Below are 57,671 nucleotides of genomic sequence, written 5' to 3' on the forward strand. Positions count from 1 at the left end.
CGGAAATGCCCCATCTGGAGTGAGAGGTCGAAATGGCAGTGACACTGGACCAGACGATTGCACAGAAGCAGCGCAGCCGGCTTGCGGAGTTTGTCGGCGGTCAGACATTCTGGGTGCTGATCGCCGTGCTTCTCGCCTGCCTCTTCCTGTCCTTCGCCACCGATTCCTTCGCGACGTCGAAGAACCTCTACAACATCACCCGCAACGTCACCTTCGTCGCCATCATCGCGCTCGGCATGACGCTCGTCATCATCACCGGCGGCATCGACCTGTCGGTGGGATCGGTGCTCTGCCTCTGCAGCATGGTGCTGGCGGTCACCATGAATGCCGGCTATTCCATCGAGGTCGGCATCACCGCGGCGATCGTCACGGCGCTGGTGATCGGCGCCTTCAACGGCGTGCTGATCGCCTATCTCAATTTCCCGCCCTTCGTGGTGACGCTCGGCATGCTGTCGATTGCGCGGAGCCTGGCGATGGTCGCCTCCAACAACACCGTCGTTTTCCAGTTCGGCCCCGACCACGACAAGCTGCTCGCGCTCGGCGGCGGCGCTTGGTTTTTCGGCATCGCCAACCCGGTGCTCTACATGGTCATCCTGGCGCTCATCACCGGCTTCGTGCTGCGCTGGACGCGCTTCGGCCGCTATGTCTTCGCCATCGGCGGCAATGAACATGCCGCCACCCTGACCGGCGTTCCGGTGCGCAGCATCAAGGTTGCCGTCTACATGATCTCGGCGCTCTCGGCGGGTATCGCCGGCATCGTCCAGACCGGCTGGCTCGGCGCCGTCACCACCAATATCGGTGCCGGCATGGAACTGCAGGTCATCGCCGCCGCCGTCATCGGCGGCGCCAACCTCGCCGGCGGCGTCGGCACCGCCTTCGGCGCCCTGGTCGGCGCGGCGCTGATCGAAGTGATCCGCAACAGCCTCGGCCTGCTCGGCATCAACGCCTTCTGGCAGGGCACCTTTATCGGCGGGGCGATCGTGCTGGCGGTGCTGTTCGATCGGATCCGCAATCTGCGGCAGAGCGAGTAGGGTTGGGCCGGGCGGCCTGCAGCACATCCGGTCGCAGCGTTCGTCGAACAAACTCCGGCCATGCCCTCAGGGGCGCCCATCCTCATAGCCATCCAACTCGGGGCATCCCCTGATGTTGCCGAAGCCGATCTCCCGCCGGTCGCCCGATTGATCCAAACCTCTGAGCACGATGACATTGTCATCCTGCTGTATGATCTCGCTGCGATAGATGCCGGCCCGAAGCGCCCGGTTTCTTGCCTGGCTTATATTGCATTGCCCGGGCGGTGGAGTGACGTGCCAGTATCTCGTGCCTTGCCCATCCGACTGCCCTCCGCCAGAGGCGGCGAATCCCGGCACGCCGGAGAGCAGGATGGCACACGACACTATCGCGCTGCCCAGAACCAGTTTCATGTATCCTCCGTCAGCCGTCGGCGTCTCAGGGCTCGTCGCCACTCTGCTTTCCCGGTTGCAATGGATAGACGGGTTTGCCCTGGCGTCACGACAGTAGATCATTCGGGCTAATACGGTGCTAACGTGGTGGGCAGCAGCGCCGGCGCCGGTGCACCAAGCCGGTCTTGAAGATCAACCCCAGATAGCTATGGTGCGTCGTATAGTCACGACAATTTAAGGTCTATCGAATGCTGCGCAGCGTCATTTCACTCTTCTCAATACTTGCGCTATCCATTCTGGCCATTCCCGCCGAACCCGCCCTGGCCACCGACAATCCAAACATCCAGAGGATCGCGCCCAATGATCCGGGGATGGCCAAAGCCCATGAGAAATCCATGAGGGAGTTGGACGGCTTCCTCGAGAAACTTCGAAATCCACCGGCCGGAACCGAAAATTACAGCATAAAACTGGGTTTCACAGACAAGGCCAAAGGCGTGGCGCTGACCACTGACCAGATGGCGCCGAATGTGGAGTTCATGTGGGTCTACCAGATCGAGGCATCGGGTGACCATTTCACTGCTCTTCTCAGCGATACGCCTGAGTACATCCACAACATCAAGCCCGATGATCGCGTCGAGTTCGAGAAGTCGGATATCTTCGACTGGATGTATACCGAGAATGGGAAAGTGAAGGGAAACTACACCGCTTGCCCGCTGCTGTTAGCAGGTCCGAAAGAGCAGTTGGAGCAATATCGCGAAATCTACGGCATCGTCTGCGACTGACGGCAAGGTCGCTCCCATGCTCCCCATGATGATTGCGGTCAGCCCTCCGGTGCCGATGTAAACCGGCCGGCGTCGAACGGGCCTCTGACGGCAACCGGGCCGCTGGCAGCGACCGGGATGACATCCTCACCCGACGTCGCCACATTCGCCTCACGATGAACCGCGCGCGGGGAGACACGAGGCGCGCTCAATCCCATCGCCTCGCCGGAAGAGTGCAGCGCCCATTTCATCAGTGCCGCTTGGGATGTCGATCCGAGGAAATTTGCTTCTTCCCAGGAAGCGGTCATCGGCAGCGAGGCGATCATATCCGCGCCCTGCCTGGGGGCGTCCGTCGCAGCAATGCGGGGATGGAAGCGGGCGTGAACAGGCAATGCCGAAGCCGGTCTCTCCGGAAGTGCTGAGATCGGGCCGATCGACGCCGTCTCCAGTTCGTCGTCCACATCGGCGCCGTGCTCAAGGGCGGCCGGCCGCATCGCCGGTATCGGAATCGGCAAGGATGGAAGATCCGGAGCGGAGCCTTTGTCATCCCGCTCGGCCGCGCCGGTCTGCAGCGCGAGCGCATTCAAGGCTCGGCTTTTCGGCGTCGGCAGAAGCGCCGTCACGAGGTTGCCGTCCGTGGTGCCGCGGCTCGACCTGGTCGAGACCACCACCTCTTCGTCTTCTCCAGCCGTGCCGGCAATCTGGATCGAGGTGGGGCCGACGCGTTTCTTGTAATTCGCAACCGCCTGATTGTATCCCGGCAGCGGCCGGCCATCGGCCGGGAGATGCATCGTCTGCCCATTCGGGAATATGCGCGCGAGTTCCTGCCGCGACATGCGCGGCCAGGCCCTGACATTGCCGACGTCGAGATGCACGAAGGGCGATCCCGAGGTCGGATAATATCCGACACCGCCGACCTGCATCTGCATGGCAAGCGCCCGCAGCGTCGCAAGCTTCACGCCGGGAACGTAGAAATCCATCGCCTTTCCCAGCATGTGCTGGCTCTTCTTGGCGACACCGGTGCTGCGCGAGCGGTTGCGGAGCATGTTGTTGGTGGTGGGGGAGCGATAGGCGGAAACAACGTGGATGTAATCCTTGCCGCCGCTGCGCTTGTACACCTCCCAGACCAGGTCGAGCAGCCGGGGATCCATCCGGGTCGGCTCGTTCCTCCGCCAGTCGCGCAGAAACCGATTGATCTGGGCAAGGCCCTTGGCATCGAACTTTCCGTCGCGCTTATAGGTAATCGTCGCCTTCTCGCCCGTATGGGTAAAGAACAGCTTCAGGGCGCGATCCTCAGCCGAGGCAAATGATGCGGAACCGACAAGCGCCGGCAGCGCAAACAGAGCCGGCAGAATGGTCTGCGCTGCGAAGCGCTCCGCACGCGACAGGAGCGTGGCAATTCCGCCCGACAAACCTTGCAGTGAATACTTCAACGCCAACAATCCTGTCTAACACCGAACACTCGACGACGGGCGGGAACTCCGCATCCATCAGGATTAGTAAAGCCAGCTTATGGTCAATAAATTGCTAACGGGCGGATGCGGAAGCGTGCTGAGGATGCGGGTCACTTTAGGAGCAATCGCGGCCTGCGCAGCGGGGCAGGGGGAGCCGCGTGGATTATGGAGGGCTGCGCAATGATGGCGTTCGCCGCCTGGTGTTTGGCATCTCCCACCCGTGCGCTCCATGGTAGCACTGGCGCTTTGATCGGCCTTGTGTTGTGCTGGATTTATTAGATCTCATCGAGAAAATCGTGCCGCTAGAGTTTGCAAGGCCGAATATGCCTTGGGGACAACCGTAAGTCGGCGTTTTGCCGGGATTGACAAGAATTGCCGTCAAGAAGAATGCTCGTGGAAGCACGAGTCTCTGGAGACCTTCTATGGCATCGCATCCGTACATCTCGGGAAGTGGTAACATCGCGCAGATGATCGGCTTTCTTCGTAAGAATTTTCCGGCAACAGTGACTTCGGAGACCGTCAAAAAATACCAGCTCGCACCAAACAACGAGAGCTATGTGATAAATGCGTTGCAGTTCATCAAAGTCATCGATGAGGAAGGCAAACGTACCAAGGAAGGACACGACGTATTCGTACTTCCTGACGGCGAGTTCGAGGCAGGATTTCAGCGTCTTGTCAAAGAAGCCTATTCCGACCTCTTCGAGCATTTTGCTGATGACGCGTGGTCTCTTCACAAGCCAAAGTTGGTTGGATATTTCAGGACGGCCGACAAGACGAGCGAGGTTATAGGCGGACGTCAAGCTTCGGTGTTTCAAGCATTCGCTGCCCTTTCTGGCTTTGAGCAAGCGCAGAGCAAGGCGCATAACAGCACCAAGACGAAGCCCGCGTCAAATTTCTCGAAGCAGCTGAAATCCAAACCGGCTAAGTCGAAAGAGCCAGCGCCTCACATCGAAGTGTCAGCGCCACCGGCGGCGGCAGCTTCCCCGAAAAAGGACATGGCACTCACGGTTCGGATTGAGATCAACCTTCCGGCCGAAGGCTCGCAGGAAACGTACGACAACATCTTCCGCAGCATCCGGGCGAATCTTTTGAATGAGTGATAGCCTGACACTTTTCGAAGACATCGCTAGGAGGGCTGTGAACGTCGGAAAGGATTCAGCGCGGCCCCCAGGCAAGGCGATTCATCCCTTCGATGAAAGGAACATCCATCCGGAGATAGGTAAGGTCGCACAGCCCCTCTTCGACGACGGCCATTACTCTCAGGCTACCTTCGAGGTCTTCAAATTCATTGATCTCAAGGTGAAGAAGCTTTCCCGCGTCAATGACAGCGGATATGGCCTCATGATGAATGCCTTTGGCGACAAGAACACGAAGATCAAGCTGACCGAGATGTCGACGCAAACCGAACTCGACGAGCAGAGCGGCTACAAATTCATCTTCGCAGGCGCGATGTCTGCCATCAGAAACCCGCGCGGACATGAAATCAATGCCGACTCAATCGACCGTTGCCTCGATCATCTGACCTTGGCCTCCGTCTTGCTTCGTCGCCTTGAGGAACGTGTGCACCCCAAACCGTGACTTAGCTTATGACAATTGGTGAGAAATGCGAGCGCCGGAGCTGGCACATAGGCTTCATCTCTGAGTGAAGCAGTGAAACGGGGAAGAAGCTACACGAAGCCACCATGCGCAAAGTTACAGATCCCCGCTCGCGGGCGATCTTCGATGCCGTTGAAACCAGTGTGGCTTTTAGCTCATCTAACATCTCTAATAACGAGGCGCGCTTCGTGCGCCGAAGGTCTCATCGTTTCTTATCAAATGCCCGGCCCTGAAGATCTAGGTTTGCCAGATCGGCTGCCAACGGTCACGGTTGAGCCTCCTGATCTTACCGACCCGCGGACATAACATGCCGAGACCGGACCAACCGATCACAGGTTATAAAATGCACTGCTATTCTGCCACGCTCAAATTCGGAAAAAAATCCGTAATGGCATGGGCGGCACGGACTGAATGGCACCTACGAGCAATGATGACATCCTGCGCGCCCTTGGTCGGGTCGAAGGCAAGACCTACCGGGATCGAGGAGAACGTTTCTCTCCTCCGTGAGGTCAGCGAGGAGAAGCAGAACGCCGATGACAGCCGCGGTGCGATCCATCGTCGCCTTGACTAGCAAGGGGCAGAGATCAGCCCTCTCGATAAGCTGTGGTGATAAATACCGGCCTGGACGCCAAGGTTCGCGTGCTGTGGCTTGGCTGAGGCATGGGCTGATCAATTGATCGATGGCGCCGGTCCGCCATCTGCGTCCCGTCGGATGCCACCTTTAGGATTACGCCGAATTGGGGACAACTCTAACGCTTGCAGTCGCGGGGTTTTGGAGTCAATTTAAAGTTGACCAAACGTGACGCCATGGCTGCTCTTTGGCGAGTGCTTTGGAGGTGTCCGCTCGCCACACGAATGTCACTGATCCTACATCAGCTTGATTCATCACGCGTTTTCTTTGGTTGTGCACCATTAACCGGAATGATGGAGGCTTTTATGAAACTTGTCCCAGCGATAGTCTTTGTAATTTTTGTCGGATGGAGTGCGAATCTTCCCGTATCAGCGGAAGAGCTCGTCTTACCTCCGCCGGTTCAGGTTGTCCCGCCAACCGCAGCCCAGTTGATCGAACGGGGTCAACTCAATGGGGCTGGGCTAGCTCCAGCGCCATCTGTTCCTAATTCAGGTTTCAATGTTGGCACGGTGGGTGGAAACTCGATATCTCCAAACGGGTCCGGCGGATCGCCGCCGCCTCCTCTTAATCCGCGCAATTTCAGTGGAAATGGACCTTCTGGCACTGGAGTTACCTACACCATCCCTCTTGGCAACTAACTGCAAGCGCAAACCCCTTTTGCAGCAGGTTCTTGCCGATTTCTTCACCATTCGTTCGGTAGATGTTAACGAGCGGCCGGTGCGTTTGTGTCTTGTCCACCGCGCCGCTGGAATACGACACGCAATCCCTTTTCAGCCAAAAGCTCTTTCAATCGTCCCATGGCGATCAGCGCCAGCTTCCGTTCCTTGATGCACTTCGCGTGCGATCCGATCTCCGGCGTATCTATGCCCGAGACGAACGGAACACCTTCCCCCAGCAGCCGCATGTTCTGACCGTCGCATTTCACTGTGTCGCCATCGATGGCCGTTAGCGATGCGCAGAGGATCAATTCTGCCTCATCAATAGCAGGTAGTCCTAACCTGACGGACCGGGCCACCAACCCACGTGCTTTGCGGTGTCGAAGTGCAGGTCGTCGGCGTGTACGTGGGCTGCTGTCACTGCATTCCTTGATTGTAACCTTGTCCGCCTGCAATAAGAGCGTCCCCATGACGAAGCCGCCCAGTAAGCCTTCCAAGCCGTTGCTCAGCGAACCCGACGCTCCGCCCCGCAGCCAGGCGCGGCGGCGCCGAGATCCCGCCAACCCAATCTTCCTCTCGATCCTATGCCGGCGCGCATCGACCCGTGCCTTGCGTTACCGAAGCCACGGCCACCGAAGGGCCGTGACTGGGTTTACGAGATCAAGTGGGACGGGTACCGCCTGGTCGTTCACATCGAGCCGTCTGGCGTCCGCATTCTGACCAGGGGAGGGCACGACTGGACGGTTCGCTTCCCGGCTATCGTGGCCGAGGCAAAGAGACTTCCAGTTTCAACGGCGATATTGGACGGTGAAGCCGTAGTGCTTGACGAGCAGGGGCGGGCGGACTTCGGGAAACTCCAACAGTCGCTCGGCGGCCGCGGCGGCAGAAGGACGTCGAGAGACGCGATATTGATGGTCTTCGATCTGCTCCACTTCGACGGCCATGACCTCACGGGAACCGAACTCACGTCGCGGCGTCATCTCCTGGACGGGCTGGTGGCTCCCGGCGGCGAAGATGCCATTCGACTGTCCGAGGAAATCGAGGCCGATGGAGACGCGCTCTTGCGCATCGCCTGTGAGCACGGGCTAGAAGGGATCATCGCCAAGCGGAGGGACGCACGATATCGATCCGGCCGGCTGGGTGACTGGGTGAAGATCAAATGCACCCAGAGCGATGGCTTCGTGATCGTTGGAAATGAGAAGGCGATAGCATCATTCGGGGACATCGGGCGGTTGCTGCTCGCCGCGCGCAAGGGAAATGAGCTCGTCTATGTCGGGGGAGCGGGAACCGGCTTCAACGAACGCTCCGCGGCTGAGCTGCGGAAGCAGATGGATAAGTTGATCATCGGCAAACCCGCTGTCGACACTGGGCGGAAGCGAAACGCGGTCTTCATCGATCCGAAGCTTGTCGCTGAGATTGAATATCGAGCCTGGACGCATGACGGGAAGCTCCGTCACGCGTCTTACAAGGGGTTGCGGGATGCTGCTGAGAGTGCGGCAGTTTATCGGATCAACTAGACTTCGAACCCACCGACGCTTGCCGACGCCGCGATCATTACAAGCCCCAGCTGGTCACGGAGCGGGGATCGCCGCTAGGGTGCAGGATCAAGGGTAGTCCCGTTGTTTCGCGCGAGCCAAGGATGGCTTCCAGTCTTCTGGCAGTTTGGATATTTTTGCTCCCATCCTGCGGCTGCTTTCACGAAAGTGACGTCAAAGCCGGCTTGCACCCGCGTATCGGTCGAGCGTTTGCAAGGGACAACCATGTACATCGCGAGCCCGTTTTTAGCCGGATCCCGTATGATGGTGGAGTTGAATGTCGTATCACCATGCGTCTCGATACCGTATTGACCGGACCCAGTATTCAAGTTGGAAGGTCGGGCGGTGCAAATTGTATAGCCCTTGGGTGTCCGGATAAATGGATGAGTATCTTGCTCGTTATTCTGTCCCTCAATGGGAATGGCAGCAACGGCTAAGCCCACAAGAGTCGGATCCACGCCCAGCGCCCCGGCGGCAACTGTGATTAGCGCTTTCCCCTCGGGGGTGTTGAGTTCCTTGGCAGTCTTATCGATGAAACTCATCCTGTTGCATTGCTTCAGAACTTCGAAATGCGAGACGAGCACATCATCGTCCGCTGACACTTGAAATGGAGTGAGAGCGACAATTACCCCTGCGATGAGCATTTTCATAGCTTTCTCCCTATGCAAGTATTGATGTAGAAATGGCATTGATGCCACTGTAACGTTTACGCCAAAATCTGAATATTTGAAAGAAACACGAAGAAATTACAATCTACCACTAGTGGATGAATCGGCCGAAAGGCGGCCGGGCCCCCGGCTAACATTTGCGTGCCAGTTCAAGCACGGCTAGTTGTTGTGGAGAAGACGACGGCGAATCCGGGGGGCATGGCATGGGGTGGTTTTCTCGTGATCACGCGTTCGAGGAATATCAGCGGTGAGAGCGTGCGCTAGAACAATCTAAGCCCCAGGAATATCTGGCCTACTTCATCGGGATCAACAGCAAAGCAATTGTCACAGAGCTGCGGATCATCCGATGGATCTTGATCGCGATCCTGCTCATGCTCGTCACGCTCGCAAACTCTTTGCTGCCAGCAGGTTGGTGGCATCGCGGCTTCTGAGAGGTAGGGATGAGCCGGTCCACTATAGGTCTCAGTAGTCCCGTGCCGACGTCTACGCCCAGCGCTCATCCAGTTTTCGCCGGTGCTGCGCGATTCTGCGGCAGCATTGCGCAGCGCGCTGCAGTATGATTTCGTCTAGCGGAGCATGGGCAAGGTTCCACGCTCCGACGAAGGAATTGGCGTTTCGATCCCTGGCGTCAGAAACGAAAGGACCTGCGGAACGCATCCTCCGCACGTTCTTTTTTCGCCTTTCAGACTGCGCGCGGCTAGTTAGCAAATACGCTTACCAGCGTTTTCAGTGTATAGATCGTCTCGTCCTTGAGCTGCACCATCTCGCCGAAGTGAAACGGATCGATGCCACCTGATCCGCCCGAGCAGTTGTTATGCGTGATGTCGGTCATCTTCTGCACCTCGGCCATGATCGAGTTGATCGTTGGCACTTCCGGTGTGAGATCATTGTCGCCAGCCTTCGCCAGGGCGAGGCGGATATCGTTGATCTGGTTTGCAACGGTAGCGCTCAGTTGGAGGGTTACGTCTTGATGGATCGGGTTGAGCCCATTCGAACCGCCCGGGCAATTGTTGTTGACGAGTTGTGCCATTGTCTGAGCGTTGGCCACGGTTTTAGACAGCACCTTGTCGATCCTGTCGTTTATAGGTGCTGCGAAAGCAGGTTGGAAGGCAAAAGTAGCCATTCCGAGCACGACGAAAGTTCGCGCTATAGCACGACGGTCCAAGGCATTTGTCACTAAACGGAATGTTGAGCTTGCACACATTTGACCTACTCCCAATCTCGATTGTTAGTTGAACGCGGCTATTGCTCTTGGAAATCAATAAGGGCAAATTATTGCGCCTTGCAGTGGTGCACGTCAAGATAGTAGAACACCTCAGATAGTGGTACGCGTCAGCGGCGGAGATAGCCTTTAGGGCAGTGCAACGGGTTGCACATGTCGTGCGTAAGCCGCGTTCTCCAGCGAATTCGTACATCCCAGCGGCCCATATTAATCAGACTTTGCATATGGAATACCGCCGCTTTAGGCGGGGCCATGACCGGAAACTGGGGTGGGAGACTGTTAACTACAAGGCGATCGGCCGTGCAATCCAAAGCCTAGATGGCATGATCAACATTCAGTGGTCCGAATAACCGACTTAGCTGATGGCTCGACCAGGCCATCGGCGCCGCGCAATTCCTCCAGATAGTCTTTTCTTGCCCGCCGTCTGGCGAGTGCTCGCGCAAGGTTGAGCATGGCTTCCTTGCCAGCTTCTGGCAGATCATCGAATCGGCCCGTAGTGTTCCCATTGACGTCTGGCGCCACAGATCCCGATTTTTCTGCGAAACCGAAAGCTGTGGGAGACTACTAATGGCCCGCTTCCTATACGCTTCCTGTTCGGTCGAAACAAATCGGGGATCAGTCCCTGATTTATATGGCGCACCCGACAGGATTCGAACCTGTGACCTTTGGAATCGGAATCCAACACTCTATCCAGCTGAGCTACGGGTGCATGCCGAAGGCGGTTTGAATCGCCTGTCCGATGGGTGGTTCTTAGCCTAGCTTGCGGCCGGCTTCAATCGCGAAATTCTCAGAAATACCGATGCTTGCGGTTTGCGGGGTGTTTTTATTCGTCAGCCTTGGGATTGAACGAAAAACTCCGCCGGCCTTTGCGGGCGGCGGAGCGGTTGTCTGGGGCAGGGCGCCTTGACGGCGATCAGATCTGCATGGCGCCGGGGCCGGGGATGGCCTTGGGCGGCACCTTGCCGAGGATGATCATGCCCAGCACTTCGTCCTTGGTCACATCCTCGGTGCGGGCGTGGCCCACCAGCTGGCCGTTCTTCATCACCGAGACGCGGTCGGCGAGGTCGAAGACGTCGTGGATGTCGTGGCTGATGAGGAAGATGCCGATGCCTTCCTTCTTCAGCTGCTTGATCAGCTCGCCCACCTGCGCCGTCTCCTGCGGGCCAAGGGCGGCCGTCGGCTCGTCCATGATCAGGATGCGGGCGTTGAAGAGGATGGCGCGGGCAATCGCCACCGATTGCCGCTGTCCGCCCGAAAGCGCCTTCACCGGCTCCTTGAAGCGCTTGAAGTTGGGGTTGAGCCGCCCCATCACTTCGCGCGCCGAAGCCTCCATCGCCACGTCGTCGAGCGTGCCCCAGCGGGTCTTCAGCTCGCGGCCGAGATAGAGGTTGGCGGCGGCGTCGACATTGTCGGCGACGGCGAGCGTCTGGTAGATCGTCTCGATGCCGTATTTCTTGGCATCGCGCGGATTGCGGATGTCGGCCGGCTCGCCATTGATCAGGATCTCGCCGCTGTCGCGCTTATAGGCGCCGGAGAGGATCTTGATCAGCGTCGATTTGCCGGCGCCGTTATGGCCGAGAAGAGCGACCACTTCGCCGGGATAGAGATCGACCGAGGCATTGTCCACGGCGTGGATGCCGCCGAAGGAGATCGAGATGTTTTTCAGTTCCACAAGGGGAGTGCGTTGATCAGCCATGTCTAGGGCTCCTCTCACTTGGCACGGGCGCGATAGACGGTGTCGAGCCAGACCGCCACGACGAGGACAGTGCCGACGACGACGCTCTGCAGCGGGGTGTCGACATGGGCGAGAACCATGCCCGATTGCAGCGATTGCATGACCAGCGCGCCGAGCATGGCGCCGGCAATCGTGCCGGTGCCGCCCGCCAGCGACGTCCCGCCGATCACGGCGGCAGCGATGGTGTAAAGCTCGTCGAGCGTGCCCTGCGAGTTGGTCGCGGCGTTGAGGCGGGCGGTGGAAATCGCCGCGGCGATGGCCGCGAGCACGCCCATAAGCGCGAAGATGCGCACGGTCACCCAGCGGGTCTTGATGCCGGCGAGTTCGGCCGCCTCGGGGTTGCCGCCGATCGCGAAGACGTAGCGGCCGAAGCGCAGCCTTGTGGCAATGAAGGTCATGATGATGCCGACGACGATCGCGATCAGCACCGGCACGGCGATGCCGTAGGGAATATCCAGGCCGGTATCGGGCCAGGGAATATTGTTGGTCTCGGCATATTTCTTGGCGATGTTGATCGGCCAGTAATAGCTGTTGGCGATCCAGACAGCGCCGAGGATCAGCACGCAGCTGAGGATGGCGAGGAAATATTCCGCCCAGATCGGCCGGCGCGGAAAGCCGAAGCGGCGGCGCTGGCGGCGCGAGCCGACGATGCTGGCAACGACGAACAGGCAGGCGGCGATGCCGACGATCCAGCTCCAGGTGGCGCCGATCGAGCCTTCCGCGCCGCCGCCCATGATGCGGAAAGTCTGGTCCATGGGGGCAACCGTCTGGCCGCTGGTCACAAGCCAGGTCGCGCCGCGCCAGACCAGCAGGCCGCCGAGGGTGACGATGAAGGAGGGAACGTTCAGAAAGGCGATGATGATGCCCTGGAAGGCGCCGATCAGGCAGCCCGCCGCAATGCCGATGATGAGCGTGATCGCCCAGGTGAAGGGGCTGTCGAAGCCGATATATTCGGGCAGGATCTTCGCCTGGGTCACGCCCATGATCATGCCGCAGAGGCCGAGCACGGAACCGACGGAAAGGTCGATGTTGCGGGTGACGATGATCAGCACCATGCCTGTGGTCATGATCGCGATGTCGGTCGTCTGAACCGAGAGGTTCCAGAGATTGCGCGGGGTCAGGAACAGGCCGCCGGTGATGATGTGGAAACCGATCCAGATGATGATGAGCGCGCCGATCATGCCGAGCAGGCGCGTGTCGATCTCGGTGGCGCGGAAGAAGCGGGTCACCGGATTGGCTTCCGCCGTTCGCGGCCCGCTTGATGCTGTTGATTTTACCATTTCGGCCATGGGTTTGCCGTTCCCCCATTATGTTTGGACGGGTGCGCCGGCGTGCCCGAAACTGTTGGCGGCGTCATCGTCTGTTCTTCAACTGACCATCGCGATGCTTCCGGAAACCGTGGCGTGGCGTCGCGACACCCTTCCGGCAGGGAATGCAGGTCCGCGATGGTGCGGCGAGGCGGAGGAACTGCGTCCTTGGAGTTCGCATCCGCATCCGGCGCCGCAACGGTCTTTCCGCTGCGGCGCCGGCATTCAGTCCGAAGCGTGCTTACTTGCAGGCAGCGACGGTGTCGGCCTTGACGCCCTGGCAGGCTTCAGCCTTGGAAATCCAGCCGGCGTCGATCACGACGTTGAGGTTTTCCTTGGTGATAGCAAGCGGCTTCAGGAAGACCGACTGCATTTCCACGCCCTTCGGGCCGCCCTTGAAAGTCTGGGCGCCGTCGATCTTGCTCATGTCCTTGCCGCCGGCGAGGTCGAGAGCGATTTCGGCAGCGCGGGTGCCGAGTTCGCGGCTGTCCTTCCAGACGGAAACCGTCTGGGTACCGAGCGCGATGCGGTTCAGCGCCGCCTTGTCGCCGTCCTGGCCGGAAACCGGAACGGAGCCGGCGAGGCCCTGGGCGTCGAGCGCTGCGATCGCGCCGCCGGCGGTGCCGTCGTTCGAAGCAACAACGGCGTCGACCTTATTGTTGTTGGCGGTCAGGAACTGCTCCATGTTGCGCTGAGCATTCTCAGGCAGCCAGCCGTCCGTATAGGCCTCGCCGACATTCTTGATCTTGCCGGCGTCGATCGCGGCCTTCAGCACTTCCTGCTGGCCGGAGAACAGGAAATCGGCGTTCGGGTCGGAGGACGAGCCCTTGATGAAGACGTAATTGCCTTCGGGCTTGGCCTTGAAGACGCCCTCGGCCTGCAGGCGGCCGACTTCCTTGTTGTCGAAGGTGATGTAGAAGGCGGCCGGATTTTCGATCAGGCGGTCGTAGCCGACGACCGGGATGCCTTCGGCAGCGGCCTTTTCGATGGCCGGGCCGATGGCGTCGGAATCCTGGGCGAGAATGATCAGCGCGTTGGCGCCCTGCGAGATCAGCGATTCGACGTCGGTCAGCTGCTTGGCGGCCGAAGACTGCGCGTCAGCGGAAATATACTTGGCGCCCTTGGCTTCGAGAGCTTTCTTGATCGCGGCTTCATCGGTCTTCCAGCGCTCTTCCTGGAAATTCGACCAGGAAACGCCGACGACGAGATCGGCAGCCATGGCAGCCGTGTGCACGGAAACGAGAATGGCCGCGCCTGCCATCAATTTCAAAATAGACTTCATACTATCCTCCCGAGTGAGTTGCGACCGGCCCAGCCCATGCTTCCTCCGGCCACCGCGAAAAGCTGTCGAGGAAAATTCGGATTATTTTCTCGACAGTCGAGAAATTTGATGTCAGAGATTTTTTCGGCTGTCAACACTGGGCCGTCAGCTTATTTTTCCTTGCGGAACGGCGGTTGGCGATGCAGTGGAAGCGAGGGCGGAGAGAAGCATGATGCCGAAAAGTCTGAGCGCTTTTCGGGCGGACAACATGCTCCAACGATTGAATAGGGGAGAGGGCGGCATTCATGCTGACCAAGTCGAGCACGGAGCTGGTCCGGCAGAGAAACAGCGTGCTCGTGCTGTCCGTGCTGCGCCGTCACGGCGCGCTCGCCCATACCGAAATATCCGATTTCACCGGCCTTTCCTCGGCCACCATCTCGGCGATAACAGCCGATCTGGAACGCGCCCATATCATCGAAAAATCCGAGCAGCAGGCCGCCAGCGGCCGCGGCCGGCCGCGCGTGCTTCTGCGCCAGCGGCGCGATTGCGGCTATCTCATCGTCGTCATCATCTCGTCGGATGCCGTGCAATATTCGCTTGTGGATTATGCCGGCAAGCTGATCGACCGCTTCAGCGAGGAGCGCTCGCATGATCCGGCAGGGGCCGCCCGCTTCGTCGCAGGCGTGCGCGCCGGGCTCTCCCGCATTCTCGAGCGCTCCAGGATTTCCCAGGAAAAAGTGCTGCTGATCTCGATCAGCAGCAAGGGCCTGGTCAATTCAACCGAGCCGGTCCTCGTTTGGTCGCCGATCTTCGGCAGCGATCAGATCGATTTCGAATCGGTGCTGCGGCCGGACTGGCAGGCCAAAGTCATCCTCGACAACGAGACGCTGCTGGTCGCAGCCGCTCTCGGCGCCCGGGAGGAGATCGTCAAGGGCGCCGATTTCCGCTCGCTCGCCGCCCTCTCGCTCGGCCACAGCATCGGGCTCGGCATCGTCAGGCGCGGCGGCGGCCAGACCGGCCAGGAAATCTCGGCGCCGAATTTCGGCCACATGCTGCACATGGCGGGTGGCGGCCTCTGTCGCTGCGGCACCCGCGGCTGCATCGAAGCCTATGCCGGCTTCTACGCCATCCTGCGCAGCGCCTTCGAAGTGCCGCTCGATACGATCCCGGCAAAATTCGTCCCCGTCACCGAACTCGACAAAATCGCCGCCAAAGCCCGCCAGGGCCACCGCACCTCCACGATCGCCTTCCGCCAGGCGGGCCTGGCGCTCGGCAACGGCCTGTCGCGCATGCTCAGCCTCACCGAACGCATGCCCATCGCCATCACCGGCCCCGGCACCCGCTATTACGATCTGCTGCGCCAGGGCCTCGAAGAGGGGCTGGGCCAGTCCCATATCGTCCGCATGGAAGGCATGCCGGAAATCCGCGTCGTGGCCGACGAACCGATCCTCGTCTTCGAAGGGCATCTCAACCGGGCGCTCTCGGTGATCGACCAGGATATTGTGATCTCGGGGGGGCAGGGCGGGGATTAAAGCCCCCCAACACCGGCCTACAGCGGCTTGCGGAAGAACACGACGCGTTGTGTCTCCTCAAATCCTAAAGCGGCATGGAGCGCGTGGCTGGCTGAATTCTCAAGCGGCGCGTCGGAGCCGAACTCAACACACCCAAGCGACTTTCCCCAAGCGGCAACGGCATTGCAAAGCAATCCTGCGATACCCTTTCGCCTGTCAACGGGCCGGACATAAATCCCTTCGAGGAACAGAACGGGCGAACTGCTGCATCCATTCACATAATCATGTCGCAAAGTGGCTTCAGCAAACCCGACAGCGTCATTCGCAGCATTTCGCGCGATGAACGCGACGGCTTCTGCATTTTCCGACAGAAATGCCCGGCCCAACTCAGCTCGATGATCCTCAAGCGAGTGATGCGGCCACAGCGCAAGGCGAAGCTGCGCCCATGGCTCAACATCTTTTATAGTCCCAATCTCAATGATCGATTCCATATTGCGATTCCCTCCTGTCGAAAAAATCCCAATTAAAGCGGTGAGTGCGTAGATGCTTCACGAAGATATTTCCAAACACCCATGCCACAAGGGGTTTCGGCAGTATCGACTTGGATTACACATTTCGGTTGGGGGCTGGGGTTGAGGGGTCTTTCACCTTTAGCCGGCTCGATCAGCTGCGGGCATGGATTCCAGGCTCAAGGCCTGGAATGACAGAGGTTGGAGGTGCGCTGCCGCCAAACAGGCTGTCGATATTTCGGATGGCGCGAGGTGCTTTCGCGTGCCTGTTATAGCGCCGCCCGCCCGGTAACGCTTCATTCCCCTGCGCCGACGGCGAGTTTGGCGCAAACGCAACCCCACCCTCCGTCATCCCAGACCTCGAGCCTGGGATCCATGCCACGACTGCCAGTGAATGCGGCGTGGGTCCTCGGGTCAAGCCCGAGGACGACGGAGGATGGGGTAGCTTCTGGAGCAAGACAGCGAGGAATACGGCCACAGCTGCGATTTTTACATGGGCCTCGCCGGCTCCTTCATCTGCCGGTCACCTTATCCCCGAGGGGAGAAAAGAGAATCGAAAGGTCGTGGCATCCCGTGATCACGGGTAGATGGCGGCAACCAGGATGACAGGCCGCTCTCGGCCCCGCCTTCGACCAGAAACTGAACGCCTCATCCCCTGCGCCGATGGCGAGTTTGACGCAAACGCAACCCCACCCTCCGTCATCCCAGGCCTCGAGCCTGGGATCCATGCCACGACTGCCGGTGGATGCGGCGTAGGTCCTCGGCTCAAGCCCGAGGACGACGAAGTGTGGGGAAACGCCGACGATTCTGACGGTGAACTCAGGCCGAGAGAAAGCGACCATCCGGACTGTTTTAGGAAGACGGCCGCGCCAAAGGCATCGGCGTCCTTCTTTCCTCTTCGGCAATCCCTCTAATCCAGTCGCGCAGCGACAGGGCGGCGGGAGGCAGTGCGCGGGTGCTGTTCCAGGTGAGATAATAGGCCCCGGGGTCGGGAACGACCAGATCGGTGAAGCGCACCAGGTCCCCCTTTTCCACCAGGGGGCCGACCAGACGGTGCCAGCCGACGACCAGCCCCTGGTCGGCCATGGCCGCCTGCAGCGCGACGCTGAACTTGCCGAAGCGTCTGCCGCTGGCGGCGTGATACGGCACGCCGCCGCGTGACAGCACCTCTTCCCAGCCGGTCCAGCCGGGCTCGACCCACTCGACGTTCAGGAGCGGCAGATCGGCCAGATCGGCGGCCGTGGCACCGGCATGCCGTTCGGCGAAACCTGGGCTGCAAACCGGATAGAGACAGTCGTCGAACAGGAATTCCGCCGTCTCGTCGATCCATTTGCCGGATCCGTAGCGGATGCGGATCTCCAACTGCGATGGGCGGAAGGTCTTGAAGTTGTCGCCGATCAGATGATCGACTGATATGTCGGTGAAGCGCCGCCAGAAATCCGGCATGCGGGGAATAAGCCACATCGACCCGAACACCTCGCTGCAGGCAATCGTCACGTTGCGGGCGCTGTTGCCCTGCTTGATCGAATTGACGACTTCGGAGGCCCTGGAGAAACCGCTTGCCAGCGCCCGGTACAATTGTTCGGCGGGAGCGGTCAGCATCACGCCTTTGCCGGTGCGCACGAAAAGAGCACTGCCGATTTCCTGCTCCATCGACTTGATCTGCCGGCTGACGGCGCCGGTGGTGACGTTGAGCTCGGCTGCCGCCAAGGTGAAATTGCCGTGCCGGGCGGCGGCCTCGAACGTAGCAAGCGCGGTCAGGGACGGCAGACCATAGAAACGGCGAACCATTGACCTTCCCCCATCCATCCCCAGCGCCTGTCGGCGCGGCGTTGATATCTGCGCCATGATAACGCAGGCAGACCCGTTCGTCTTGAGTTTAACTCAACACATGCCGGATTTTTATGTGTCTTGTCTTCAAGGTCGCCCTGCCGTTTTCATAGGTCCATCGACAGCGTGTCGCGAGGAGAAGGCGCCTATGCGGGGCGTTGGCAACGCTGTTTTTCGAGGTCCCAAACAGACATGAACATTGAGACGACCACATCGAAACAAGCCTTGCAAAGGCTTCCAGAGCGGATGAAGGGCGTTCTCCTCACCGGCCATGGCGGTTTCGAGAAACTGGAATATCGCGAGGACATTCCGCTTCCCCGGCCGAAAGCCGGCGAGGTGCTGATCCGCGTCGCTGCGGCCGGTGTCAACAACACTGATATCAACACCCGCATCGGCTGGTACTCCAAGGCGGTGACAACAGGCACGGAAAGCGGCGGGGCAACAGGCTTCCAGTCGGCGCAGGATGCCGACGCCAGCTGGTCCGGCATGCCGCTCGCCTTTCCGCGCATCCAGGGCGCCGATTGCTGCGGGCGCATCGTCGCGGTCGGAGAGGATGTGGATCCCGGCCGGATCGGCGAACGGGTGCTGGTGCGCAACATGCTACGCTCCCATACCGATTACCGGCCCTTTGAGTGCTGGACCTTCGGCTCGGAATGCGATGGCGGCTTTGCCCAATATGCGGTGGCGCCGGCGCGCGAGACTTATCGGATCGATTGCGATTGGAGCGATGTCGAACTGGCGTCGCTGCCCTGCGCCTATTCCACAGCCGAGGGCATGCTGCACCGGGCGGCCGTCGGTGCTGGCGAGCACGTGCTGATCGCCGGCGCCTCCGGCGGCGTCGGCTCGGCGGCGATCCAGCTGGCGAAGCGCCGGGGCGCAAGCGTCACGGCGATCTCAAGTCCCGATAAGGCCCAGCAATTGGTGGCGATCGGCGCCGACCGCGTCCTTCCTCGCGGCGAGAGCATCGTTGCCGGCCTCGGCAGGGAGGCGGTCGAGGTCGTGCTCGATGTCGCCGCAGGTCCGTCCTTCAGCGAGCTGCTCGACGTCCTGAAAAAGGGCGGGCGATATGCCGTTGCCGGCGCCATCGCCGGGCCGATCGTCGAGCTCGACATCCGAACCCTCTATCTCAAGGACCTGACCTTCTTCGGATGCACCTTCCAGGAGGACGTCGTTTTCGAAAACCTCGTCTCCTATGTCGAGCGCGGCGAAATCAAACCGCTCGTCGGCAAGAGCTACCCCTTGCGCGACATCGTCGAGGCGCAGCGAGATTTTCTGTCGAAGCGCATCGCCGGCAAGCTCGTCCTCGTGATCCCCGAATAATGTGATCCCTGAATAAGAAGAGCCCAAATGAGCGAACTCAAAATCGAAAAAATCGACGTCTTCCAGGTCGACCTGCCCTATTCGGGCGGCGTCTACCGCCTGTCGGGCGGCAGGGAATATAGAAGCTTCGATGCGACGATCGTCAGGATCACGACGCAGAACGGGCTGGAGGGCTGGGGCGAGAGCACCCCGTTCGGCGCAACCTATATCGCCTCTCACGCGCTCGGCGTGCGCGCCGGCATTGCGGAAATCGCGCCCAGCCTGATCGGGCTCGATCCCCGCCGCGTCGATCGCATCAATGACGCCATGGACCATGCGCTGATCGGGCATCTCCACGCCAAGACGGCGCTCGACGTCGCCTGCTGGGATCTGTTCGGCAAATCGGTCGGCCTGCCGGTCTGCGAGCTGCTCGGCGGCCGCACCGATGTGAAAATGCCGGTGATCTCGTCGATCTATATGGGCGATCCGGACGATATGCGCCGGCGTGTCGCCGAGCATCGCCAGCTCGGTTATATCGCCCATTCGGTCAAGATCGGCGACGAGCCGGCTGTCGATGCCGCCAGAATTGCCGCCTCGCTCGCCGACAAGCGGCCCGGCGAATTCTTCATCGTCGATGCCAATGGCGGCATGACTGTGGAAACCGCGCTTCGTATGCTGCGGCTGCTGCCGGCCGGGCTCGATTTCGTGCTCGAGGCCCCCTGCGCGACCTGGCGCGAATGCATGTCGCTGCGCAGGCGCACGGATGTGCCGATCATCTTCGACGAACTGGCGACCGACGATGCGACGATCGCCCAGCTCCTCAGCGACGACGCCGCCGAAGGCATCGGCCTGAAGATCTCCAAGAATGGCGGGCTGACCCGCGGCCGCCGGCATCGCGATATCTCGGTCGCCGCCGGCTACACCGTCAGCGTCCAGGAAACGACGGGCTCGGACATCGCCTTCGCGGCCATCGTCCATCTCGGCCAGACGGTGCCGGAAAAGAACCTGCGCTGCGTGCTCGAATGCCGGGACATCGTCAAGCTCAAGACCGCCGACGGCGATTTTACGGTGCGTAACGGCCGGGTCACCGCCCCCACAGCACCGGGCCTCGGCATCACGCCCCGCCTCGAAGCGCTGGGAGTGCCCGTGGCGAGCTACTTCTAAACAGGGATACGGCGCCCTGTCTTATCGACGCCGTAAAGAAGAGGGAACGAAAATGAAAAAACTGCTTGCATCCACATGTCTGCTGGCCGGCCTTGCCGGCTTCGCATCGCTTTCTCATGCGGCCGAATGCGGCGACGTCGTCCTGGCCGTCCATAATGCGCAGAGCGCCGAACTCCTGACCTTCGTCGACAAGTTCATCCTCGAAAACGGTTACGGCTGCAATGTCGAGACCGTTCCCGGCGATACGGTGCCGACCACGACGTCGATGGTGGAGAAGAGCGAGCCCGACGTCTCGTCCGAAACCTGGGTCGACCTGCTGCCGGAGATCGTTCCGCGCGGCGTCCAGGAAGGCAAGATCGTCTTTGGCGCGCCGGCGCTTCCCGACGGCGGCATTCAGGGCTGGTGGATCCCCAAATATCTGGCCGACGCCCATCCCGACATCAAGACCGTCGAGGACGCTCTTGCCCATCCCGAACTCTTTCCCGATCAGGAAGACCCGAGCAAGGGTGCGATCTTCAACGGCGCTGAAGGCTGGGGCGCGACCGTCGTCACGACACAGCTGTTCAAGGCGTACAAGGCGGCCGACAAGGGCTTCACCCTGATGAACCCGGGCTCGGCAGCCGGCCTCGACGGCGCGATCGCCAAGGCTTATGAGCGCAAGCAGGGCTTCATCACCTATTACTGGGCGCCGACGGCTTTGCTCGGCAAATATCAATTGGTGAAGCTGAAGCAGAATGGTTCGGCCGATCCCGTCGAATGGAAGCGCTGCATCACCAACCTTGCCTGCCCCGATCCGAAGGTCGCTGACTGGCCGGTCGACAAGGTGATGACCGTCGTCACCAAAAAGTTTGCCGATCGCACCAGCCCCGACGTCATGGCCTATTTCAACAAGCGCGGCTGGAGCAACGACACGGTCGGCAAGATCATGGCCTGGGAAACGGAAAACCAGGGCACCGGCGAAGACGGCGCCAAGCGCTTCCTCCAGCAAGACGAAAGCATCTGGTCGCAATGGGTGCCGGCCGATGTCGCCGAGAAAATAAAGGCTGCGCTTTAAAGAACGAGGAGAAGGTCGGCGAACAGCCCTTCATCCGGCTGCCGCCGCCTTCTTCCCGCCTGCGGGGAGAAGAGACATGCCGCGATCCCTCTGTTCGTTAGGTGTGTTCCTTCTCCCCGTCAGACCATAAAGTCGAGTAGAGAATGGCTTTTGCCACAAACGCAAAATGGCCGGATGAGTGCCCGGCCATCTCTTTATAATTTCTCGCTAAAGCATGTCTCGCAAAAGTGTGCAGCAGTTTTGCGATAAAGACATGCGTAAAAACAAAGACCTAAAGCGTGACAAGCGAATCTGAAAGATCGCGACACGCTTTAAGGAAAGCGCATCGCGCTTTCCTAAGACCGATTTCGATCGAGCCGATGCGTCACCCAACCTTGACCAGCTTGCCTTCCTTGACCGACTGCACCGCCGCATCGGCGAGCACCAGAGCCGCCAGGCCATCGGCGCCCGACGGCGAGATCTTCGTGCCCTTTTCGATCGCGGCGATGAAGGCGGCGATTTCGTTGGCGTAGGCTTCGGTGTAGCGGGTCATGAAGAAATCATGCAGCGGCGGGCGGGTGTAGCCGTCGCCGTTGGCCACTTCGATCGACACCGGGCGCTGGTTTTCGGCAGCCGCCATGCCCTTGGCGCCATGCACTTCGATGCGCTGGTCGTAGCCGTAGGTGGCGCGGCGGGAGTTGGAGATGACGGCCTGCTTGCCGGATTTGGTCTGCAGGATCACCGAGACGCTGTCATAGTCGCCGGCTTCGCCGATCGCCTTGTCGACCAGCACGGCAGCGGTCGCCAGCACCGAGACCGGCTCTTCGCCGAGCAGGAAGCGGGCCATGTCGAAATCGTGGATCGTCATGTCGCGGAAGATGCCGCCCGAGCGCTTGATGTAATCGACCGGCGGGGCGCCGGGGTCGCGCGAGGTGATCGTCACCATTTCGACATCGCCGATCTTGCCGTCGTCGATGACCTTGCGCACCGCCATGAAATGCGGGTCGAAGCGGCGGTTGAAGCCGACCATCAGCTTGGCGCCGGTCTCTTCCACCACCTTGATGCAGGCCTTGACGCGGGAAACGTCGAGATCGATCGGCTTTTCGCAGAAGATCGCCTTGCCGGCGCGGGCGAAGCGCTCGATCAGGTCGGCATGCGTGTCGGTCGGCGTGCAGATGACGACGGCGTCGATATCCTTGGCGGCCTCGATCGCCTCGATGGTGCGGACCTCGCAGCCATAGGCCGAAGCGATGGCCTCGGCTGCCTGCGGGAAGGCGTCGGCGACCGCGACCAGCGTCGCATTGGCGTCGCCGCTGACGGCTTTCGCATGAACCTTGCCGATGCGGCCGGCGCCGAGAAGACCAAATCTCACTGTCATAGCAACCTCCCTTGAATTCGGAACAAATAAACCGAATTGCCAAAAATCTGGAATTTTCATTCCATCTTCTCTGCGTCGCGTCAAGCCCGCGGCTCTTTCACATTTGCAAGATTCGAACTAAAGACAAGCGCGACACAGGCCATGAGCAGTGCGGCACATGCCAGGGGCATGTGCGATATATTTGACCGCGGGGCAAAGATGCAACTGATTGATCCGAACCATCCGGCATACCGGCGCCTTTGGGTGCGCGTCGCCATCGTTGCCGTCTGCTTCGGCTGGGCGGCGTTCGAGATTGTCGGCGGCGATCCCTTCTGGGCGGTGCTGTCGGCCGCGGCGGGCGCCTATTCCTTCTATATGCTGTTCTGGACCTTCAATCCGCAGCCTGAGGTCGCCGCGCCGGCGGCTGAGCCTGACGCCGATGACGAGGACGAGCCTGCGGAGATATCCCCCGCGGAGATATCCGCGGAAAAGCCCACCAAGCAGGCAGACCAGGACTAGTCAGCGGCCCAATCGCCGCAGCGCCTCGTCGATCAGCAGATTGGCGAGCATCATCCGCTTCGTCGCATTGTCACGGAAGGGCAGGGCGATGCCGTCAGGATGGTTCAAGCGGGCGAAGGCGCGGCGCTTTTCGCGCAGCGTCAGCGGCGTATCTTCCGCCGAGATCGCCAGTTCGGCGGCAACCTCCTGCGGCGTCGTGCGGGTGAGATGTTCAGGCATGACAGGGGTGGGCGCGGCCGCCGGGCTCTCCGCGATCGCAACGGCCGCATCGAGATCCAGATTGTCGAAATAGGCTTCGCCGATCCGCCGCGAGGCGACCGAGACACCCTCCATGACATCGAAGGCAAAGCCGGTGCCGAGGCCGGCCACCCGGTGGGCGGCCGGCGCTTCGGCCTCGTCGGCCGTCTCGTCCTCGGCCTTCAGCCGCTCGAGCACTGATTGAAAGACCGACTGTCCGAACAGCATCCCGCATCCTCAAGAGCATCCCGCTGGAAACACCCGACGTGCTCTAATTTTTTCACGCAATTTCCGGACGCAAAAACCGCTGCGGATTTTTGCCGGAATTGCTCCGGCGCGCATTAAGACCGGGCAAGATGGCGCCGGGCTTGCGGCCTATTCCGCCTGCTTCCGGCTCTCCTCCAGAATCATGTCATAGAGCAGCCTGGCGCTCGGCGGCAGCGCCCGTTCGCTCGCCGCGATCAGGCTGTAGGGTTTGACGTTGATGTCGAAATCGATCGGCAGCACGCGCACATCGGCGGCCTTGGCGCCCTGGCCGGCAAGGAAATGGGCGACGTCGACGGCGACGGGGGCGATCGCATCGGTTTCGCAGACGATGGCGCAGGTGAGCAGCAGCGAGGAGGTGTTGACGATATTCTCCGGCAGCGCCACGCCGCGCGCCAGGAAAATGTCTTCGATCGTGCGGCGCAGCAGCGTGCCCGGCGGCTGGAACACCCAGTCGTAACCCCTGACGTCGGCAAGGCTGCTCACCTTCTGCTTCAGCAGCGGATGGCTCTTGCGCACGATCAGGCAGGCCCGCTCGATGCCGATCTCCGTCACCTCGAACAGGCGCGGGTTGAGGTCATCAGGGATGCGGCCGATGATGAAGTCATGGCGGGCGGCGAGCAGCTCGCGGGCGAGCACATTGCTGGTCTCCACCTGGATGTTGATCTCGATGCCGGGATAGGCCTTGCGCACCTTGTTGATCGCCGGCACGACCAGGCTCATGGCCGGCGCCGTCACCGCGCCGATGAAGACCGAGCCGCCCTTGCCGCTCTTCAGTTCGCCGATCTCGCGGCTCGCCTCGCGCAGCTCCAGCAGGATTTTTCGCGCGCGTCTCGCAAGGGCCGCGCCGAAGGTCGTCAGCACCACGCCGCGGGCCACGCGCTCATAGAGCTGCGTCTTGGTGATCGATTCCATTTCGGACAGCATGCGCGATGCGGCGGGCTGCGAGATGTTGAGGACTTCCGCAGCTGCGGAAATCTGTCCGCTATCTTCGATTGCGACGATCATCCGCAGGTGATTCAGCTTAAGTCCTGCACGTAAAAGGCTGTCATCGCCGAAATTATCACTGTGGATATCGACGTGGTCCATCGAAATGGGCTCGGAAACAATCGTCATGGTTGCAGCCTCCTCGCTGCGCTCCATCAAAAGTAATACTTTTTAACGATATACCAAAATTGTTATGCACTTTACCAGTTATTCTATTTGACAGTTATAGGAATCCATACCAGTTTGCCGCCGTGTGCTGGTTGGCACTCAACACGTGTGAGATCGTGGAGGAGACCTACTTCGTTTCTCACCATCTGAAGTAACTATCCAATACGGAACCTGCCACAGTTTCGGGGCGGGCGATTTTTCGTCCGCTGCTCTATTAACAAGGGAGAGAGAAATGAAGTCCATTATCTCATTGATGGCTGCGGCTGCCTTCGGCGTCGCTTCGTTCGTTGCACCGGCAATGGCCGCCGACAAGGGCACCGTCGGCATTGCCATGCCGACCAAGGCTTCGGCCCGCTGGATCGACGACGGCAACAACATCGTCAAGCAGCTCGAAGCTGCCGGTTACGCCACGGACCTGCAGTATGGCGACGACGACATTCCGAACCAGCTTTCGCAGATCGAAAACATGGTCACCAAGGGCGCCAAGGTTCTGGTCATCGCTTCGATCGACGGCACGACGCTTTCCGACGTTCTGCAGAAGGCTCATGACGCCGGCATCAAGGTCATCGCTTATGACCGTCTGATCCGTGATTCGGGCAATGTCGATTACTACGCGACCTTCGACAACTTCCAGGTCGGCGTTCTGCAGGCAAACTCCATCGTCGACGGCCTCGGCCTCAAGGATGGCAAGGGCCCGTTCAACATCGAACTGTTCGGCGGTTCGCCGGACGACAACAACGCCTTCTTCTTCTACGATGGCGCAATGTCCGTCCTGCAGCCCTACATCGACTCGGGCAAGCTCGTCGTGAAGTCCGGCCAGACCGGCATGGACAAGGTCGGCACCCTGCGTTGGGATCCGGCAACGGCCCAGGCCCGCATGGACAACCTGCTCTCGGCTAACTACACCGACGCCAAGGTCGACGCCGTTCTGTCGCCTTACGACGGTCTGTCGATCGGTATCATCTCCTCGCTGAAGGGAGTTGGTTACGGTACGGCTGCTCAGCCGCTGCCGATCGTCACCGGCCAGGACGCTGAAATCCCGTCAGTCAAGTCGATCATCGCCGGCGAACAGCACTCGACGATCTTCAAGGACACCCGCGAACTCGCCAAGGTCACTGTTGCCATGGTCGATGCCGTCATGTCCGGCAAGGAGCCTGAGGTCAACGACACCAAGACCTACGACAACGGCGTCAAGGTCGTTCCGTCCTACCTGCTGAAGCCGGTTGCCGTCGACAAGACCAACTACAAGCAGATCCTCGTCGACAGCGGTTACTACTCTGAAGACAAGCTGAAGTAAGACGTTAAGCAGGAGGCCGGAACCCGCGCTTGCGGGTTCCGGTCTTCGATTTTATGATCGCCAAGCCGCTTGGCGGCTCACGGCGCTGGAACTTTGACTATGGACAATACCATCCTCGAAATGCGGAGCATCACCAAGACGTTCCCGGGCGTCAAGGCGCTGGAGAACGTGAACCTCAAGGTTCGCAAGGGTGAAATTCACGCATTGGTCGGCGAAAACGGGGCCGGCAAATCGACCCTGATGAAAGTCCTATCGGGCGTCTACCCCACCGGAAGTTATGACGGCGACATCGTCTATGAAGGCGAGACGCGCAACTTCAAGGTCCTGAAGGATTCCGAAGAAATCGGCATCGTCATCATTCACCAGGAACTGGCGCTGGTGCCGTTGCTGTCGATCGGCGAGAACATCTTCCTCGGCAACGAGAATGCCAAGAGCGGCGTCATCAGCTGGGACGAGACGTTCAATCGCACCAAGCAGCTGCTCAAGAAGGTCGGCCTGTCGGAATCTCCGAACACGCTGGTGACCGACATCGGCGTCGGCAAGCAGCAACTGGTCGAGATCGCCAAGGCGCTGTCGAAGAGCGTCAAGCTGCTCATCCTCGACGAGCCCACCGCCTCGCTCAATGAAAGCGATTCCGACGCGCTACTGACGCTGCTGATGGAATTCCGCAAGCAGGGCATCACCTCGATCATCATTTCCCACAAGCTGAACGAAATCCGCAAGGTCGCCGACCAGATCACCGTTCTGCGCGACGGCATGACGGTCAAGACGCTTGACTGTCATGCGGACGAGATCAGCGAAGACATCATCATCCGCAACATGGTCGGCCGCGATCTCGAAGACCGCTACCCGCCGCGTTCGGTGCCGATCGGCGAAACCATTCTCGAAGTGAAGAACTGGAACGCCTATCACCAGCATCACCGCGACCGCCAGGTCCTGCACGATATCAACGTCACCGTCCGCAAGGGCGAAGTCGTCGGCATCGCCGGTCTGATGGGGGCGGGGCGCACCGAATTCGCCATGAGCCTGTTCGGCAAATCCTACGGGCACAAGGTGTCCGGTGAAGTGCTGATGCATGGCAAGCCGGTCGATGTCAGCACCGTGCGCCGTGCGATCGACGCCGGTCTCGCCTATGTCACCGAAGACCGCAAGCAGCTCGGCCTGGTGCTCAACGACACGATCCTGCACAATACGACGCTGGTCAACCTGAAGGCGGTGTCGAATGCATCGGTCATCGACAGCGTCAAGGAATCCCGGGTTGCGACCGACTATCGCTCGAAGCTGCGCATCCGCTCTTCCAGCATTTTCCAGGAAACGGTCAATCTTTCCGGCGGAAACCAGCAGAAGGTGGTGCTGTCGAAGTGGCTGTTCTCCAATCCCGATGTTTTGATCCTCGACGAGCCGACGCGCGGCATCGACGTGGGTGCAAAATACGAAATCTATACTATCATCAATCAGCTCGCGGCTGACGGCAAAGCCGTTCTGATGATCTCGTCGGAAATGCCGGAACTTCTTGGCACCTGCGACCGCATCTACGTCATGAATGAAGGGCGTATCGTTGCGGAACTGCCGAAGGGAGAAGCGAGCCAGGAAACCATCATGCGCGCCATCATGCGCTCAGGAGAGAAGAAACAATGACGCCGATCAATCAACCCATCGCTGAGCAAGGGCGCGTCGTCTCGATCGGAGACTACGTTCGCGGCAACATCCGGGAATACGGCATGTTCATCGCGCTGATCGCGATCATGGTGTTCTTCCAGATTTCGACCGGCGGCGTTCTCTTCAGGCCGCTCAACCTGACCAACATCATCCTGCAGAACTCGTTCATCGTCATCATGGCGCTCGGCATGCTGCTGGTTATCGTCGCCGGCCATATCGATCTTTCGGTCGGCTCGGTCGTCGGTTTCATCGGCGCCATCGCCGGGGTGATGACGGTGCAATGGCACGTCAACTATGTCCTGGCGGGTGTCGTCTGCCTTGCCATGGGCGCGCTTGTCGGCGGCGTCCAGGGTTATTTCGTCGCGTATCACAAGATCCCGTCCTTTATCGTAACACTCGCCGGCATGCTGGTCTTCCGCGGCCTGACGCTGTTCGTGATGACGGCATCGGGGACCGGTACCAGCATCGGTCCTTTCCCGCCGGAGTTCCAGCTGATCAGCATCGGCTTCCTGCCGAACCTGTTCGATATGGGCGGCATCAACTCGACCTCGATCATTCTGACCGTGATCGGCGCCGTCGCCCTGTTCTACATGGCATGGCGCAAGCGGCTCTCGAACGAGCGGCATGGCAATGACGTCGAGCCCATGGGTTTCTTCCTCGCTCAGAACATCATTGTCGCGCTCGCCATTCTGGGGCTCGGCCTCCAGCTGTCGGTCTATCGCGGCTTTCCGAACGTGCTGGTCGTCATGCTGGCCCTGGTCGCGGCCTATGCCTTCATCACCCGTCGCACGACGATCGGCCGCCGCATTTACGCCATGGGCGGCAATGAGAAGGCGACCAAGCTTTCCGGTATCAACACCGAGCGGCTGACCTTCCTGACCTTCGCCAATATGGGACTGCTCGCCGGTCTCGCCGGCCTGATCGTGGCGCTGCGCCTCAACTCGGCGACGGCCAAGGGTGGTTTCGGTCTCGAGCTCGACGTCATCGCCGCCTGCTTCATCGGCGGCGCGTCGGCCCAGGGCGGCGTCGGCAAGGTGACGGGCGCGGTCATCGGCGCCTTGATCATGGGCATCATGAACAACGGCATGTCGATCCACGGTCTCGGCACCGACTCGCAGCAGATGGTCAAGGGCGCGGTGCTTCTCGCCGCCGTGTTCTTCGACGTCTACAACAAGAACAAGGGCTGAGCGCTTAAGCGCAGCCCCGCATTCGCAGTTATATGAGTGATCAATTCCGGCTCCTGATGGAGCCGGACAGGCGGAGCTTTTCCTGGTCTTCGCCGGAACGAGAAGGATCGAAGTCGTGCTTATTTCCCAGATCAAGGGTGCCAACGGAGAGATCGTCGTCGCCGTGCGCGAGCAGGGCGGCGCAGCCAGGTCGGTGAAGAACGCCGGCAGCGTCTACGCGCTGGCGATGGAAGCCGCCGATGGCGGCCAGTCGCTTGTCTCAGTCATCGAGGCGCATGGTTACGGTGATGCCGTCGATCTTGAGAAGGTCTATGCGGAAGGCCGCTTCCTGCCGCCGATCACCCATCCGGACGCTGCCCACCTGCATCTGACCGGCACCGGGCTCACGCATCTCGGTTCGGCCGCCACCCGTGATTCCATGCACAAGAAGACCAGCGAGGCGGCCGAGGAAACGCTGACCGACTCGATGAAGATGTTCAAGATGGGCCTTGAGAACGGCAAGCCGAAGGCCGGCGAAAAGGGCGTGCAGCCCGAATGGTTCTACAAGGGCAACGGCCATGGCACGGCTGCTCCCGGCGCGCCGCTCGTCTCGCCTTCCTTCGCGCTCGACGGCGGCGAAGAGCCTGAAATGGCCGGCATTTACGTCATCGCCAGCGACGGCTCGCCGTTCCGCATCGGCTTCGCTTTGTCGAACGAGTTTTCGGACCACGTCACCGAGCGGATCAACTATCTCTATCTGGCCCACTCGAAACTGCGCCCCGCCGCCTATGGTCCGGAAATCCGCATCGGCGCCGCCCCGGACGACATCCGCGGCACCTCGCGCATCAAGCGCGGCGACAAGGTGATCTTCGAAAAGCCCTTCCTGTCCGGTGAAGCGAACATGTCGCACACCTTCGCCAATCTCGAATATCACCATTTCAAATACGGCCTCTTCCGTGCGCCTGGTGATGTCCATGTCCATATGTTCGGCACGGCGACCCTGTCTTTTGCCGACGGCATCAAGGCGGAAGAGGGCGATGTCTTCGAAATCGAAGTCACCGAATTCGGCCTGCCGCTCAGGAATCCGCTGAAGGTGGCCGCCGAAGAAGAGATCGCCGTCAAGCAGCTCTGATTTCTCATAAACGGTAAAGGAGGCTTGTTCAGCCCATGACCATTTATCAAAACCTGATCGCCGGCGAATGGGTCGGCACCAACGCGACGAAGAACATCAACCCGTCCGATACGAACGAAGTCGTCGGCCTCTATGCCGACGGCAGCGCCGAAGACACGAAAAACGCCATCGCCGCCGCCAAGGCCGCCTTTCCGGCCTGGTCGCGCTCGGGCATCTGGGAACGCCACGTCATCCTGAAGAAGACCGGCGACGAGATCATGGCGCGCAAGGACGAGCTCGGCGCGCTGCTCGCCCGTGAAGAGGGCAAGACCCTGCCTGAGGCCACCGGCGAGGTCATTCGCGCGTCGCAGATCTTCGAATTCTTCGCAGGCGAAGCGCTGCGGCTGGCCGGCGAGGTGATCCCGTCGGTGCGCCCGAACATCGGCGTCGAAATCACCCGCGAAGCGCTCGGCGTCATCGGCATCATCACGCCCTGGAACTTCCCGATCGCCATTCCCGCCTGGAAGATCGCGCCGGCGCTCTGCTACGGCAACACCATCGTCTTCAAGCCGGCCGAGCTGGTGCCCGCCTGTTCCTGGGCGATCGTCGATATCCTCAACCGCGCCGGCCTGCCGAAGGGCGTGCTGAACCTCGTCATGGGCAAGGGCTCGGTGGTCGGCCAGGCGATGCTCGAAAGCCCCGATGTTGCCGGCATCACCTTTACCGGCTCCACCGGCACCGGCCGCCGCGTCGCCGCCGCTTCCATCGAGCATAACCGCAAGTTCCAGCTGGAGATGGGCGGCAAGAACCCGATGGTCGTGCTCGACGACGCCGATCTTTCCGTCGCCGTCGAGGCAGCCGCCAATTCCGGCTTCTTCTCGACCGGCCAGCGCTGCACCGCGTCCTCGCGGCTGATCGTCACCGAAGGCATCCACGACAAGTTCGTCGCCGCACTGACCGACAAGCTGAAGACGCTTGTCGTCGACAACGCGCTGAAGGCCGGCACCCATATCGGCCCCGTCGTCGACGAGCGGCAGCTGAAGACCGACACCGACTACATCGAGATCGGCAAGTCGGAGGGCGCCAAGCTCGCCTTCGGCGGCGAAGTGATTTCGCGCGAAACCCCCGGCTTCTACCTGCAGCCGACGCTGTTTACCGAAGCGACCAACCAGATGCGTATCTCGCGCGAGGAGATCTTCGGACCTGTCGTTTCGGTGATCCGGGTCAAGGATTACGACGAGGCGCTGGCGACCGCCAACGACACGCCGTTCGGTCTTTCGGCCGGCATCGCCACGACCAGCCTGAAACATGCGACGCACTTCAAGCGCAATTCGGAAGCCGGCATGGTCATGGTCAACCTGCCGACGGCGGGCGTCGATTTCCACGTTCCGTTCGGCGGCCGCAAGGGTTCGTCCTACGGCCCGCGCGAGCAGGGCAAATATGCCAGCGAATTCTTTACCGTGGTCAAGACGGCCTACACGCTGGCTTGAGACATATCCGATGACCCGGGCCGTACGAGGCGGCCCGGCAATCACCTGAAGGACAGAGACGATGAAAAAGAAAGCGGAATGGCCGCGCAGGCTGAGGTCGCAGGAATGGTATGGCGGCACGAGCCGCGACGTGATCTATCACCGCGGCTGGCTTAAAAACCAGGGTTATCCGCACGACCTGTTCGACGGACGGCCGGTGATCGGTATCCTCAACACCTGGTCGGATATGACCCCGTGCAACGGTCATTTGAGGGAACTCGCCGAGAAGGTGAAGGCGGGCGTCTGGGAGGCCGGCGGCTTCCCGCTCGAGGTGCCAGTGTTCTCGGCCTCCGAAAACACCTTCCGCCCGACCGCGATGATGTACCGCAACCTCGCGGCTCTCGCCGTGGAAGAAGCGATCCGCGGCCAGCCGATGGACGGCTGCGTGCTGCTCGTCGGCTGCGACAAGACCACGCCGTCGCTGCTGATGGGCGCTGCCTCCGTCGACCTGCCGTCGATCGTCGTCACCGGCGGCCCGATGCTGAACGGCTATTTCCGCGGCGAGCGCGTCGGCTCCGGTACGCATTTGTGGAAGTTCTCCGAGATGGTGAAGGCCGGCGAGATGACCCAGGCCGAATTCCTCGAGGCTGAGGCCTCGATGAGCCGTTCCTCGGGCACCTGCAACACCATGGGCACCGCCTCGACGATGGCGTCGATGGCCGAAGCGCTCGGCATGGCACTGTCCGGCAATGCCGCGATCCCGGGCGTCGATTCCCGCCGCAAGGTGATGGCGCAACTGACCGGCCGCCGCATCGTCCAGATGGTCAAGGACGATCTGAAGCCTTCCGAGATCATGACGAAACAGGCCTTCGAGAACGCCATTCGCACCAATGCGGCGATCGGCGGATCGACCAATGCCGTCATCCATCTGCTGGCCATCGCCGGCCGTGTCGGCATTGATCTGACGCTCGACGATTGGGACCGCTGCGGCCGCGACGTTCCGACCATCGTCAACCTGATGCCATCGGGCAAATATCTGATGGAGGAGTTCTTCTATGCCGGCGGCCTGCCGGTGGTACTGAAGCGCCTCGGCGAAGCCGGCCTGCTGCACAAGGATGCGCTGACGGTCTCCGGCGAAACCGTCTGGGACGAGGTCAAGGAGGTCATCAACTGGAACGAGGATGTCATCCTTCCGGCTGAAAAGGCGCTGACGTCGTCCGGCGGCATCGTCGTGCTGCGTGGCAATCTCGCGCCGAAGGGCGCGGTGCTGAAGCCTTCGGCTGCCTCGCCGCATCTGCTGGTGCACCGCGGCAGGGCTGTGGTGTTCGAGGATATCGACGACTACAAGGCCAAGATCAACGACGACAGCCTCGACATCGACGAGACCTGCGTCATGGTCATGAAGAACTGCGGGCCGAAGGGCTATCCCGGGATGGCCGAAGTCGGCAATATGGGCCTGCCGCCCAAGGTGCTGAAGAAGGGTATCCTCGACATGGTGCGCATTTCCGACGCCCGCATGTCCGGAACGGCCTACGGCACCGTCGTGCTGCACACCTCGCCGGAAGCGGCGGTCGGCGGCCCGCTCGCCGTCGTGAAGAACGGCGACATGATCGAGCTCGATGTGCCGAACCGTCGTCTGCATCTCGACATATCGGACGAGGAACTGGCGCGGCGGCTGGCCGAATGGCAGCCGAACCACGATCTGCCGACATCGGGCTATGCCTTCCTGCATCAGCAGCATGTCGAAGGGGCCGATACCGGCGCCGACCTCGACTTCCTCAAGGGATGTCGCGGAAACGCAGTCGGCAAGGACAGCCACTAAAACAGAATGTTTTAGGCCGGATCGGCCTAAATCTGAATCATTCGGTATATAAAGAGTTAGAGCACGATGCGCCCGAGAACCGCATCGTGCTCAAAGCGCATCGCGTCAAACTTGATTCATGCGCCGCGCTTTAGCTCTTTGTTTTCACGCATGTCGTTGCGGCAAAAGCGCTTCGCGCTTTGCCTGGGAAAAGCGCTTCGCGCTTTGCCTGGGAAAACCGCGGCACACTTTTGCGCGACATGCTTTAGCTGGTTATCCGAGGCGCGCTGACGATCTTCAGGAACAGGGCCTCCATGGCCTCCTCAATGCCGTCCGTTGGACTGACTGCGAAGTAGAAGCCGGGGGTGGCGCACTCTTCCATTTTCGTGGCGATCTTGCTCTCGAAAGGCTTAACCCAGTCATTGTAAAAGCTGTTGTCGGGTAGGGGCAAATAGGTCGTATAGAGGACGGCGACTTTGATGCCGCGATCTTTGAGCTTCTTGCAATAAGCCGTGTCGATGGGTTCGATGCATCGTCCGCCGTTTGCGCCTTTCGGGCTGGTGCATCCGGCCGGCTTATAACTATCGCCAACACCGTCAGCGACAAAAAACACGATCTTCTGACGATCGGCATTGCTGGTGCCCATGCCGATGTTGCCCTTGATTTCGCCTTCAATCCCTTTCAGCGCTTCGTCAAAACTGGTTTGCTGGTCGCTGTAGTAGTTCTGATAGGGAATGCTCATCAGACCGATCATGTTGGTGGCGGCTGCCACGGCGCTCAAATCATAGTCCAGATCGGAGACCTTGAAGAGCTTCGCGTTTTTGGCGTCCTGGGCAGTCTGGCCGAAGGTGTATGCGGCGACCCGGAACTGGCTCGGCATGGACTGTGTGTCCTTCGCCTTGGCCATCAGGGCTTTGATGGCGGCGGCCACCACATCGATACGGATGGTCACGCCATTCTCGCGTGCGACATTGTAGTAGCTCTTCTTATCCTCAACGCCTTTCTCAGAAACGATGTGGCATGCGAAGGCGCAGTTTTTATCTTTGCCGCCATCGTGGCCGTTCACCGTCGCTTTTTTCATGGCGGTTATATCATCGGTGGTGGCGGCAACACCCATCGATGGGGTGTTATCCAGCAGCATGAAGAAATCCATGTAGGACGGGATCTCATACTGCGCTGTTGCCGTCCCGGAAACGGGGATTTGATGAAATCCCAACACCTGCATGAATGTCGTCGGCATCTGCGCGCTGAAGGATACAGTCGAGCTGAGCGTGCCGCCCTGTTTTTGAACGCTGATGTCGACGGCAACGGGAACGTCGCCCTGTTTTTTGGACATCTGTGAAAAGAAGATTTTCTGCGCTTCGGATTTGCCGAGCGTCAGCAACCCGTCGCCCGACAGCGTGGCTGCTTGTTTTGCCGCATCCGAGTTTTTCGTGATGGATCCCACGGCTGCCGCATCCGCAGCGGCATACAATTCTGTGCGAAGCGACAGGGCGCTGCCAAAATCGATGGCTGTGCCCGCCGCACCCAGCAGGGGAATGACCAGCAGCGCCGTCATAATTCCAAAATTGCCCGACCGGTCAACAATAAAACGATGCAACATATAGGGGCCGCCCTTCCCGGTAGCCGTGTCAACGTAGCCGCCACAACCGCATATCTACGAGCCGATCACTAACAGCGGAGCATAAACCAAAGGAAAATACGTACGGTTGTGTTCTAATTAAATCGCCGAAATCCCGGATTTCGCGTGAACTCGGGGCCCGGAAAGCCGCCCGCGGAATCATCAAGCTCTTTCTTTTCCGCTTACATGGTTGAGCGCTCGCACTGCGCTGCCTCAGCCGTGGGGCGAAGTCCGGCATATGGGGCGGAATATCGGCGTGGATTTTATCACCAATTGGTGCTACTTGATGTGCTTCAACAGAGGAGCCGGCTGATGCGATCCACGATCAATCTCGATGACGCACTCATGGATAGGGCGAAGTCTTTGACCGGCATTAAGGAAACCGCAGCTCTCGTCCGACAAGCGTTGGAAACGCTTGTTCGCGTAGAGTCCGGAAAGCGCCTCATCGCACTCGGAGGAACCATGCCGGATGCCGAGGCAGCCCCGCGCCGCCGGAGCGCAGCAGTTAAGTGATCTTGGCAGACACTTCGATCTGGATTGACCATTTCCGACATGCCGATGCAGAGCTACGCAGAATTATTGAAGACGATCGGCTGCTTTGCCATCCGAGCGTGATCGGCGAGTTGGCTCTCGGCAGCCTTAGGGATCGCGACAGGGTGATGGCCTTCCTGGCGGCTCAGCGCGGAGCGGTTGTCGCGACGCACGATGAAGTCATGACCATGATCAATCGGTATGGCATTTTCAGCATGGGCATCGGCTACACCGATGCTCACTTGCTGGCGTCCGTTCTTCTTGAACGGAGAGCGACGCTATGGACCAGGGACAAGCGGCTGCGGCTAGCGGCCGAAAAAGCGGGCGTCTCATTGCACATACCGGTCAACACGCCCCGCTAGCGAAGCGGTGCAGTCGCAAGTGGTCTTGAGGAGGTGCGGACCTAAAACCGCGGCACACTTTGCGCGACATGCTTTAAAGGCGTGCCAGCCTCGCTCGGCGGTAGGCATCGGGGATGGACAGGGCCCAGATGAAAAGCCCGCCTGCGTGCCGGCCGATGAAGGATTGATCGGATGTCGTCGTCATGAAGGTGAGGATGGAAAAGAACATGACGAAGAGGACGAAGGTCAGCCCGCGGCGCGGCTCTCCTATCGCCACGTGACCCGCGCCTGGCAATATGATGGCCAGTGCGAGAACGAGATATGGATTGGGCCCTTTTTCCATCGCACGCTCCTTAAATGGCATCGACGGCTGCGCGTTGCACAGCGTTGGCGGCAAGCGAACGGAGTTCCAGTGCCATATCCAGTGTTCGGCGTATCGTCGGCTGGGGCACGGTGCCGACCGAAAAGCGCGCTTGCCGCAGCAGGAGATGAGCCGAACGCTCGCCTTCTGCCGCCTGGATCACCACGCGAACCATCCGCGGCGTGACGACGGCCTCCTTGAACCTGGGGTCGGCAACCAGGCCGGCCAGGCCGTGTCGCAGGGAAAGCCATTGGCGGTGCATCGCATCGGCGGTGCCGCGCATCAGCACCGGAACCTCAGTCGCCGGCGGGGCCATCCACTCGTTCAGGCCGTGAACCGCCGAATAATATTCCGAACCCGTCGGCCGCGCGAGGATGCCGACCGAGGGCCACGCATCGGCAATGCCGTCCTGTAATGTGACCCGCAGCCAAAGCTGCGGCAGCCGGCGTGTCACCATCGTATCGGTGAAAACATCGAGGGTGACTGCCGTGCCGTCCTCCAGGCTGCCGCTCACCACAGGATGATCATCTGCGGAAAGCCGGAAGCGGGGGGACGTCAAGACAGCCGCCGCTTCATCCAGCAGCCTATGGCGCCGCGCCATCACCTTGCGATGCTCTTTGAGCGCAAGCGCTGCGAGCGAGATGCATGCGGCCAGCGAGAGGATCAATAGGCCAAGGGAAACGATCGCGTTACCTCACAGCAGGAAGGGACAGGCATTGTCAGTAGCCCTCCGGCCTCGGCCACGGCATGGTAAACTGGTCGCCGCGCCGGACATAGCGGTAGCGGCGGAAGTGGACCCACAGCGATGCCACGATGTAAAAACCGGTCATGGCGATGAGCTGCGTCCCATAGCCGAGGAACACCGCAAAGTAGGCGGCGCCGCAAAGCAGGAGCAGCACGATGGTCGGCAGCGGATGGAACGGATGGACGTATCCGCGCTTGATGCTTCCCAGCGGCCACTTGTTGCGGAACATCACCATGTTGAAGGTCATGAAGGTATAACCGAGCAGGCCGGACAGGATCGAGAAGGTCACGACCTGGTCGAGCGGCGCTCCCAGCGCAAAGATCAATGCGATCGGCACGAGAAAGACGATGGAGCGATAGGGTGTCCGGTAAACGGGATGCACCGCGCCGAACCAGATCGGCAGATAGCGGTCGCGGCCCATGGAAAACCAGGCGCGAGACGCATCGTTGATGCAGCCGTTCGCCGAAGCCAGCGTCGAAAACAGCGTGCCGACGAAGAGCAGAACCATGAGGCCGGTGTTCCCGGTCACCCGGGCGGCGTCGAAAAGCGGCGTGCCCGCCTGGCCGAGATATTCCCAGGGAATGAGGCCGGAACAGACGTACCAGGTCATGGTCGCGGCGATCAGCAGGGTCATGATCCCTGCCATGAAGCCGACAAGGTCACTGGAATCCAGAATCTATTCCGCCTATGCCGGCCTTTCTCCCTCTGAACGGCGGCTGGCCGATGTGATGCTCGAGCATCAGATGGATCTGGCGCTTTACACGGCAGGCGAGCTTGCCCGCAAGGCGGGCGTTTCGACGGCGACGGCGGCGAGGCTCATTCGCACCTTCGGCTATTCGTCCTATCCCGCCGCCAAACGCCAGATCCGCGAGGCGATCCATTGGGGATCGCCGCAGGGCGGCGCAATCGATACCGCGCAGCATGCCGCCGAAGTCCCGACTTTGGCGGCGGTGGTCCAGACCAATATCGACAACATCCGCGCCACGGCGGACGGAACACCGCCGGAGACGCTCGATGCCATCTGCAGCGCCTGTGTCGAGGCCGAACGGGTCTTCGTGGTCGGCATGCGCAACGGCTTCGGCCTGGCGCATTATGCCGCGCATTACCTCGGCCTGATCAAGAACGACGTGCGGGTTCTGCCGGCCACCGGCACCTCGATGGCGCATGAATTGTCGGGTATTCGCGAGGGAGATCTGGTGATCTGCTTCGCCTTCCGCCGCCGGCCGCGCAAGCTTCCGCTGCTTCTGAACGAGATCCGGGCCACGGGCGCCATCGCGGTGTTGATTACCGATATCAGTGCCGCCGAAAGCGCCAAGGCTGCCGACCACGTCATTCGATGCCGCTGCCATTCGCTGGCGGCATTCAACTCTTTCACCGCGGCTGCGACGATGATCGATTATATCTCCTGGACCGTCGCGGCGCGGCTGGGCGAGCTCAGCGTCGAACGCTTCCGCAAGATCGACCGGATGGTCGAACTGATCGACGATGTCGCCACGCCCAAGCGGGAAACGGCGCGGCCGAAAGGCTAATCCGCCGGCGGGCGGATCAGAGGAATTCGCTCTGGCATCAGAGAGGAAAGCGCCTGACAAAAACGGCCAGTCGAGGCGCTGGTGAAAAAACCAGCACGTTTCCAACCAGCACGGCGCAGAGCCCGAGCGCTGCCAATGGACCGAGCCGATAACCTTCGAAAAACATCGAAATCGTCAGGGCAACGATGGGAGGACGGTCATGTAAGCGGCTTTGGCTGCTCCCAGCCGGTTAACGACGGTGAGATAGGTGGTAAACCCGATCACTGAGCCGAAAATCGCGAGATAAAGGAAAGAGCCGACATAGGAGACTGAAGGATCGAAGGTAAATTCGACACGTCGAAGGGCGGCGAATGCCGAGACGATGCCCGCGCCATAGAGCATTCCGTATGCGTTTACCGAAGTGACCGACAGTCCGTGCTTCCTGTTGCGCACGGACACCAGGTTGCCGACCGAAAAGAACCATGTCCCGAGGAGGGCAAGCATCACACCGATCGCCACGTTGCGGTCGAACGCGGCGGCAGCAGCCTCATTCCAAAAAAGGCAGACAATGCCGGCAACACCGAAGGCCGCGCCGACGAGAATGCGCGCCGACGGCCTCTGACCGAATGCGACTATGCCATTGGCAAGATTGAAGATTGTCGCCGCTGAAAAGATTACCGAAACGATGCCGCTCGGCACCAGGGTTTCGGCGATATAGAAGCAAAGAAAATTGCAGGAAAAGAGACAGATCGACTGCAGGAACACATAGGGATGATGACGCAAGGGAATGGGCTGAAGCCTCTTTGCAACCGTCAGGCCTACGAACAATATCGCGCCGGCGAGGGCGAAGCGATAGGCGATCGACGCTTCAATCGGAACGACGCCAAGCTGGTTCTTGATGGCGATCCAGGTAGTGCCCCAGATCAGGACGGTTAAAGCATAGCAGAGGCCGGTCATGGTCTTTCACTCCGTCAACGACAATTGGAGGATCGATACCGCGCCGAACAGCAAGGTCTATGCCGCTGACCCTGGAGGCTTTGTATATTCTTGGGTTTTTTGCCTTTGGTCCTATTGATCGGCTGCGCCGTCCCCTTCAAACTCGCGAGACGAGGCCTCGATGGATCATGGAACAGCAACACCGTCTGACAGTGAAAGAAGCGCTCTCAAGATCCGGCGCATGCCTTCAGCGCTCCGGCTCGGTCGACCGGGGGCTGTCGCTTGCGGAGTGGACCAACAGCGCAGGACAAGCGTTCTATGAGCGCCCCGATCATCACACGCTGAGCATCTATCTTGACGGCGGCGAAAGGGTCATCCGTGAGGATAAGCGGCTATCGGGCGGAGCACCAGGCAAGCTTTGCCTATTGCCGGCCGAACACAAAAGCCAATGGCATATCGGCGGACCGTTGAGGATGTTTCATCTTTACGTCGATCCCGAGCTCCTCGCTTATGAAGCGCTGACATCGTTTGATATCGATCCCAGACATATCGATCTGATGGATCTGACGTTCTGCGATGACCCGGCGATGGCGATGATTGACCGGGGAGGGGTTTTGCCTCTGAACTGGCAAGAAAAGAGCGACCGTGTCGCCCTTGATGCGGTTTGTAAGCTTCTCATTCATCGTATCCTGAAATCGCACAATCGGCAGGCGCGGCAAGAGGCGGTGCGCGGCGGGCTTTCACCCTCCGTGCGTCGCCGTACTGCTGATTACATCGACGCCAACCTCGACCAGGCGCTGACGCTTGATCGGCTAGCACGGGAAGCCGGTCTGAGCACCTTTCATTTTGCCAAGATGTTTCGCGTCAGCTTCGGAATGCCTCCGCATCGCTACGTGGCGGTGCGACGGATCGAGCAGGCAGCGAAGCTTCTTCGCGACCGGGAAAACGGCCCTGCAGCCGTTGCCTCCGCCTGCGGCTTCGGTTCACAGAGCCATTTTTCCAAGGCCTTTAAAGCTGCCACCGGCGTGCCGCCAGGGGAGTGGCGAAGCCTGCGGTGAAAGCCGCCGGCCACAGCCCTATCGGGGCTGTCGTTCCGACGTGCGGAACTGGAGCCTCTGCCGACAGCGCAGACCGTTCACATCAGAAACAAGCCGGCCGCGCCCGCAAGCGTCGCTATGCCGGTGGTGATCGCCAGTCGAACCGCATAACCGATGCTTCCCGCCGTTGCCGCAAGACCGGTTTTCGCCAGAAGATTGGCGAAGGCGGCGACCGCTATCGCATGCGCGGCCGCGTCCGCAGGTACGGTCTGCGACGACAGCTTGGCGATGGAGAGGGTAATGGCATCGAGATCGCCGAGCCCCGTGATGAAAGCGACCGCGACGAGCGACTGGGTTCCAAAGACTGCCAAAGTTGCCCGCGTCACGACGGTCACGACGGCAAGCAGAAGCGCAAAGCGGATGACGACCATCACTTCCAGCGGATTTCGCGGTGAAAAATCGGAACCGCCATCGGAGCGCCGCGACAATCCGGCGAGGCCGCCGCCCACGGCAAGGATCGCGGCAGCCGGGCCGAGCGATGCCGCAAGCTCCTTCAATATATCAGGCGCGATGACGCCGCAGATCAAAAGCACCCGGCTGAGGGATACGGCTCCCGCCAGCATCGCTCCGGCCGAAAGCAGCGGCGAGAGGGCGGGCGTCTGCGTCGACTGGCGGGCGAAGGAAAGCGTCAGCGCCGTCGACGAGACGATACCGCCGCAGGCCCCGGTCAGCAATATTCCGGCTTTGGCGTCGCTGAGCCTGATCATGACGTAACCGGCGAATGAAACCGCACCGATGAGGATGGTCATCATCCAAAGCTCGAAAGGGTTGATCGTCTGCCAGGGATCGACCGCCTCGTCGGGAAGAATCGGAAGAATGACGACTGTCATCGTCAGCAGGATCAGGGCGGCCCGTAATTCGAGCCAGGTCAGTTTCCGGAGAAATCCATGCAGCGGCTCCCGCGCCGCCAGAAGCGCGGTGATCGCGACGGCGCTCGCCGCAGTCGCCGTCATATCCGCAACTACGGCGCCGAAGCCGAGCGCAAAGACCGTTATCGCGGCGATGGTGCCGGTCGCGCTGTAATCTTTCTCCCGTGCTGCCTGCATGCCGCTGAAGACGAGCACTGTGATACAGAAGAACACGAAGATGGCCGTCGGCAGGATCGGTCCTGTGATCGGCTGCAGAAAACCGCAAAAGCCGCCGAGGAAGCTCGACAGGCCATAGGTGCGGATGCCCGCCACTCTCTTGCCCGGCGCAGCCTCGCGTTCGCGCCATCCGCGCTCGATCCCGACGAGGATGCCGATCGCAAGCGCCAGGCTGAGACGTTGGAATGCGTCCGTCATCACCAATGAAGTCATCATCCGAAGATCCAGACATTGTCAGCCAGGCCGTCTTCGCGGGAGCTTCTGCCCAATATGCCACGACGACGGTGTATTCCGCTCTGCTTGTTTCTGAAATCCAACCACGGCCATGCGGCCCGGTCATTGCGACGGATCAACGTTGGCTGCGTTCGCCTGATGCGAGCCGGGATGCTTCTCGTTGAGCCATGTCCATGCGTGATACCCGACAGGTGTTGGCGTGGCGGATATCGGGCCTCGATGGGCTGTCCGAATTCCGCATCGTCTGGCGGCGTGACGTGCTGGTGAAACGGCGCGGCCGAGACCAATCCATCTGCAGGAGATCGCCGCCGCGCGATGGATAGGCCCAGCCATGGCCCTTCGAGGGGGAAAGGCCGGATGTCGCCAGCAGCTGAGCACATAGATATCAGCCCTGGAAGACCGTCGAAATCCGGTGCGCGCATGCAAGGGAGCCGAGATTTGGATCTCGCTCTTCCGAGCGGCCGATGCCGCTTAGCTCTGGCTCTGGCTTTGCATCTGGCCGCCATCCTCGACCTTCACGGTCACCGACAGCGTTTCACCCGGCGTGCCGATACGCATGCCCGAAATCGGGGCGGCGTCGCGGTAGCAGAGGCCGGAGGCAACGCGGACATAACGCGTATCCGGGCAGATCTCGTTGGCGGGATCGAAACCGACCCAACCGAGGCCGGGAATATGGGCTTCGGCCCAGGCATGGGTCGCCGCCTGCTCGACCTTTTCCTCCATCATCAGATAGCCCGAGACATAACGGGCCGGTACCTGCAGGGCGCGGGCGGCGGCAATGAAGATGTGGGCATGGTCCTGGCAGACGCCGCTCTTCCTTTCCAGCGCCTGTTCGGCCGTCGTCGCGGTGTTGCTGGTGCCGGGCTTATAGTCGACCGTCTCATGGATTGCTGCCATCAGCGCATGCATGCGGGCAAGTTCGTTATCGCCAGCGACCCCCTTGATCAGCTCCTTGACCAGCTTGCCGCCCTTGGTGAGCGGCGTTTCGCGCAGGAAGAGCCAAAGCGGGCAGAAGCCGGTATGCGGGCCGGTGACGCCGTTATTATCAGTCGTTTCGACCTCGCCTTCGGCGAAGATGCGCGTCAGGTGCTGTGCGCCTTCCAGCGAGACCAGGTTGACGTGATTGCCGTACTGGTCGTCATATTCCACCTCGGGCTTGGCGCCCTCGACGTTCAGCGACCAGCCGAGCACCTTCTGGGCGGCTGTTGTCGGCGGCGTCAGCCTGAGGCGCTGCAGCGAGAACTGCGCCGGTTCGTCGTAGCGGTATTCGGTGAGGTGGCTGATTTTCAGTCTCATGTTCTGATCCGCTTAAACGTAGAACCGGTAGCCGTCGGAAATTTCCGCGCCGAGCTGGTTGTTGCGCGAGACGAAATCCTCCAGGAACTCGTGCAGGCCCTGATCCATGATGTCGCGAATCGCCCGCGTCTGCAGCGTGGTGCGGATTGCATCGGCGGTATCGTGGGCAGGCAGCCGCGCCTCGTAATCCTGGGCGAGATAGCCGAGATTGCTGACGATCTTCTCGTAGCAATAGGCGAGCGAACGCGGCATCTGCACGTTCAGCGTCAGAAAGTCGGCGATGTTCATCGCCCGGTATTCGCCGTCATAGGCCCAGCTATAGGCACGGTGGGCGGAGACCGAGCGCAGGATCGATTCCCACTGGACGTTGTCGAGCGAGGAGCCGACGGCCGAGACCGAGGGCAGCAGCACGTAATATTTCACGTCGAGAATACGGCTGGTATTGTCGGCCCGCTCGATGAAGGTACCGATGCGGGCGAAATTATAGAGTTCATTGCGCAGCGTCGAGCCATGGAAGGCGCCGCGGATGAGACCGGCGCGGCGCTTGATGGTGTCGATGACTTCAGGCATTTCGGCCGGCTTGACGCGCTTTTCGAGCAGCGACTTCAGGTCGATCCAGCATTCGTTGGTCGCTTCCCAGGTCTCTCGCGTCAGCGCGGTGCGCACCATACGGGCATTGTTGCGGCCGGACTCGATGCAGGACATGACGCTCGACGGGTTGGCACGATCGCGCAGGAGATAGTCGATCGCATCGGCATTGGTCAGCTTCGTGTGGCCCTCGTCATAGGCTTCGCGAACGCCGGCACTTTGCAGCACGCCATCCCAGTTGTCGTCGCCGGCACTGCTGCGGGTCAGCGACATGCGCAGCCCGGCATCGACAAGGCGGGCGATATTTTCGGCGCGCTCGATGTACCGGAACATCCAGTAGAGGCCGTTTGCGGTTCTTCCGAGCATCAGTCCTCCAATACCCAGGTGTCTTTGGTGCCGCCGCCTTGGCTGGAATTGACCACCAGCGAGCCCTGCTTCAACGCCACGCGGGTGAGCCCGCCCGGAATGATCTGAACCTTGTCCGACACGAGCACATAGGGACGCAGGTCGACATGGCGCGGCGCAATGCCCTTGTTGACGAGGATTGGCACGGTGGAGAGCGACAGCGTCGGCTGGGCGATATAATTGTTCGGCTTGGCCTTCAGCTTCTCGGCAAAATCGGCGCGCTCCTTCTTCGAGGCCGTCGGTCCCACAAGCATGCCGTAGCCGCCGGAGCCGTGCACTTCCTTGACGACCAATTCCTCAAGATGCTCCAGCACGTATTTCAGGCTTGATGTCTCCGAACAGCGCCAGGTCGGCACGTTTTCGAGCAGCGCCTTGCTGCCGGTGTAGAATTCGACGATCTCCGGCATATAGGAATAGATCGCCTTGTCGTCGCAAATGCCGGTGCCGGGCGCGTTGGCGATGGTGATGTTGCCGGAGCGGTAGACATCCATGATGCCGGGAATGCCGAGTGCGGAATCGGCCCGGAAGGTCAGCGGATCGAGGAAATCGTCGTCGACGCGGCGGTAGAGCACGTCGATCGCCTCGTAACCGCGGGTCGTCCGCATCTTCACCTTGCCGTCGATGACGCGCAGATCCGAGCCTTCGACCAGTTCGACGCCCATCATGTCGGCGAGGAAGGAATGCTCGTAATAGGCCGAATTGTAGATGCCGGGGGTCAGCACCGCGACGCGCGGCTTGCCGCTGCAGCCGGGAGGGGCGAGCGAAGCAAGGCTCTGGCGCAAGAGATAAGGATAGTCTTCGACGCGCTGCACCTTGTTCTCATGGAAGAGTTCCGGGAACATCTGCATCATGGTTTCCCGGTTTTCCAGCATGTAGCTGACGCCGGAAGGCGTGCGGGCATTATCCTCCAGCACGTAGAACTGGTCCTCGCCGGTGCGCACGATGTCGGTGCCGACGATATGGGTGTAGACGCCGCCCGGCGGGCGGAAGCCGATCATCTCAGGGATGAAGGTGACGTTGTTCTCGATCAGCTCTCGCGGGACGCGGCCGGCGCGGATGATCTCCTGCTTGTGGTAGATATCGTCCAAGAAGGCGTTGAGCGCGATCACCCGCTGCTCGATGCCCTGGGCGAGCTTGCGCCATTCGCGGGCGGAGATGATGCGCGGGATGATGTCGAAGGGGATGAGCTTTTCGGAGCTATCGGCATGGCCGTAGACCGCGAAAGTGATGCCGGTCTTCCGGAAGATGTTTTCCGCATCGCGGGATTTGGCAATCAGATGCGACCGGTCTTGGCTGTTGTACCACTCAAAATATTTTTCATAAGGCGGGCGAGGACTTTCGTCCCCGGTAATCATTTCATCAAATGCCAAAGGTGCGTGCTCCCCTTTTTTGTTCATTTGAATACAACGCAAATTGCAATGCAAGAACCATGCGCAGTTCGAGGAAAAGATTTTGCGTTGCGGGAAACAGGGGGAATCCGGGCGGTGGAAGCGAGGTGGCGGATGGCTGCTCCGCGAAGGCCGCGCAAAATTTGGGCAGGTGATGGTTTTTTGTTCGGCCGCCGTGGGTTAGGCACTGGCGGAACCGTACACATCCTGTGACGAGGAGCGGACGTGCCGTGCGGCACACCCCCCTCTGCCCTGCCGGGCATCTCCCCCACAAGGGTGGAGATCGGCAAGCGGTTGGATCATCCGTCCCTCTCTGCTCTATCGAAATAACCATACGGCAGTTGTTTGGGGAAGCCATCTCGCCCGGCCGATCCTGACCCATCAGCGAAATTTCAAATAAGCATCAACGCTTCGCCTTTGACTGTGGCCGCCGGCTGCGGCTATCAGCACGGCGAAACTTCCTCTACCCGAGCCGCCGCCATGTCCCTCGACCGCCTCGCCCCCGCTCTCTTCGTTCTGCTCTGGTCCACGGGCTGGGTGGTGGCGAAATATGCGGCGCTGCATTCCGAGCCCTTCACCTTTCTTTCGATACGGTATGCGCTATCGGCCTTGGCGTTCCTGGGCTTTTGCCTGGTGACCGGGGCGCAATGGCCGAAAAGCCGGGTGACGGCGCTGCGTGCCGTCTATTCCGGCTTTTTCCTGCATGGGTTTTATCTCGCCGGTCTCTGGTGGGCGATTGCCAATGGTGTGCCGGCCGGCATATCGGGGATCATCGCGGCGCTGCAGCCGCTGTTGACGGCGATGGCGGCTCCCTTTCTCGTCGGTGAGCGGTTGCAGCCGACACAAAAGCTCGGTCTTGGTTTCGGCTTTATCGGCATTGCCATCGCCATTTCGCCGAAACTCCTCGATCCGGCGACATCAGATCTCACCCATGCGGCCCTGCCGCTGGCGATCAACCTCATCGCCATGGGGTCCGTCACCTACGGCACGCTTTATCAGAAGAAGCACCTGCAATCCGGCGACCTCAGGTCCATCGCGACGCTGCAATATGTCGGGGCGCTGCTTCTCACCCTACCGCTTTCGCTGATCTTCGAGCATCAGCATTTCGATGGCACAATGCAGGCCTTTGCCGCGCTCGTCTGGTCGGTCTTCGGACTGTCGATGGGCGGCGTCGGACTGCTGCTCTATCTGATTCGCCGCGGGCAGGTCTCCCGCGCGGCCTCGCTGATCTACCTGATGCCGCCGGCCGTCGCTTTCGAAGCCTTCATCGCTTTCGGGGAACCGCTGACCGTGCCGTTGATTGTCGGCACAGTGATCGTGGTCGTCGGCGTCTATTTGACGAACCGCAGGGTCGTTCAGCAGGTAGAGGCCAGAGCGTAGGCGGACGGTTGCCGCATGCTTCAACGAAAAAAGGCCGGTTCGACCCGGCCTTTTTCCTTTGGTTCAATCAACGCTCAAGCGCGTTCGCGGCGCTGGCCGCCGCCATTGCGGGAGCCGGAGCCACCGCGGCGGTTGCCGCCATTGCCCTCGCGGCGGGGTTCGCCGCCCTGGGCCTGCTGCGGGCCGCGGTCTTCGCCGTGCTTGCGGGCCGGGCGGCCGTGGGCGTGGCGGCCGTTGCCGCGGTGATGACCGCTCGGCTCGCCATTGGCATGATGGCCATTGGGGCCGCCATGGGCAGGACGCTGCGGCTTTGCCGAGGGACGGAAGTCGGAGGTCGAGACCAGATCGTTGTCGGGGCCGAGATTGGGGGTGGCTTCACCGCGGCGCTGGCCGCGGAAATCCTCGTTGCGGCTTGTGCGCTCGGGACGCGGACGGCGTTCCTGGCGGCTGCCGCGATGCTCCGAGCGGTTCTGATCGCCACGGCCTTCGCCGCGACCCTGAGCCTCGCGACCCTGGCCGCCACCGCGATTGCGGTTGTTGCCATTGCCGTTGCCGCGGCGGGGGCCGGCGCTGCCGATATTGGCCGGCGCTTCGCCGCTTGCGACTGCGATGTCGACGCCCATCAGGCGCTCGATATCACGCAGCAGCTTGGCTTCGTCGGGGGCGCAGAAGGCGATTGCGATGCCATCGCGGCCGGCGCGCGCCGTGCGGCCGATGCGATGGACGTAGGCGTCGGGCACTTCGGGCAGGTCGTAGTTGTAGACATGGCTGACGGCCGGGATGTCGATGCCGCGGGCGGCAACGTCGGTGGCGATCAGCGTCTTGATGCTGCCGTCGCGGAAGGCTTTCAGCGCCCGCTCGCGCTGGCCCTGGCTCTTGTTGCCGTGGATCGAGGCGACGGAATAGCCGATATTGTCGAGATGCTTCATCAGCTTCTCCGCACCATGCTTGGTGCGCAGGAAGACGATGGCGCGGCCATCGGGGTTTTCGGTCAGCGACTTGCGCAGCAGTTCCGTCTTGTCGTTCTTGCCGGCGACGAAATGGACATACTGCTCGACCTTGTCGGCAGCCTTGCCGGGCGGAGTGACTTCGACCTTGACCGGATCGACGAGATATTCGCCGGCGAGATCGGCGATCGTCTTCGGCATAGTGGCCGAAAACAGCATGGTCTGGCGCTTTTTCGGCACCAGCTTGGCGATTTTGCGCAGGTCGTGCACGAAGCCGAGATCGAGCATCTGATCGGCTTCGTCGAGCACGAGATACCGCACCGTGGTCAGGGTGATGGCGCGGCGATTGACGAGATCGAGCAGGCGGCCCGGCGTTGCGACCAGGACATCGGTGCCCTTTTCGAGCTGCAGCTGCTGCTTGTTGATCGACACGCCGCCGACGACGACGTTGACGCGCAGATGCGACTTGCGGATGAACTTCTTCAGGTTGTCAGCGATCTGGTTCACCAGTTCGCGGGTCGGCGCCAGGATCAGCGTCCGCGTCGTGCGGTTGTCGGGGCGGCGCTCGTCGGCAAGCAGCTTTTCGATGAGCGGCAGGCCGAAGGCGGCGGTCTTGCCGGTGCCGGTCTGGGCAAGGCCGATCAGGTCTCGGCCCTGGAGGAGAAGGGGGATGGCCTGTTCCTGGATCGGCGTCGGCGTTTCGATGCCGAGCTGGAACAAGGTGGCGACGATCGGCTTGGAGACACCAAGCGATTCAAAATTAGTCAAGGCATAACCTTTCGGGGCGCCACAACGACTATCGCCGGAGCGCACCATGCGATCCGGTTTCATTCTGGCGTCAAGAACCCCGCGTGAAGTGGGAACTTGTGAGTTGGAAAAAGCTTTCCAGCGCTTCTGGCCGCTCATGGGAGTGCGGCGCTCTATCGAAATGCGCTTTTGTCCCTTCTTCCTGCGTCCGTATTTTTTAGCAGGGGCACGCTCACGCGGCGGCCGGAAGGGTGAAAGCTGGGCTGCATTTGGGCTAGTTCGCGCGGAAAGTCAAGTGCAGTGCACAAGAAAGCCTCCGGTGGAACTTAGTCGGGCATCACGAGCAAGAAGCTTTGAGATGCGCTTTCCCAGCCGTTGACGAGGATGGCGATGCGGTGCTCGCCGGGGTAATAGCGCCGGGTCGTGATCGGCCGCATGGCGTGGCGGCGCTCGATCGCCTGGCTTTGCCCGGGTGCGAGCATGATCGTCTTGCATTTGAAGATCTTGGGCGAGAGCGAGCCGTCGGCCTTCACGTGATGGATGGCGTAGTCGATCATCAGCGATTGCGCGGTCTCGCCGGCATTGTTGACGTGGATTTCGAAATCCAACCCCTCGCCGAACGTGACCTCGCCGTTCAAGAGGCGCAGTTCGCATGTCAGCGCCGTTGCCGCCCCAAAGCCGAAATTGGCGAGCGCTTGCGCATGACCCTTCTTCAGGAGCGTGCGCGAAGCATGTTTCAGCAATCGGCGCCGCTCGGGCGACGCCCCCTCGATATTGCTGGCGATGAAGGCTGCGACCAGATCCGGGTGATCCTTGGCGATGTCGTTCAGACTGTTGGCAACGGAGCGGCGGACATAATCTTCCGGATCGTCGATCAGCGCGGTCAGGATTGGCAGGATCGGTGCGGGGTCTTTCACAAGTTGCGGCAGGCGCATGGCCCAGGGCAGGCGCGGCCGCGTTCCCTCGCTCGCCAGCCGGCGCACGTGCCGATCAGGGTCGCCGACCCAGCGGGAGATGATGGCGAGCGCGCGTTGCTGGTCGCGATGGATGAAGGGGCGGATGCCGTATTCGGCGGTGAAATGCGGCGTCAGCGCCTTCAGCAGATCGAGGCCGAGATCGAAATGATCGGGACCGCGGCCCGCGATGAACTGGTTGACCGGCAGCAGCATCCAGCCGGTCAGCCCCGGCCTGCCTGAGACAGGCAGGCTCGCCTTCAGGATGGCGGCGGCCTTGGTAAAATCATCGGGAAGCGTGGCAAACAGCGCGTCGCGGATCAGGGCCGAGCGTTCCATCAGCTCCAGCGCGTCAAGACCGCGCGTTGCCAAGGCCATGAAACGATCCCTGTCGAAGGCGGGCGCATGATCGGCGATGCGATCGGCCATGTCGCCGACCAGCGCCTGATGCAGTAGGTTCTTGAGCGGTTCCGGCATGCTGGTCCTCCCTCTGTGGGAGGATTGGACCGGCGCCGCCGGGAGGTCAAGCGGCGCCGAATGCAGTTCCTCTATTCCGGGCAGACCTGGACGCGGTAGGGTTCACCCCAACGGTCGCGCCGCCATTCGATATGGCAATAGGACGGCCGGTAATAGGTTCTGTAGACGGGATAGGGGCGATACACAGGATAGGCCGGATAAACCGGGTAGGCGGGGCGGGCGGCCTCCGACAGCAGGGCGCCGCCGACGACGCCGGCGGCGAGGCCACCCCAGAAGGCATCGCGTGGACGGGCATCGGCGGTGGTGGCGGTGGCGAGCGAGGCGCCGGCAAGGGTCAGCGCAATCAGGCCCGTCGCCATGGTCTTATGAAGAACGGACATGCTATTTTCCTTGATCTAGACTGGCTTCCATAAAGCCGTGCTCAGACTCCGCCCGGATCGCGGCGGCGCGATGGCCGTGCAAGCGTCGCCAGCATTAAATTTTCGTCATGATTTCAATGGATCGCGGCGTAGGGCTGCGGCAGTCCGTCCGTGTCGTGCCAGCCGGGCAACCAAGGTGAGGCAGGTTCAGCTTGCGGGGCCGGCTTGTAAAAATCCCCTGCTGAAATTTATGGTTAAAACCTTGTTAAAAGCCTTGGCGTTATAATCTTTGTAGTTGATATTTCATTCATTGCGGGAGCGACAATTTCTTGAAATCAGCCGGGGACATACTGGAATTGGCTTGCCGCCGGATCGCCGATCTGGACACCCCGGCCTATGTCAAGAACAGCGAGCTGCGCTACGTCGCCGTCAACGAGGCCTATGCCGATTTCCTCGGCCGCGAGATTTCCGATTTCATCGGCCGGCGCAGCCGCGAACTCTTCGACCGTCCCGAGGAAGAGGAGCGCGAGGACAAGGAACGTCGGGCGCTGGTGTTCGGCACCGAGGAAAACGCCATCTGCTTCGATGCCGCGGGCCTCGGCCATGAGCGCATCCAGATCGAGAGTTTTTCGCCGTCGCCGGAGCGGGCCTATGTGCTCGGCATCTTCGAAGTGCGCGATCGCCGCGCCGTTGGAAGGCAGACCGGCGGCAGCCCTCGGACTGTAAACGATTCCGATCTTGCCCAGGTGCGCGAGGCGCTTGAGAAGCTCGACCATCCGATCGGCATCTTTGCACAGGACGGGCGCCCGCTGGTCGTCAACGCCGCCTACCGCACCGGCGCCAAGCCGGCTGCTCGCAGCGATAGGCGCTGGCACGAGAGCGTCAACGAAGGCGATCTGTTGCGCACCATCATGGAGGACCTGCCGGTCGCGGTTTTCGTGCGCGACGACAAACATCGCCTCGTCTATGCCAACCGATATTACGAGACCTTCGGGGGCTACGACCGCTCTCAGGTGCTGGGGATGACCGAGCATGAAATGTTCGGGCCGGAGGAGGGAGAGGCGATCTACCAGGAAAACCGCCTGGCGCTGGAAGACGGCCTGTCGAAGGAAATCGAAAGCCAGATGCCCGGCAAGGATGGCCGCATTCATCCGCTCATCTCGCGGGTCAACCGCGTCGTGACGGCGGATGGGCGCACCTATGTCGTCGGCTCCTTTTCCGATATCGCGCCGCTCAAGGAGCGGGAGACGGCGCTGATCGAGGCGAAAAAGCAGGAAGAAGCGCTGCATCGGGATATCGAGAGTATCCTGCGCTCGCTGCCGATCGGCGTGCTGATACTCGATAACGACCACCGGATTCTCTCCGCCAACGACGAATTCTACAGCATCTGGGAGCTGCCGCTCGACGATCCCTTCGACGGCCGTCATTTCGTCGACGTCATCCGCCGCAATAACGAACTCGGCCGCTACGACGGCACGCAGACGGCGGAAGAGATCTACGCCTTCCGCAAGCACCTGTTCGAGACCGATGAGCCGGAACCGATCGAACTCGGCTGGGCGGGCGGCAAATCCGTCATCTTCGACAGCCGCCGCATTTCCAACGACCGCATTCTGTTGACCTATGCCGATATCTCGGCGGTGCGCGAGCGGGAAAAGGAAATTCACGAGACCCGCGCCGCGCTGGAGCGGGTCGGCGAAATGATGCGCGATGCGACGCATGCGATGTCGCAGGGTCTTGCCATCGTCCAGGACGGCATCATCAAGATGTCCAACGAGGCGATGGCCGATATTCTGCAGATTCCGGCCTCCTACATCGAAGCCGGGCAGGGTTGGCTCGGCATGTTCGAATTCTGCGCGGCGCGCGGCGATTTCCACGATGCGGCGGACGAGATCCTGCGGGAGTGGCGCGCCAATATCGCCGCCCGACAGCCGATTTCCACCGTCTTCCATGTCGGCGGCGAGCGCTGGGTGAACATGGATGCGACGGTCAGCGAGGGGCAGCACTGGGTGGCGCTGTTCACCGATGTCACCGAGCTGAAGAGCCGCGAGGAGGAACTGCGCCAGCTCTTATCGCGCGCCGAAGCCGCCGACCGGGCCAAATCCGAATTCCTCGCCAATATGAGTCACGAGATCCGCACGCCGATGAACGGCGTGCTGGGGATGGCGGAGCTGCTGGCCAAGACCAATCTCGATACACGCCAGAAGACCTTCGTCGACATCATCGTCAAGTCAGGCAATGCGCTGCTGACGATCATCAACGACATCCTCGACTTCTCGAAGATCGACGCCGGGCAGATGAAACTGCGCAGAGCCGCCTTCGACATCACCGAAGCGGTGGAGGATGTGGCCACGCTCCTCTCCTCGCATGCCGCCGAGAAGAACATCGAACTGCTGGTGCGGGCGTCTCCCGATCTGCCCGCCGCCGTGATCGGCGATGCCGGCCGTTTCCGCCAGATCGTCACCAATCTCGTCGGCAACGCGGTCAAATTCACCGAGCGCGGCCATGTCTTCGTCGATGTCGGGTTCCAGGCGGCCGGGGGCGGCGAGATCATGGCGAGCATCCGCATCGAGGATACGGGTATCGGCATCCCGGCCGAAAAGCTCGAATCGGTCTTCGACAAGTTCTCGCAAGTCGATGCTTCCTCGACCCGGCGGCACGAAGGTACGGGTCTCGGGCTTGCGATCACCGCCGGCCTCGTCGATCTCTTCGGCGGCTATCTCAATGTCGAGAGCGAATGGGGTAAGGGCTCGGTCTTCACCGTCACCCTGCCCTTTGCGGTGGCGGCCGCCCGCCTGGAGCCGAAGCCGCTGCCGATCAACGTGCAGGGTGCGCGCATCCTTGTTGTCGACGACAATGACGTCAACCGACGCATCCTGACCGAGCAGCTGTCGCTTTGGGGCTTCGACGGCGTCGCCGCCGAAGGCGGCGGCACCGGTCTGGCGATCCTGGAGGCGGCTGCCGATCTCGGCATCACCGTCGATGCCGTTGTGCTCGACTATCACATGCCCGATATGAACGGCGCCGATGTTGCGCGCCGGCTGCGCGCCGATCGCCGCTTCGTCGAGCTGCCGATCATCTTCCTCACATCGATGGATATTTCAGGCACGGAAAAGGAATTCGCGGCGCTGAACGGCCACGCGCATCTGATGAAGCCGGCGCGCGCCAACGTGCTGCGCAACACCGTCGTCGAAGTGGTGCGCGCCAGCCGCGTCAAGCAGGCTTCAGAGGCCGAGATCGCCCGGCTGCAGGCGCAGGCGGACGCGCCTGTCCCGCCGCCTGCGCCGGTGCCGCAGCAGCGGGCCGCCGAATTCGTCGACGTGCTCGTCGCCGAGGACAACGAAGTCAACCAGATCGTCTTCACGCAGATCCTGCAGGGAACCGGCCTTTCCTTCCTCGTCGTCGACAATGGCGAGGAAGCGGTCGCCGCCTGGGAGCGGCATACGCCGCGGATCATCATGATGGACGTGTCGATGCCGGTCATGAACGGCCATCAGGCGACCCAGACGATCCGCGAACGGGAAAAGGGACAGGGCCACCGGGTGCCGATCATCGGCGTCACTGCCCATGCGCTCGAAAGCGACCGCGAACTCTGCCTCGACGCCGGCATGGACGACTATATGTCGAAGCCGATCAGCCCCGAACTGCTGGAAGAGAAGATCCGGCAATGGCTCGGCAAGGATGAGGAGCAGCCGGGGCGTACCAGCTACTGATCTGCTTATTTGCCGGATGCCTTGATGCCACAAAGCATTTCGCGTTTGCCGGCGAAGCCTTGGCGGCGCTCGACGGAAAAACCTGCGGCGATGAGATTTCGGCGCACGAAACCGGCGGCCGCATAGGTGGCGAAGGTGCTGCCGGGTGCCGCTTTCTCACAGACCAGCCGCATCAGTTCCTCCGACCACATGTCGCCGTTGCGCGACGGGGCGAAGCCGTCGAGATACCAGGCGTCGAAGCCGGGCTTTGCGGCCGCGACGCCTTCGAGTGCTGCGCCGCAGACGACGCTGAGCCTCGTCTGCTCGTCGAGGTCGAGCGAGACCGTATCGGCAGGCGTTTCCGGCCAGGACGCCGTCAGCGCCTGGCGTTCGGCATCGATCTCCGGCCAGTGCGAGAGCGCCCGGCCGATCTCTTCGCCCCGCATCGGATGGAGTTCGAAGGAGATGAAATGCAGATGCTGGCCGCGCTTGCGGTGCAGTTTCCATTGCCGCCAGGTCTCGGCGAAGTTCAGGCCGGTGCCGAAGCCGAGTTCGCCGATGACGAATTCCTGCGGCCCGTTCCAGCGCTCCGGCAGGCCGTTGCCGGCGAGAAAGACGTGGCCGCATTCCAGCCGGCCGTCGGTTTGGCAATAAAAATGATCGCCAAAGGCGGTGGAATAAGGCATATCGCCGTCGCGCCATTCGAGCGGCTGCGGCGCGCCCGCGCCAATCTGATCGGGGTTCACGTCTGTCATGGAAAAAGCCGATAATCCTCGGCCGGTCTCAGGTCAATCATCCTGCGAATTGCTGATCGTCGGCGGCGGCATCATGGGTCTCTGGGCAGCCGTCCATGCCGAGCGCCGCGGTATCGATACTATCATTGCCGACGCCGGCAGATTGGGCGGAGGCGCAAGCGGCGGCCTGCTCGGCGCGCTGATGCCGCATATGCCGGATCGGTGGTCTGAGAAGAAGCAGTTCCAATTCGATGCGCTGGTCTCCCTCGAAGACGAGATCGCCACGCTCGAAGCGGCGACCGGGCTTTCGGCCGGCTATAACAGGTCGGGACGGCTGATCCCGCTGCCGAAGCCGCATCTCGAGATAATCGCACGCCGCCACTGCGAGGACGCCGAACGCCATTGGCAGGCCGGCGCGCGCCGTTTCCACTGGCATGTGCTCGACGCTCCGCCGGTCGGCGGCTGGATCGAGGCCTCGGCCGGCGAGAGCGGCTTCGTGCACGACACGCTCGCCGCCCGCGTGGCGCCCCGTTCGCTGATCGCGGCCCTCGTCGCCCTGCTGCGGCGGTCAAAACATATGCGCATTCTGGAGCACGCAACGGTTGCCAATCTCGAGCCGGATCGCGGCATGGCTGAGATAGGCGGCGAAAGCATCGCTTTCCGTCACTGCATCCTGGCCGCCGGCCATCAGTCCTTTCCGTTGCTGCAGGGCCTGACGCCGGGGTTGAAACAGCCACTTGGCCAGCCGGTCAAGGGGCAGGCGGCGCTGTTGAAAGCCGATATCGACCCGGCGCTGCCGACGATCTTTCTCGACGGGCTCTATGTGGTGGCGCATGAGGGCGGTTATGCGGCGATCGGCAGCACCAGCGAGAACCGTTTCGACGATCCGACTTCGACGGATACCCAGCTCGACGCGCTGATCGCCGCGGCGCGGGAGATCGTGCCGGCGCTTCGCGACGCCGCCGTCGTCGAACGCTGGGCCGCGCTTCGCCCGAAGGCGATCGACCGCGACCCGATGATCGGCCGCCATCCCGATCACCCACGCCTGATCGCGCTGACCGGCGGTTTCAAGGTCAGCTTCGGCCTCGCCCACCGGCTGGCGGAAGCGGCAATCTGTATCGCGGGCGATAGAGACTGCGGATTTCTGCTGCCGGAAAGCTTCGCAATTTCAAGCCATATCGCAGCGGCTTCACGTTAAACGTGAATTCTGCGCCGCCTCGTTTCGTTATTCTGTCATGCAAATCACCTATCTGCTTGCGCATCGACAGCGCCTGAGATTACCGGCGCTCCTTTTCCTGATGGAGGAAATCGCATGCGCTATGCCATTTGCTTCACGCCCCCGGCAAGCGACCCGCTATCGCTCATGGCCGCCCATTGGCTTGGCCGAAACGTGTTCTCAGGCGATATGCTGGAACCTCCGGCCGTCCGCGGCCTTGGCATTCACGAGATCGCCTTCCATACCGCCGTGCCGCGGCGCTATGGTTTTCACGGCGTTCTGAAGGCGCCGTTCCACCTGTGTCCGGAGCTGTCCGAATCGCAACTCCTGCGCGATCTCATGTGTTTTTCCGGAACTGTTCTTCCCTTCCAGATTCCGCGCCTCGAAGTCGCCCGGCTCGGCAATTTCTACAGCCTGCTGCCGAGCGTTCCCTGCGAGCAGATCCAATATCTCGCTTCGGCGATCGTGCAGGAATTCGATCGTTTCCGCGCGCCGCTCAGCGAAGCCGAGATCGAGCGCAGCGATCCGGACGGGCTGTCGGCCGCGCAGTTCTCAAACCTGCATCGCTGGGGCAATCCTTATGTGATGGAGGAGTTCCGCTTCCATATGCCGGTGACGGGTCCCGTCAACGCGATCGACATGCCGCGCATCGAGCCGGCGCTGCGGACGGTTTTCGAGGCTGTGCTCAGCGAACCGGTCCTGGTTTCCAACGTGGCGCTGATGATCGAGGAGGGCACCGGCGGGCCTTTCCGGGTTCATTCGCTGCATCCGATGGGCAAGGTCAGCGCCCGCAAGATCGCCTGACAGGCGATGAGCTAAATGCTTGTGCGGGAAGGACAAAATTCCGCTGCGCAGTTTCCGTCTCGACATTCCGGCTGCGGATGCTACCGTTCTCCGTCTTTTCAGAAGGTGATTTGATGGTATCCGAGACTTATCCGCGCAATCTCGTCGGCTACGGGCGTCAGACGCCCGATCCGAAATGGCCTGAAGAGGCACGCGTCGCCGTGCAGTTCGTCATCAATTACGAGGAGGGAGGCGAAAGCTCGATCCTCGATGGCGATCCGGCATCGGAAAATCTGCTGTCGGAGATCGTCGGCGCGGCCGCCTGGCCGGGGCAGCGCAATCTCAACATGGAATCGATCTATGAATATGGGTCGCGCGCCGGTTTCTGGCGGCTCTGGCGGATGTTCACCGATCTCAAGGTGCAGGCGACCGTCTACGGCGTGACGCTGGCGATGGCGCGCAACCCCGAGGCCGTGGCGGCGATGAAGGAAGCCGGCTGGGAGATCGCCAGCCACGGTTACCGCTGGCTGGAATATAAGGATTTTCCGGAAGACTTGGAGCGCAAGCATATCCTTGAAGCCGTGCGCCTACACACAGAACTCACCGGCGAGCGGCCCTACGGCATGTATCAGGGCAAGCCTTC

The 57,671-nt window shown here is 61.1% G+C and carries 48 protein-coding genes, 1 tRNA gene and 4 pseudogenes (1 of these 53 running past the window's edge); 26 read left to right on the plus strand and 27 right to left on the minus strand.

What is annotated here, in order from left to right; translation table 11 throughout:
* The first annotated feature begins 32 nt into the window (after window positions 1–32).
* Window positions 33–1,031: an ABC transporter permease gene (locus QMO80_RS18450; RefSeq protein ID WP_283197808.1), complete on the plus strand. Its 999-nt coding sequence runs from the start codon at window positions 33–35 to the stop codon at window positions 1,029–1,031.
* Window positions 1,032–1,097: 66 nt separating this feature from the next.
* Here QMO80_RS18450 and QMO80_RS18455 read toward each other — a convergent pair whose 3' ends face one another.
* A complete protein-coding gene (locus QMO80_RS18455) occupies window positions 1,098–1,421 on the minus strand; it encodes a hypothetical protein (RefSeq protein WP_283197809.1) in 324 nt (107 codons plus the stop codon).
* 227 nt (window positions 1,422–1,648) lie between these two features.
* Here QMO80_RS18455 and QMO80_RS18460 point away from each other — a divergent pair, with 227 nt between their 5' ends.
* Window positions 1,649–2,182: a DUF2314 domain-containing protein gene (locus tag QMO80_RS18460; protein WP_283197810.1), complete on the plus strand. Its 534-nt coding sequence runs from the start codon at window positions 1,649–1,651 to the stop codon at window positions 2,180–2,182.
* Between the two features lie 38 nt (window positions 2,183–2,220).
* Here QMO80_RS18460 and QMO80_RS18465 read toward each other — a convergent pair whose 3' ends face one another.
* Complete coding sequence (locus tag QMO80_RS18465) at window positions 2,221–3,603, minus strand: DUF882 domain-containing protein (RefSeq protein ID WP_283197811.1); 1,383 nt, start codon at window positions 3,601–3,603, stop codon at window positions 2,221–2,223.
* A 434-nt stretch (window positions 3,604–4,037) separates the two neighbouring features.
* On the opposite strand from QMO80_RS18465, the gene QMO80_RS18470 reads away from it, so the two are divergent.
* The 3 genes and pseudogenes from QMO80_RS18470 to QMO80_RS33045 all read left to right on the plus strand — a co-directional run.
* On the plus strand, window positions 4,038–4,715 hold the full coding sequence (locus QMO80_RS18470) for a DUF5343 domain-containing protein (protein ID WP_283197812.1): 678 nt from the start codon (window positions 4,038–4,040) through the stop codon (window positions 4,713–4,715).
* Window positions 4,708–5,193, plus strand: a complete 486-nt coding sequence (locus tag QMO80_RS18475; RefSeq protein ID WP_283197813.1) for a TIGR02391 family protein — start codon at window positions 4,708–4,710, stop codon at window positions 5,191–5,193. The genes QMO80_RS18470 and QMO80_RS18475 overlap by 8 nt, the downstream gene beginning before the upstream one ends.
* Window positions 5,194–5,622: 429 nt before the next feature.
* Window positions 5,623–5,850 (plus strand): annotated as a pseudogene (locus QMO80_RS33045) (DUF1515 domain-containing protein); the annotation flags it as partial.
* A gap of 601 nt (window positions 5,851–6,451) precedes the next feature.
* Here QMO80_RS33045 and QMO80_RS18480 read toward each other — a convergent pair.
* Window positions 6,452–6,746: pseudogene (locus QMO80_RS18480) on the minus strand (thermonuclease family protein).
* Between the two features lie 220 nt (window positions 6,747–6,966).
* Between QMO80_RS18480 and ligD the strand changes: the two are divergent.
* Window positions 6,967–8,015 (plus strand): annotated as a pseudogene (gene ligD, locus QMO80_RS18485) (non-homologous end-joining DNA ligase).
* Between the two features lie 74 nt (window positions 8,016–8,089).
* Here the strand turns inward: ligD and QMO80_RS18490 are convergent.
* From QMO80_RS18490 to xylF, 6 genes are all read right to left on the minus strand, one after another.
* Entirely contained in the window at window positions 8,090–8,683 is a 594-nt protein-coding gene (locus QMO80_RS18490) for a hypothetical protein (protein ID WP_283197814.1), read from the minus strand.
* Window positions 8,684–9,398: 715 nt separating this feature from the next.
* Entirely contained in the window at window positions 9,399–9,824 is a 426-nt protein-coding gene (locus QMO80_RS18495; protein WP_283197815.1) for a hypothetical protein, read from the minus strand.
* A 731-nt stretch (window positions 9,825–10,555) separates the two neighbouring features.
* Window positions 10,556–10,632, minus strand: a tRNA-Arg gene (locus QMO80_RS18500).
* A gap of 204 nt (window positions 10,633–10,836) precedes the next feature.
* Window positions 10,837–11,619 carry an ATP-binding cassette domain-containing protein gene (locus tag QMO80_RS18505; RefSeq protein WP_003592835.1) on the minus strand — a complete coding sequence of 261 codons (783 nt, stop codon included), beginning with the start codon at window positions 11,617–11,619 and terminating at the stop codon, window positions 10,837–10,839.
* A gap of 14 nt (window positions 11,620–11,633) precedes the next feature.
* The gene (locus QMO80_RS18510) at window positions 11,634–12,947 is read right to left on the minus strand and encodes a sugar ABC transporter permease (RefSeq protein WP_283197816.1); all 1,314 of its coding nucleotides are present in this window, start codon (window positions 12,945–12,947) and stop codon (window positions 11,634–11,636) included.
* 259 nt (window positions 12,948–13,206) lie between these two features.
* On the minus strand, window positions 13,207–14,247 hold the full coding sequence (xylF, locus tag QMO80_RS18515) for a D-xylose ABC transporter substrate-binding protein (protein ID WP_088938380.1): 1,041 nt from the start codon (window positions 14,245–14,247) through the stop codon (window positions 13,207–13,209).
* A gap of 284 nt (window positions 14,248–14,531) precedes the next feature.
* Here xylF and QMO80_RS18520 point away from each other — a divergent pair, with 284 nt between their 5' ends.
* The gene (locus QMO80_RS18520) at window positions 14,532–15,758 is read left to right on the plus strand and encodes an ROK family transcriptional regulator (RefSeq protein ID WP_283197817.1); all 1,227 of its coding nucleotides are present in this window, start codon (window positions 14,532–14,534) and stop codon (window positions 15,756–15,758) included.
* A gap of 17 nt (window positions 15,759–15,775) precedes the next feature.
* On the opposite strand, the gene aac(6') is transcribed toward QMO80_RS18520, so the two are convergent.
* Window positions 15,776–16,228 carry an aminoglycoside 6'-N-acetyltransferase gene (gene aac(6'), locus QMO80_RS18525; protein ID WP_283197818.1) on the minus strand — a complete coding sequence of 151 codons (453 nt, stop codon included), beginning with the start codon at window positions 16,226–16,228 and terminating at the stop codon, window positions 15,776–15,778.
* An 870-nt stretch (window positions 16,229–17,098) separates the two neighbouring features.
* A complete protein-coding gene (locus QMO80_RS18530; protein WP_283197819.1) occupies window positions 17,099–18,037 on the minus strand; it encodes a LysR substrate-binding domain-containing protein in 939 nt (312 codons plus the stop codon).
* 231 nt (window positions 18,038–18,268) lie between these two features.
* Between QMO80_RS18530 and QMO80_RS18535 the strand changes: the two genes are divergently transcribed.
* From QMO80_RS18535 to QMO80_RS18545, 3 genes are read left to right on the plus strand one after another with little or no spacing between them, the layout of a single operon-like run.
* Window positions 18,269–19,396: an alcohol dehydrogenase family protein gene (locus tag QMO80_RS18535; protein WP_283197820.1), complete on the plus strand. Its 1,128-nt coding sequence runs from the start codon at window positions 18,269–18,271 to the stop codon at window positions 19,394–19,396.
* 27 nt (window positions 19,397–19,423) lie between these two features.
* On the plus strand, window positions 19,424–20,539 hold the full coding sequence (locus tag QMO80_RS18540) for a mandelate racemase/muconate lactonizing enzyme family protein (protein WP_283197821.1): 1,116 nt from the start codon (window positions 19,424–19,426) through the stop codon (window positions 20,537–20,539).
* A 52-nt stretch (window positions 20,540–20,591) separates the two neighbouring features.
* A complete protein-coding gene (locus tag QMO80_RS18545; protein ID WP_283197822.1) occupies window positions 20,592–21,593 on the plus strand; it encodes a glycine betaine ABC transporter substrate-binding protein in 1,002 nt (333 codons plus the stop codon).
* Window positions 21,594–21,957: 364 nt separating this feature from the next.
* Here QMO80_RS18545 and iolG read toward each other — a convergent pair whose 3' ends face one another.
* Complete coding sequence (iolG, locus tag QMO80_RS18550; protein WP_283197823.1) at window positions 21,958–22,950, minus strand: inositol 2-dehydrogenase; 993 nt, start codon at window positions 22,948–22,950, stop codon at window positions 21,958–21,960.
* Between the two features lie 198 nt (window positions 22,951–23,148).
* On the opposite strand from iolG, the gene QMO80_RS18555 reads away from it, so the two are divergent.
* Window positions 23,149–23,448 carry a hypothetical protein gene (locus QMO80_RS18555; protein WP_283197824.1) on the plus strand — a complete coding sequence of 100 codons (300 nt, stop codon included), beginning with the start codon at window positions 23,149–23,151 and terminating at the stop codon, window positions 23,446–23,448.
* On the opposite strand, the gene QMO80_RS18560 is transcribed toward QMO80_RS18555, so the two are convergent.
* A complete protein-coding gene (locus tag QMO80_RS18560; RefSeq protein WP_283197825.1) occupies window positions 23,449–23,913 on the minus strand; it encodes a hypothetical protein in 465 nt (154 codons plus the stop codon). It abuts the gene before it with no gap.
* A 147-nt stretch (window positions 23,914–24,060) separates the two neighbouring features.
* Complete coding sequence (locus QMO80_RS18565) at window positions 24,061–25,065, minus strand: LysR family transcriptional regulator (protein WP_283197826.1); 1,005 nt, start codon at window positions 25,063–25,065, stop codon at window positions 24,061–24,063.
* Between the two features lie 271 nt (window positions 25,066–25,336).
* Between QMO80_RS18565 and chvE the strand changes: the two genes are divergently transcribed.
* The 6 genes from chvE (at window position 25,337) to araD (ending at window position 33,628) form a co-directional block, all read left to right on the plus strand.
* The gene (gene chvE / locus QMO80_RS18570) at window positions 25,337–26,401 is read left to right on the plus strand and encodes a multiple monosaccharide ABC transporter substrate-binding protein (protein ID WP_003565744.1); all 1,065 of its coding nucleotides are present in this window, start codon (window positions 25,337–25,339) and stop codon (window positions 26,399–26,401) included.
* Window positions 26,402–26,500: 99 nt separating this feature from the next.
* Window positions 26,501–28,039, plus strand: a complete 1,539-nt coding sequence (mmsA, locus tag QMO80_RS18575) for a multiple monosaccharide ABC transporter ATP-binding protein (protein ID WP_283197827.1) — start codon at window positions 26,501–26,503, stop codon at window positions 28,037–28,039.
* Complete coding sequence (gene mmsB / locus QMO80_RS18580) at window positions 28,036–29,247, plus strand: multiple monosaccharide ABC transporter permease (protein ID WP_116406728.1); 1,212 nt, start codon at window positions 28,036–28,038, stop codon at window positions 29,245–29,247. The genes mmsA and mmsB overlap by 4 nt, the downstream gene beginning before the upstream one ends.
* 115 nt (window positions 29,248–29,362) lie before the next feature.
* On the plus strand, window positions 29,363–30,358 hold the full coding sequence (gene araD1 / locus QMO80_RS18585; protein ID WP_283197828.1) for an AraD1 family protein: 996 nt from the start codon (window positions 29,363–29,365) through the stop codon (window positions 30,356–30,358).
* Between the two features lie 35 nt (window positions 30,359–30,393).
* Complete coding sequence (locus QMO80_RS18590; protein ID WP_283197829.1) at window positions 30,394–31,827, plus strand: aldehyde dehydrogenase family protein; 1,434 nt, start codon at window positions 30,394–30,396, stop codon at window positions 31,825–31,827.
* A 61-nt stretch (window positions 31,828–31,888) separates the two neighbouring features.
* Window positions 31,889–33,628, plus strand: coding sequence for an L-arabinonate dehydratase (gene araD / locus QMO80_RS18595; protein WP_283197830.1), 1,740 nt, complete (start codon window positions 31,889–31,891; stop codon window positions 33,626–33,628).
* Window positions 33,629–33,872: 244 nt separating this feature from the next.
* Here the strand turns inward: araD and QMO80_RS18600 are convergent, their stop codons facing one another.
* The gene (locus QMO80_RS18600) at window positions 33,873–35,210 is read right to left on the minus strand and encodes a TadE/TadG family type IV pilus assembly protein (protein WP_283197831.1); all 1,338 of its coding nucleotides are present in this window, start codon (window positions 35,208–35,210) and stop codon (window positions 33,873–33,875) included.
* Window positions 35,211–35,540: 330 nt separating this feature from the next.
* On the opposite strand from QMO80_RS18600, the gene QMO80_RS18605 reads away from it, so the two are divergent.
* Both QMO80_RS18605 and QMO80_RS18610 read left to right on the plus strand, forming a co-directional pair.
* Window positions 35,541–35,741 carry a type II toxin-antitoxin system VapB family antitoxin gene (locus QMO80_RS18605; protein WP_283197832.1) on the plus strand — a complete coding sequence of 67 codons (201 nt, stop codon included), beginning with the start codon at window positions 35,541–35,543 and terminating at the stop codon, window positions 35,739–35,741.
* On the plus strand, window positions 35,738–36,121 hold the full coding sequence (locus QMO80_RS18610) for a type II toxin-antitoxin system VapC family toxin (RefSeq protein ID WP_283197833.1): 384 nt from the start codon (window positions 35,738–35,740) through the stop codon (window positions 36,119–36,121). The genes QMO80_RS18605 and QMO80_RS18610 overlap by 4 nt, the downstream gene beginning before the upstream one ends.
* Before the next feature lie 73 nt (window positions 36,122–36,194).
* On the opposite strand, the gene QMO80_RS18615 is transcribed toward QMO80_RS18610, so the two are convergent.
* The 3 genes and pseudogenes from QMO80_RS18615 to QMO80_RS18625 all read right to left on the minus strand — a co-directional run.
* Window positions 36,195–36,443 (minus strand): hypothetical protein, encoded by a 249-nt coding sequence (locus tag QMO80_RS18615; protein ID WP_283197834.1) that lies wholly within the window; start codon window positions 36,441–36,443, stop codon window positions 36,195–36,197.
* Between the two features lie 10 nt (window positions 36,444–36,453).
* A complete protein-coding gene (locus QMO80_RS18620) occupies window positions 36,454–37,020 on the minus strand; it encodes a hypothetical protein (protein ID WP_283197835.1) in 567 nt (188 codons plus the stop codon).
* A gap of 160 nt (window positions 37,021–37,180) precedes the next feature.
* Window positions 37,181–37,852 (minus strand): annotated as a pseudogene (locus tag QMO80_RS18625) (APC family permease); the annotation flags it as partial.
* On the opposite strand from QMO80_RS18625, the gene QMO80_RS18630 reads away from it, so the two are divergent.
* On the plus strand, window positions 37,851–38,735 hold the full coding sequence (locus QMO80_RS18630) for a MurR/RpiR family transcriptional regulator (protein WP_283197836.1): 885 nt from the start codon (window positions 37,851–37,853) through the stop codon (window positions 38,733–38,735). The pseudogene QMO80_RS18625 and the gene QMO80_RS18630 overlap by 2 nt on opposite strands.
* Window positions 38,736–38,909: 174 nt before the next feature.
* Here the strand turns inward: QMO80_RS18630 and QMO80_RS18635 are convergent, their stop codons facing one another.
* Complete coding sequence (locus QMO80_RS18635) at window positions 38,910–39,671, minus strand: DMT family transporter (RefSeq protein ID WP_283197837.1); 762 nt, start codon at window positions 39,669–39,671, stop codon at window positions 38,910–38,912.
* Between the two features lie 59 nt (window positions 39,672–39,730).
* Here QMO80_RS18635 and QMO80_RS18640 point away from each other — a divergent pair, with 59 nt between their 5' ends.
* On the plus strand, window positions 39,731–40,708 hold the full coding sequence (locus QMO80_RS18640; protein ID WP_283197838.1) for an AraC family transcriptional regulator: 978 nt from the start codon (window positions 39,731–39,733) through the stop codon (window positions 40,706–40,708).
* 77 nt (window positions 40,709–40,785) lie between these two features.
* Here QMO80_RS18640 and QMO80_RS18645 read toward each other — a convergent pair whose 3' ends face one another.
* The 4 genes from QMO80_RS18645 to QMO80_RS18660 form a co-directional block, all read right to left on the minus strand.
* The gene (locus QMO80_RS18645; protein WP_283197839.1) at window positions 40,786–42,048 is read right to left on the minus strand and encodes a DUF4010 domain-containing protein; all 1,263 of its coding nucleotides are present in this window, start codon (window positions 42,046–42,048) and stop codon (window positions 40,786–40,788) included.
* Window positions 42,049–42,537: 489 nt separating this feature from the next.
* The gene (locus tag QMO80_RS18650; protein WP_097626498.1) at window positions 42,538–43,362 is read right to left on the minus strand and encodes a transglutaminase family protein; all 825 of its coding nucleotides are present in this window, start codon (window positions 43,360–43,362) and stop codon (window positions 42,538–42,540) included.
* Between the two features lie 12 nt (window positions 43,363–43,374).
* Window positions 43,375–44,316 carry an alpha-E domain-containing protein gene (locus QMO80_RS18655; RefSeq protein ID WP_097626500.1) on the minus strand — a complete coding sequence of 314 codons (942 nt, stop codon included), beginning with the start codon at window positions 44,314–44,316 and terminating at the stop codon, window positions 43,375–43,377.
* Complete coding sequence (locus QMO80_RS18660; RefSeq protein WP_097626502.1) at window positions 44,316–45,725, minus strand: circularly permuted type 2 ATP-grasp protein; 1,410 nt, start codon at window positions 45,723–45,725, stop codon at window positions 44,316–44,318. The genes QMO80_RS18655 and QMO80_RS18660 overlap by 1 nt, the downstream gene beginning before the upstream one ends.
* A 498-nt stretch (window positions 45,726–46,223) precedes the next feature.
* Here QMO80_RS18660 and QMO80_RS18665 point away from each other — a divergent pair, with 498 nt between their 5' ends.
* A complete protein-coding gene (locus QMO80_RS18665; RefSeq protein ID WP_283197840.1) occupies window positions 46,224–47,123 on the plus strand; it encodes a DMT family transporter in 900 nt (299 codons plus the stop codon).
* A gap of 74 nt (window positions 47,124–47,197) precedes the next feature.
* Here QMO80_RS18665 and QMO80_RS18670 read toward each other — a convergent pair whose 3' ends face one another.
* The 3 genes from QMO80_RS18670 to QMO80_RS18680 form a co-directional block, all read right to left on the minus strand.
* The gene (locus tag QMO80_RS18670) at window positions 47,198–48,886 is read right to left on the minus strand and encodes a DEAD/DEAH box helicase (protein ID WP_283200225.1); all 1,689 of its coding nucleotides are present in this window, start codon (window positions 48,884–48,886) and stop codon (window positions 47,198–47,200) included.
* Between the two features lie 257 nt (window positions 48,887–49,143).
* Complete coding sequence (locus QMO80_RS18675; RefSeq protein ID WP_283197841.1) at window positions 49,144–50,247, minus strand: DNA alkylation repair protein; 1,104 nt, start codon at window positions 50,245–50,247, stop codon at window positions 49,144–49,146.
* A gap of 71 nt (window positions 50,248–50,318) precedes the next feature.
* The gene (locus tag QMO80_RS18680; RefSeq protein WP_283197842.1) at window positions 50,319–50,627 is read right to left on the minus strand and encodes a hypothetical protein; all 309 of its coding nucleotides are present in this window, start codon (window positions 50,625–50,627) and stop codon (window positions 50,319–50,321) included.
* Between the two features lie 308 nt (window positions 50,628–50,935).
* Here QMO80_RS18680 and QMO80_RS18685 point away from each other — a divergent pair, with 308 nt between their 5' ends.
* Window positions 50,936–54,316 carry a response regulator gene (locus QMO80_RS18685; protein ID WP_283197843.1) on the plus strand — a complete coding sequence of 1,127 codons (3,381 nt, stop codon included), beginning with the start codon at window positions 50,936–50,938 and terminating at the stop codon, window positions 54,314–54,316.
* A gap of 5 nt (window positions 54,317–54,321) precedes the next feature.
* On the opposite strand, the gene mnmD is transcribed toward QMO80_RS18685, so the two are convergent.
* On the minus strand, window positions 54,322–55,050 hold the full coding sequence (gene mnmD / locus QMO80_RS18690) for a tRNA (5-methylaminomethyl-2-thiouridine)(34)-methyltransferase MnmD (RefSeq protein WP_283197844.1): 729 nt from the start codon (window positions 55,048–55,050) through the stop codon (window positions 54,322–54,324).
* Between mnmD and QMO80_RS18695 the strand changes: the two genes are divergently transcribed.
* From QMO80_RS18695 to puuE, 3 genes are all read left to right on the plus strand, one after another.
* Complete coding sequence (locus QMO80_RS18695) at window positions 55,049–56,227, plus strand: FAD-binding oxidoreductase (protein WP_283197845.1); 1,179 nt, start codon at window positions 55,049–55,051, stop codon at window positions 56,225–56,227. The genes mnmD and QMO80_RS18695 overlap by 2 nt on opposite strands.
* A gap of 114 nt (window positions 56,228–56,341) precedes the next feature.
* Complete coding sequence (locus QMO80_RS18700) at window positions 56,342–57,049, plus strand: DUF1045 domain-containing protein (protein WP_283197846.1); 708 nt, start codon at window positions 56,342–56,344, stop codon at window positions 57,047–57,049.
* A gap of 113 nt (window positions 57,050–57,162) precedes the next feature.
* A protein-coding gene (gene puuE / locus QMO80_RS18705) for an allantoinase PuuE (protein WP_283197847.1) crosses the window boundary here: on the plus strand, window positions 57,163–57,671 show its 5' portion. Its footprint extends 415 nt past the window's final position; the window shows 509 of its 924 coding nt (coding positions 1–509); it begins with the start codon at window positions 57,163–57,165; its stop codon lies beyond the right edge, outside the window.

The organism is Rhizobium sp. BT03 (assembly GCF_030053155.1).
In the GTDB taxonomy this organism is placed as follows: Bacteria; Pseudomonadota; Alphaproteobacteria; order Rhizobiales; family Rhizobiaceae; genus Rhizobium.

Coding starts and splice junctions, on each gene's coding strand:
- QMO80_RS18450 (WP_283197808.1), top strand. CDS start 33: ATGGCAGTGACACTGGACCAGACGATTGCACAGAAGCAGCGCAGCCGG.
- QMO80_RS18455 (WP_283197809.1), bottom strand. CDS start 1,421: ATGAAACTGGTTCTGGGCAGCGCGATAGTGTCGTGTGCCATCCTGCTC.
- QMO80_RS18460 (WP_283197810.1), top strand. CDS start 1,649: ATGCTGCGCAGCGTCATTTCACTCTTCTCAATACTTGCGCTATCCATT.
- QMO80_RS18470 (WP_283197812.1), top strand. CDS start 4,038: ATGGCATCGCATCCGTACATCTCGGGAAGTGGTAACATCGCGCAGATG.
- QMO80_RS18475 (WP_283197813.1), top strand. CDS start 4,708: ATGAGTGATAGCCTGACACTTTTCGAAGACATCGCTAGGAGGGCTGTG.
- QMO80_RS18490 (WP_283197814.1), bottom strand. CDS start 8,683: ATGAAAATGCTCATCGCAGGGGTAATTGTCGCTCTCACTCCATTTCAA.
- QMO80_RS18495 (WP_283197815.1), bottom strand. CDS start 9,824: ATGGCTACTTTTGCCTTCCAACCTGCTTTCGCAGCACCTATAAACGAC.
- QMO80_RS18505 (WP_003592835.1), bottom strand. CDS start 11,619: ATGGCTGATCAACGCACTCCCCTTGTGGAACTGAAAAACATCTCGATC.
- QMO80_RS18510 (WP_283197816.1), bottom strand. CDS start 12,947: ATGGCCGAAATGGTAAAATCAACAGCATCAAGCGGGCCGCGAACGGCG.
- xylF (WP_088938380.1), bottom strand. CDS start 14,247: ATGAAGTCTATTTTGAAATTGATGGCAGGCGCGGCCATTCTCGTTTCC.
- QMO80_RS18520 (WP_283197817.1), top strand. CDS start 14,532: ATGCTGACCAAGTCGAGCACGGAGCTGGTCCGGCAGAGAAACAGCGTG.
- QMO80_RS18530 (WP_283197819.1), bottom strand. CDS start 18,037: ATGGTTCGCCGTTTCTATGGTCTGCCGTCCCTGACCGCGCTTGCTACG.
- QMO80_RS18535 (WP_283197820.1), top strand. CDS start 18,269: ATGAACATTGAGACGACCACATCGAAACAAGCCTTGCAAAGGCTTCCA.
- QMO80_RS18540 (WP_283197821.1), top strand. CDS start 19,424: ATGAGCGAACTCAAAATCGAAAAAATCGACGTCTTCCAGGTCGACCTG.
- QMO80_RS18545 (WP_283197822.1), top strand. CDS start 20,592: ATGAAAAAACTGCTTGCATCCACATGTCTGCTGGCCGGCCTTGCCGGC.
- iolG (WP_283197823.1), bottom strand. CDS start 22,950: ATGACAGTGAGATTTGGTCTTCTCGGCGCCGGCCGCATCGGCAAGGTT.
- QMO80_RS18555 (WP_283197824.1), top strand. CDS start 23,149: ATGCAACTGATTGATCCGAACCATCCGGCATACCGGCGCCTTTGGGTG.
- QMO80_RS18560 (WP_283197825.1), bottom strand. CDS start 23,913: ATGCTGTTCGGACAGTCGGTCTTTCAATCAGTGCTCGAGCGGCTGAAG.
- QMO80_RS18565 (WP_283197826.1), bottom strand. CDS start 25,065: ATGACGATTGTTTCCGAGCCCATTTCGATGGACCACGTCGATATCCAC.
- chvE (WP_003565744.1), top strand. CDS start 25,337: ATGAAGTCCATTATCTCATTGATGGCTGCGGCTGCCTTCGGCGTCGCT.
- mmsA (WP_283197827.1), top strand. CDS start 26,501: ATGGACAATACCATCCTCGAAATGCGGAGCATCACCAAGACGTTCCCG.
- mmsB (WP_116406728.1), top strand. CDS start 28,036: ATGACGCCGATCAATCAACCCATCGCTGAGCAAGGGCGCGTCGTCTCG.
- QMO80_RS18590 (WP_283197829.1), top strand. CDS start 30,394: ATGACCATTTATCAAAACCTGATCGCCGGCGAATGGGTCGGCACCAAC.
- araD (WP_283197830.1), top strand. CDS start 31,889: ATGAAAAAGAAAGCGGAATGGCCGCGCAGGCTGAGGTCGCAGGAATGG.
- QMO80_RS18600 (WP_283197831.1), bottom strand. CDS start 35,210: ATGTTGCATCGTTTTATTGTTGACCGGTCGGGCAATTTTGGAATTATG.
- QMO80_RS18605 (WP_283197832.1), top strand. CDS start 35,541: ATGCGATCCACGATCAATCTCGATGACGCACTCATGGATAGGGCGAAG.
- QMO80_RS18615 (WP_283197834.1), bottom strand. CDS start 36,443: ATGGAAAAAGGGCCCAATCCATATCTCGTTCTCGCACTGGCCATCATA.
- QMO80_RS18630 (WP_283197836.1), top strand. CDS start 37,851: ATGAAGCCGACAAGGTCACTGGAATCCAGAATCTATTCCGCCTATGCC.
- QMO80_RS18635 (WP_283197837.1), bottom strand. CDS start 39,671: ATGACCGGCCTCTGCTATGCTTTAACCGTCCTGATCTGGGGCACTACC.
- QMO80_RS18640 (WP_283197838.1), top strand. CDS start 39,731: ATGCCGCTGACCCTGGAGGCTTTGTATATTCTTGGGTTTTTTGCCTTT.
- QMO80_RS18645 (WP_283197839.1), bottom strand. CDS start 42,048: ATGATGACTTCATTGGTGATGACGGACGCATTCCAACGTCTCAGCCTG.
- QMO80_RS18650 (WP_097626498.1), bottom strand. CDS start 43,362: ATGAGACTGAAAATCAGCCACCTCACCGAATACCGCTACGACGAACCG.
- QMO80_RS18655 (WP_097626500.1), bottom strand. CDS start 44,316: ATGCTCGGAAGAACCGCAAACGGCCTCTACTGGATGTTCCGGTACATC.
- QMO80_RS18665 (WP_283197840.1), top strand. CDS start 46,224: ATGTCCCTCGACCGCCTCGCCCCCGCTCTCTTCGTTCTGCTCTGGTCC.
- QMO80_RS18670 (WP_283200225.1), bottom strand. CDS start 48,886: ATGGTGCGCTCCGGCGATAGTCGTTGTGGCGCCCCGAAAGGTTATGCC.
- QMO80_RS18675 (WP_283197841.1), bottom strand. CDS start 50,247: ATGCCGGAACCGCTCAAGAACCTACTGCATCAGGCGCTGGTCGGCGAC.
- QMO80_RS18680 (WP_283197842.1), bottom strand. CDS start 50,627: ATGTCCGTTCTTCATAAGACCATGGCGACGGGCCTGATTGCGCTGACC.
- QMO80_RS18695 (WP_283197845.1), top strand. CDS start 55,049: ATGGAAAAAGCCGATAATCCTCGGCCGGTCTCAGGTCAATCATCCTGC.
- mnmD (WP_283197844.1), bottom strand. CDS start 55,050: ATGACAGACGTGAACCCCGATCAGATTGGCGCGGGCGCGCCGCAGCCG.
- QMO80_RS18700 (WP_283197846.1), top strand. CDS start 56,342: ATGCGCTATGCCATTTGCTTCACGCCCCCGGCAAGCGACCCGCTATCG.